Annotated in this window: 57 protein-coding genes (3 of these 57 running past the window's edge); 29 read left to right on the top strand and 28 right to left on the bottom strand. The window is 63.9% G+C overall.

Annotated features, from left to right (window positions below; all coding sequences use genetic code 11):
* The 4 genes from M1D34_RS13660 to M1D34_RS13675 form a co-directional block, all read right to left on the bottom strand.
* Positions 1 to 1,499 carry the 5' portion of an ATP-binding protein gene (locus M1D34_RS13660; RefSeq protein WP_498779471.1) on the bottom strand. The gene continues 781 nt to the left of window position 1, outside the view, so 1,499 of the gene's 2,280 nt are visible here — the first part of the coding sequence; it begins with the start codon at positions 1,497 to 1,499; the stop codon falls past the left edge of the window.
* Between the two features lie 317 nt (positions 1,500 to 1,816).
* A complete protein-coding gene (gene lspA / locus M1D34_RS13665; protein WP_498779473.1) occupies positions 1,817 to 2,317 on the bottom strand; it encodes a signal peptidase II in 501 nt (166 codons plus the stop codon).
* Complete coding sequence (locus M1D34_RS13670; RefSeq protein WP_003527709.1) at positions 2,314 to 3,180, bottom strand: TrmH family RNA methyltransferase; 867 nt, start codon at positions 3,178 to 3,180, stop codon at positions 2,314 to 2,316. The genes lspA and M1D34_RS13670 overlap by 4 nt, the downstream gene beginning before the upstream one ends.
* Entirely contained in the window at positions 3,177 to 4,331 is a 1,155-nt protein-coding gene (locus tag M1D34_RS13675; RefSeq protein WP_010968543.1) for a class I SAM-dependent methyltransferase, read from the bottom strand. Before M1D34_RS13675 ends, M1D34_RS13670 begins: the two co-directional genes overlap by 4 nt.
* Before the next feature lie 172 nt (positions 4,332 to 4,503).
* On the opposite strand from M1D34_RS13675, the gene M1D34_RS13680 reads away from it, so the two are divergent.
* A complete protein-coding gene (locus tag M1D34_RS13680) occupies positions 4,504 to 4,962 on the top strand; it encodes an SRPBCC family protein (RefSeq protein WP_003527711.1) in 459 nt (152 codons plus the stop codon).
* A 27-nt stretch (positions 4,963 to 4,989) separates the two neighbouring features.
* Here M1D34_RS13680 and M1D34_RS13685 read toward each other — a convergent pair whose 3' ends face one another.
* The 3 genes from M1D34_RS13685 to sppA all read right to left on the bottom strand — a co-directional run bounded on the left by M1D34_RS13685 (position 4,990) and on the right by sppA (position 6,889).
* Complete coding sequence (locus tag M1D34_RS13685; RefSeq protein ID WP_003527712.1) at positions 4,990 to 5,334, bottom strand: DUF1049 domain-containing protein; 345 nt, start codon at positions 5,332 to 5,334, stop codon at positions 4,990 to 4,992.
* Positions 5,335 to 5,514: 180 nt separating this feature from the next.
* Positions 5,515 to 5,826, bottom strand: a complete 312-nt coding sequence (locus M1D34_RS13690; protein ID WP_003527713.1) for an integration host factor subunit beta — start codon at positions 5,824 to 5,826, stop codon at positions 5,515 to 5,517.
* Between the two features lie 103 nt (positions 5,827 to 5,929).
* Positions 5,930 to 6,889, bottom strand: a complete 960-nt coding sequence (gene sppA, locus M1D34_RS13695) for a signal peptide peptidase SppA (RefSeq protein WP_498779478.1) — start codon at positions 6,887 to 6,889, stop codon at positions 5,930 to 5,932.
* 340 nt (positions 6,890 to 7,229) lie between these two features.
* Here sppA and lptC point away from each other — a divergent pair, with 340 nt between their 5' ends.
* The 6 genes from lptC (at position 7,230) to ptsN (ending at position 12,526) form a co-directional block, all read left to right on the top strand.
* Entirely contained in the window at positions 7,230 to 7,898 is a 669-nt protein-coding gene (lptC, locus tag M1D34_RS13700; RefSeq protein ID WP_003527716.1) for an LPS export ABC transporter periplasmic protein LptC, read from the top strand.
* A 31-nt stretch (positions 7,899 to 7,929) separates the two neighbouring features.
* Entirely contained in the window at positions 7,930 to 8,490 is a 561-nt protein-coding gene (locus M1D34_RS13705; RefSeq protein ID WP_003527719.1) for an LptA/OstA family protein, read from the top strand.
* A 19-nt stretch (positions 8,491 to 8,509) separates the two neighbouring features.
* Positions 8,510 to 9,316, top strand: coding sequence for an LPS export ABC transporter ATP-binding protein (gene lptB / locus M1D34_RS13710; protein ID WP_371070287.1), 807 nt, complete (start codon positions 8,510 to 8,512; stop codon positions 9,314 to 9,316).
* 175 nt (positions 9,317 to 9,491) lie between these two features.
* The gene (rpoN, locus tag M1D34_RS13715) at positions 9,492 to 11,036 is read left to right on the top strand and encodes an RNA polymerase factor sigma-54 (RefSeq protein WP_498779481.1); all 1,545 of its coding nucleotides are present in this window, start codon (positions 9,492 to 9,494) and stop codon (positions 11,034 to 11,036) included.
* A gap of 278 nt (positions 11,037 to 11,314) precedes the next feature.
* The gene (gene hpf, locus M1D34_RS13720; protein WP_003527725.1) at positions 11,315 to 11,887 is read left to right on the top strand and encodes a ribosome hibernation-promoting factor, HPF/YfiA family; all 573 of its coding nucleotides are present in this window, start codon (positions 11,315 to 11,317) and stop codon (positions 11,885 to 11,887) included.
* Between the two features lie 174 nt (positions 11,888 to 12,061).
* A complete protein-coding gene (gene ptsN, locus M1D34_RS13725) occupies positions 12,062 to 12,526 on the top strand; it encodes a PTS IIA-like nitrogen regulatory protein PtsN (RefSeq protein WP_003527726.1) in 465 nt (154 codons plus the stop codon).
* A 338-nt stretch (positions 12,527 to 12,864) separates the two neighbouring features.
* Here ptsN and grpE read toward each other — a convergent pair whose 3' ends face one another.
* Both grpE and hrcA read right to left on the bottom strand, forming a co-directional pair.
* Positions 12,865 to 13,491, bottom strand: a complete 627-nt coding sequence (gene grpE / locus M1D34_RS13730; RefSeq protein WP_003527728.1) for a nucleotide exchange factor GrpE — start codon at positions 13,489 to 13,491, stop codon at positions 12,865 to 12,867.
* A gap of 158 nt (positions 13,492 to 13,649) precedes the next feature.
* Positions 13,650 to 14,729 (bottom strand): heat-inducible transcriptional repressor HrcA, encoded by a 1,080-nt coding sequence (hrcA, locus tag M1D34_RS13735; protein ID WP_003527730.1) that lies wholly within the window; start codon positions 14,727 to 14,729, stop codon positions 13,650 to 13,652.
* A gap of 257 nt (positions 14,730 to 14,986) precedes the next feature.
* On the opposite strand from hrcA, the gene rph reads away from it, so the two are divergent.
* The 4 genes from rph (at position 14,987) to hemW (ending at position 18,225) form a co-directional block, all read left to right on the top strand.
* Entirely contained in the window at positions 14,987 to 15,706 is a 720-nt protein-coding gene (rph, locus tag M1D34_RS13740) for a ribonuclease PH (protein WP_498779484.1), read from the top strand.
* A 237-nt stretch (positions 15,707 to 15,943) separates the two neighbouring features.
* On the top strand, positions 15,944 to 16,357 hold the full coding sequence (locus M1D34_RS13745) for a VOC family protein (RefSeq protein ID WP_248445972.1): 414 nt from the start codon (positions 15,944 to 15,946) through the stop codon (positions 16,355 to 16,357).
* Positions 16,358 to 16,387: 30 nt separating this feature from the next.
* On the top strand, positions 16,388 to 17,032 hold the full coding sequence (rdgB, locus tag M1D34_RS13750; RefSeq protein ID WP_003527736.1) for an RdgB/HAM1 family non-canonical purine NTP pyrophosphatase: 645 nt from the start codon (positions 16,388 to 16,390) through the stop codon (positions 17,030 to 17,032).
* Between the two features lie 11 nt (positions 17,033 to 17,043).
* Positions 17,044 to 18,225: a radical SAM family heme chaperone HemW gene (gene hemW, locus M1D34_RS13755; protein ID WP_003527738.1), complete on the top strand. Its 1,182-nt coding sequence runs from the start codon at positions 17,044 to 17,046 to the stop codon at positions 18,223 to 18,225.
* Between the two features lie 16 nt (positions 18,226 to 18,241).
* On the opposite strand, the gene M1D34_RS13760 is transcribed toward hemW, so the two are convergent.
* The 8 genes from M1D34_RS13760 to mutM form a co-directional block, all read right to left on the bottom strand.
* The gene (locus M1D34_RS13760; protein WP_003527739.1) at positions 18,242 to 19,108 is read right to left on the bottom strand and encodes a nuclear transport factor 2 family protein; all 867 of its coding nucleotides are present in this window, start codon (positions 19,106 to 19,108) and stop codon (positions 18,242 to 18,244) included.
* 15 nt (positions 19,109 to 19,123) lie between these two features.
* Complete coding sequence (locus M1D34_RS13765) at positions 19,124 to 19,606, bottom strand: SRPBCC family protein (RefSeq protein WP_107607971.1); 483 nt, start codon at positions 19,604 to 19,606, stop codon at positions 19,124 to 19,126.
* Between the two features lie 74 nt (positions 19,607 to 19,680).
* Positions 19,681 to 20,952: an RNA polymerase sigma factor gene (locus M1D34_RS13770; RefSeq protein ID WP_498779488.1), complete on the bottom strand. Its 1,272-nt coding sequence runs from the start codon at positions 20,950 to 20,952 to the stop codon at positions 19,681 to 19,683.
* The gene (locus M1D34_RS13775; RefSeq protein ID WP_498779490.1) at positions 20,949 to 21,323 is read right to left on the bottom strand and encodes a YciI family protein; all 375 of its coding nucleotides are present in this window, start codon (positions 21,321 to 21,323) and stop codon (positions 20,949 to 20,951) included. The genes M1D34_RS13770 and M1D34_RS13775 overlap by 4 nt, the downstream gene beginning before the upstream one ends.
* 123 nt (positions 21,324 to 21,446) lie before the next feature.
* Positions 21,447 to 22,889, bottom strand: coding sequence for a chromosomal replication initiator protein DnaA (gene dnaA / locus M1D34_RS13780; RefSeq protein WP_015007101.1), 1,443 nt, complete (start codon positions 22,887 to 22,889; stop codon positions 21,447 to 21,449).
* A gap of 1,006 nt (positions 22,890 to 23,895) precedes the next feature.
* A complete protein-coding gene (rpsT, locus tag M1D34_RS13785) occupies positions 23,896 to 24,162 on the bottom strand; it encodes a 30S ribosomal protein S20 (RefSeq protein ID WP_003527759.1) in 267 nt (88 codons plus the stop codon).
* A gap of 191 nt (positions 24,163 to 24,353) precedes the next feature.
* Positions 24,354 to 25,127, bottom strand: a complete 774-nt coding sequence (locus M1D34_RS13790; protein WP_498779493.1) for an enoyl-CoA hydratase — start codon at positions 25,125 to 25,127, stop codon at positions 24,354 to 24,356.
* A gap of 56 nt (positions 25,128 to 25,183) precedes the next feature.
* Entirely contained in the window at positions 25,184 to 26,089 is a 906-nt protein-coding gene (gene mutM / locus M1D34_RS13795) for a bifunctional DNA-formamidopyrimidine glycosylase/DNA-(apurinic or apyrimidinic site) lyase (RefSeq protein WP_153313585.1), read from the bottom strand.
* Positions 26,090 to 26,270: 181 nt separating this feature from the next.
* On the opposite strand from mutM, the gene ubiE reads away from it, so the two are divergent.
* The 4 genes from ubiE to M1D34_RS13815 all read left to right on the top strand — a co-directional run bounded on the left by ubiE (position 26,271) and on the right by M1D34_RS13815 (position 30,203).
* Entirely contained in the window at positions 26,271 to 27,047 is a 777-nt protein-coding gene (gene ubiE / locus M1D34_RS13800) for a bifunctional demethylmenaquinone methyltransferase/2-methoxy-6-polyprenyl-1,4-benzoquinol methylase UbiE (RefSeq protein ID WP_003527766.1), read from the top strand.
* Positions 27,048 to 27,051: 4 nt separating this feature from the next.
* Positions 27,052 to 28,626 (top strand): 2-polyprenylphenol 6-hydroxylase, encoded by a 1,575-nt coding sequence (gene ubiB, locus M1D34_RS13805; protein ID WP_010968529.1) that lies wholly within the window; start codon positions 27,052 to 27,054, stop codon positions 28,624 to 28,626.
* Between the two features lie 87 nt (positions 28,627 to 28,713).
* Entirely contained in the window at positions 28,714 to 29,493 is a 780-nt protein-coding gene (locus M1D34_RS13810) for an SDR family oxidoreductase (protein WP_498779496.1), read from the top strand.
* Between the two features lie 104 nt (positions 29,494 to 29,597).
* The gene (locus M1D34_RS13815) at positions 29,598 to 30,203 is read left to right on the top strand and encodes an ankyrin repeat domain-containing protein (RefSeq protein ID WP_027989524.1); all 606 of its coding nucleotides are present in this window, start codon (positions 29,598 to 29,600) and stop codon (positions 30,201 to 30,203) included.
* 116 nt (positions 30,204 to 30,319) lie between these two features.
* On the opposite strand, the gene M1D34_RS13820 is transcribed toward M1D34_RS13815, so the two are convergent.
* Together M1D34_RS13820 and M1D34_RS13825 are read right to left on the bottom strand one after the other, a co-directional pair.
* Entirely contained in the window at positions 30,320 to 31,225 is a 906-nt protein-coding gene (locus M1D34_RS13820; RefSeq protein ID WP_498779498.1) for an NAD(P)/FAD-dependent oxidoreductase, read from the bottom strand.
* On the bottom strand, positions 31,215 to 31,673 hold the full coding sequence (locus tag M1D34_RS13825; RefSeq protein ID WP_003527776.1) for an Rrf2 family transcriptional regulator: 459 nt from the start codon (positions 31,671 to 31,673) through the stop codon (positions 31,215 to 31,217). The genes M1D34_RS13820 and M1D34_RS13825 overlap by 11 nt, the downstream gene beginning before the upstream one ends.
* Positions 31,674 to 31,815: 142 nt before the next feature.
* Between M1D34_RS13825 and coaBC the strand changes: the two genes are divergently transcribed.
* The gene (gene coaBC, locus M1D34_RS13830) at positions 31,816 to 33,021 is read left to right on the top strand and encodes a bifunctional phosphopantothenoylcysteine decarboxylase/phosphopantothenate--cysteine ligase CoaBC (protein ID WP_498779500.1); all 1,206 of its coding nucleotides are present in this window, start codon (positions 31,816 to 31,818) and stop codon (positions 33,019 to 33,021) included.
* Here coaBC and M1D34_RS13835 read toward each other — a convergent pair.
* The gene (locus M1D34_RS13835; protein WP_498779502.1) at positions 33,013 to 33,828 is read right to left on the bottom strand and encodes a class II glutamine amidotransferase; all 816 of its coding nucleotides are present in this window, start codon (positions 33,826 to 33,828) and stop codon (positions 33,013 to 33,015) included. The genes coaBC and M1D34_RS13835 overlap by 9 nt on opposite strands.
* 251 nt (positions 33,829 to 34,079) lie before the next feature.
* Between M1D34_RS13835 and M1D34_RS13840 the strand changes: the two genes are divergently transcribed.
* The 7 genes from M1D34_RS13840 (at position 34,080) to M1D34_RS13870 (ending at position 42,820) form a co-directional block, all read left to right on the top strand.
* Positions 34,080 to 35,210, top strand: coding sequence for a Gfo/Idh/MocA family protein (locus tag M1D34_RS13840; protein WP_498779504.1), 1,131 nt, complete (start codon positions 34,080 to 34,082; stop codon positions 35,208 to 35,210).
* Between the two features lie 296 nt (positions 35,211 to 35,506).
* Positions 35,507 to 36,361, top strand: coding sequence for a MurR/RpiR family transcriptional regulator (locus M1D34_RS13845; RefSeq protein ID WP_498779506.1), 855 nt, complete (start codon positions 35,507 to 35,509; stop codon positions 36,359 to 36,361).
* A 119-nt stretch (positions 36,362 to 36,480) separates the two neighbouring features.
* The gene (locus M1D34_RS13850; RefSeq protein ID WP_127540018.1) at positions 36,481 to 38,433 is read left to right on the top strand and encodes a bifunctional 5-dehydro-2-deoxygluconokinase/5-dehydro-2-deoxyphosphogluconate aldolase; all 1,953 of its coding nucleotides are present in this window, start codon (positions 36,481 to 36,483) and stop codon (positions 38,431 to 38,433) included.
* A gap of 49 nt (positions 38,434 to 38,482) precedes the next feature.
* Positions 38,483 to 40,336, top strand: coding sequence for a 3D-(3,5/4)-trihydroxycyclohexane-1,2-dione acylhydrolase (decyclizing) (gene iolD / locus M1D34_RS13855; RefSeq protein WP_498779509.1), 1,854 nt, complete (start codon positions 38,483 to 38,485; stop codon positions 40,334 to 40,336).
* Between the two features lie 165 nt (positions 40,337 to 40,501).
* A complete protein-coding gene (gene iolE, locus M1D34_RS13860; RefSeq protein WP_498779511.1) occupies positions 40,502 to 41,404 on the top strand; it encodes a myo-inosose-2 dehydratase in 903 nt (300 codons plus the stop codon).
* A gap of 134 nt (positions 41,405 to 41,538) precedes the next feature.
* Entirely contained in the window at positions 41,539 to 42,339 is an 801-nt protein-coding gene (iolB, locus tag M1D34_RS13865) for a 5-deoxy-glucuronate isomerase (RefSeq protein WP_498779513.1), read from the top strand.
* A gap of 76 nt (positions 42,340 to 42,415) precedes the next feature.
* Positions 42,416 to 42,820 carry a GFA family protein gene (locus M1D34_RS13870; protein ID WP_003527790.1) on the top strand — a complete coding sequence of 135 codons (405 nt, stop codon included), beginning with the start codon at positions 42,416 to 42,418 and terminating at the stop codon, positions 42,818 to 42,820.
* A 4-nt stretch (positions 42,821 to 42,824) separates the two neighbouring features.
* Here M1D34_RS13870 and M1D34_RS13875 read toward each other — a convergent pair whose 3' ends face one another.
* Positions 42,825 to 43,808, bottom strand: coding sequence for an NAD-dependent epimerase/dehydratase family protein (locus tag M1D34_RS13875; RefSeq protein ID WP_248445962.1), 984 nt, complete (start codon positions 43,806 to 43,808; stop codon positions 42,825 to 42,827).
* A 118-nt stretch (positions 43,809 to 43,926) separates the two neighbouring features.
* On the opposite strand from M1D34_RS13875, the gene M1D34_RS13880 reads away from it, so the two are divergent.
* Positions 43,927 to 44,736, top strand: coding sequence for an AraC family transcriptional regulator (locus M1D34_RS13880; protein WP_498779516.1), 810 nt, complete (start codon positions 43,927 to 43,929; stop codon positions 44,734 to 44,736).
* An 84-nt stretch (positions 44,737 to 44,820) separates the two neighbouring features.
* Positions 44,821 to 45,717 carry a DMT family transporter gene (locus tag M1D34_RS13885; RefSeq protein WP_498779518.1) on the top strand — a complete coding sequence of 299 codons (897 nt, stop codon included), beginning with the start codon at positions 44,821 to 44,823 and terminating at the stop codon, positions 45,715 to 45,717.
* Positions 45,718 to 45,733: 16 nt separating this feature from the next.
* Here M1D34_RS13885 and M1D34_RS13890 read toward each other — a convergent pair whose 3' ends face one another.
* The gene (locus tag M1D34_RS13890) at positions 45,734 to 47,317 is read right to left on the bottom strand and encodes a peptide chain release factor 3 (RefSeq protein ID WP_127540023.1); all 1,584 of its coding nucleotides are present in this window, start codon (positions 47,315 to 47,317) and stop codon (positions 45,734 to 45,736) included.
* A gap of 98 nt (positions 47,318 to 47,415) precedes the next feature.
* Between M1D34_RS13890 and dut the strand changes: the two genes are divergently transcribed.
* On the top strand, positions 47,416 to 47,898 hold the full coding sequence (dut, locus tag M1D34_RS13895; RefSeq protein WP_003527798.1) for a dUTP diphosphatase: 483 nt from the start codon (positions 47,416 to 47,418) through the stop codon (positions 47,896 to 47,898).
* Here the strand turns inward: dut and M1D34_RS13900 are convergent.
* A complete protein-coding gene (locus tag M1D34_RS13900) occupies positions 47,891 to 48,328 on the bottom strand; it encodes an Lrp/AsnC family transcriptional regulator (RefSeq protein ID WP_498779521.1) in 438 nt (145 codons plus the stop codon). The two genes, dut and M1D34_RS13900, sit on opposite strands and share 8 nt — an antisense overlap.
* 134 nt (positions 48,329 to 48,462) lie before the next feature.
* Here M1D34_RS13900 and M1D34_RS13905 point away from each other — a divergent pair, with 134 nt between their 5' ends.
* Positions 48,463 to 49,377, top strand: coding sequence for a DMT family transporter (locus M1D34_RS13905; protein WP_153313576.1), 915 nt, complete (start codon positions 48,463 to 48,465; stop codon positions 49,375 to 49,377).
* Here M1D34_RS13905 and M1D34_RS13910 read toward each other — a convergent pair.
* Positions 49,374 to 50,006: a LysE family translocator gene (locus M1D34_RS13910; protein ID WP_003527805.1), complete on the bottom strand. Its 633-nt coding sequence runs from the start codon at positions 50,004 to 50,006 to the stop codon at positions 49,374 to 49,376. The genes M1D34_RS13905 and M1D34_RS13910 overlap by 4 nt on opposite strands.
* 162 nt (positions 50,007 to 50,168) lie before the next feature.
* Between M1D34_RS13910 and M1D34_RS13915 the strand changes: the two genes are divergently transcribed.
* Entirely contained in the window at positions 50,169 to 50,786 is a 618-nt protein-coding gene (locus tag M1D34_RS13915) for a LysE family translocator (RefSeq protein WP_003527807.1), read from the top strand.
* 139 nt (positions 50,787 to 50,925) lie between these two features.
* On the top strand, positions 50,926 to 51,894 hold the full coding sequence (gene cysK / locus M1D34_RS13920) for a cysteine synthase A (RefSeq protein WP_003527809.1): 969 nt from the start codon (positions 50,926 to 50,928) through the stop codon (positions 51,892 to 51,894).
* Between the two features lie 434 nt (positions 51,895 to 52,328).
* On the opposite strand, the gene M1D34_RS13925 is transcribed toward cysK, so the two are convergent.
* A complete protein-coding gene (locus M1D34_RS13925; RefSeq protein WP_498779524.1) occupies positions 52,329 to 53,861 on the bottom strand; it encodes a YifB family Mg chelatase-like AAA ATPase in 1,533 nt (510 codons plus the stop codon).
* A gap of 185 nt (positions 53,862 to 54,046) precedes the next feature.
* The gene (gshB, locus tag M1D34_RS13930; RefSeq protein ID WP_003529770.1) at positions 54,047 to 54,994 is read right to left on the bottom strand and encodes a glutathione synthase; all 948 of its coding nucleotides are present in this window, start codon (positions 54,992 to 54,994) and stop codon (positions 54,047 to 54,049) included.
* A gap of 204 nt (positions 54,995 to 55,198) precedes the next feature.
* Positions 55,199 to 55,560 carry the 3' portion of a YraN family protein gene (locus tag M1D34_RS13935; protein ID WP_003529772.1) on the bottom strand. It continues 7 nt past the right edge of the window, so 362 of the gene's 369 nt are visible here — the last part of the coding sequence; its start codon lies off the right edge, out of view — the gene reads right to left on this strand; its stop codon occupies positions 55,199 to 55,201.
* A protein-coding gene (gene rsmI / locus M1D34_RS13940) for a 16S rRNA (cytidine(1402)-2'-O)-methyltransferase (protein ID WP_498779527.1) crosses the window boundary here: on the bottom strand, positions 55,557 to 55,560 show its end. 959 nt of this gene lie beyond the right edge of the window; 4 of the gene's 963 nt are visible here — the last part of the coding sequence; its start codon lies off the right edge, out of view — the gene reads right to left on this strand; it ends in the stop codon at positions 55,557 to 55,559. Before rsmI ends, M1D34_RS13935 begins: the two co-directional genes overlap by 11 nt.

Here is a 55,560-nt window from a genome sequence, read left to right on the forward strand (position 1 = left end):
ATCGTGGCGGCAAGCGCGGCCGAGGAGGGCCCCTCGGGCGCCATGACAAGCACCTGTGCGCCCGCCAGAATGCCGCGCCGGACGGGAACGCCCGGGAGACCGGCGCCAGCCATCGGGAACCGGATCTCGAACCGGCTTCCCTTGCCGGACATGCTCGTGGCGGTCAGGCTGCCGCCGAAGGCCTCCATGATCCGCCGCGATATCGCGAGGCCGAGGCCGGTGCCTTTGGCACGCTGGGCGTCGTCGCCTGCCTGCTCGAACTCCTCGAAAACGCGCGCGAGCTCGTCGGCGGACATGCCGGGACCGCTATCGTCGATCCGGATGCGCACGGAGCCGTTCTCGATATCGACGGAGACGAAGACGCCGCCCTTCTCGGTGAATTTCACCGCGTTGCCGACCACGTTGAACAGCACCTGGCGCAGGCGCGCCGCGTCGAAAAGCATCCGCTCGGGTACCTCGATGGCGACCGTCGCACCGATCTCGATGTTCTTCTCGTGTGCGCGGGGCGACAGCATCTCGACCACGTTCTCGACTGTCTGGCGCAGATCCTCCTGCGACGAGCGCAGCTGGAACCGTCCGACGGCAAGCGACGAAAAATCGATCAGGTCCTCGACCAGTTGAACCAGGGTGTGGCCGGACTGCTGCATGCCGGCGAGATAGTTCTTCTGCTCTTCCGACAACCCCGTCTCGGCAAGGAGCCGGCTCATGCCGAGGATGCCGGAAAGCGGGGTACGGATTTCGTGACTGACGGTGGCGAGCAGACGGGACTTCGCCCGGCTCGCCTCCTCGGCGCGCCGCCGCGCCTCCTCCCTCTGGCTTGCCGCCAGCATTTCCTCCGTAACATCGCGAGCGATGCTGTGGCGCATCGGTCGGCCGCGCGCCGGGTCGCGGACAAGCACGTCGTGCCAATCGTAGAGCCGCGTGCCCGAGGGCGTACAGATATGGACAAAGTAGCGGTCTGGGCCCGTCTTCGGCTCGAAGCGCAATCCCAGCTCCGCGCAGGTCAGCCCCCGCGCGTCCGCGCATCCGCAAAGCTCATGGAAGGCGCCATTGGCCTGCATGATCCTGCCGTCAAGGTCGCGGACGATGGCGAGGTCGCCCATGGCGTCATGGATCGTCGCAAGGAGCGCCGCGGTTTCAATGCCATGCCGTGCGGGGTCCTGCGCAGTCTCGCCGGCGCCGGCAACCCGCTTCCCGGACGCCTCGTCGCGGCCGGACAATAGCAGGAAGGCGCCGGCCAGGCCCCCAGCCGCGATGATCGCCGGCAGCAGGTGCAGACCCGCGCCCGCACCGACGGCAAGGAGCAGCATTGCCGCAACGATGCCGGCGAGAGCATAGGCGACGCGCGCGCCCCCTGCCGAAGGGTCGCCCAACGGCCGGCGCTGCCGGATGACGGCGGCGCCGAGCTTCACCGCGGGCGCCGCTGATGCGGTCCTGCCGGCCCCCGACCCCATGCCCGCGCCAGCCCTCATACGCTCTCGAAACATCCGCTCGCTCATGCCCGCGGCCTAGGACCTGTGGACACTTATGGATAGGGGTTTGACGGCCCATATTGCGAGGGACTTTCGTGGAAAATCCGGCGCCGCAGGCCGTCCGCCTGCAAGCCGGATTTTTCGCGACAAGGCACCGCAATATGGGCCGCCCGAAGGGTTTTGCACAAATCGCCCACTGCCGGCGGCTTTTCCCTTGCAAAGGGGGCAACCCTTTGCTGCGGAAAAATCCTTGGCATTGACCGATTTGTGCAAAATCAAACCCCTATCCATAAGTGTCCACAGGTCCTAGCACGGCAAGCCTTCCGAATGCCTTCAGCCGACGCCTAAAGTTTTAGCGAACGCTCCTTTTTCGCCTGCAGCAGTTCGTCGAAAATGATCGCGCCGGCGCCGACAGTGATGAAACTGTCCGCCAGGTTGAAGACGGCAAAGGACCAGGTGGCCGTGTAGAACAGGATATAGTCGATGACGTAGCCGAAGAGCAGCCGGTCGACGAGATTGCCGAGCGCCCCGGCAATGATCATCGCATAGCCCAGATGGGCGAAGAAACGGTCCTTCGGCGTGCGGCGCCACAGCCAGAGCACGAAGGTGACGACCGCCAGCCGGATGCCGACGATGAACCACCCCTCCATGCCCGAGAGCATCGAGAAGGCAACGCCGTAATTGTAGGTTCGGTAAAGGGCGAGCATCGGCATGACCGGCACCCCCTGCTGGAAGGGCAGATACGCCTCCACCAGATATTTGATGAACTGGTCGGCGGCGAGCGCGATCAGAATGAAGAGCGCGATCGGGAGCGGCCGCGAGAAAAGTGTCTGCTCCTGCCTCATCGGCCGCCATCCAGAGACAGGAGATGGCGCCGCGCCTCGAACAGCATGATGCCGGTCGCGATGGCGAGATTGAGCGAATCGGCACGCCCCGCCTGCGGAATGCGGGCGAGTGCGCCGGCCTCGCGCGCGAGTTCCACCGGCAGGCCCGCCTGTTCATTGCCCATCAGAAGCACGACCGGCTTCGATTTGTAGTCGATCGTGCGATAGTCGACGGAACCCGCCAGGTGGGTCGCGACCACCTGAACGCCGGCCGCTCTCTGCCAGCGGATGAAATCCTCCGTATTCGCCCGCGCGATCGGTATGGCGAAAACGGAACCCATGGTTGCCCGCACGGTCTCGAGCGAAAAGGGATCGGTGGTTTCGCCGACCAGGATGATCCCGGAAGCGCCGGCCGCGTCGGCGGTGCGGATGATGGTGCCGAGATTGCCCGGGTCGCGCACGCGGTCGAGCGCCACATAGGTCTCGCCCTCCTGCGGATGAATATCCCTGAGCGGAGAGTAGCGCTGCTCGAAGATGCCGACGACCATCTGCGGATTGTCGCGCCGTGTGATGGTGGAGATCACCTTTTCGTTGACTTCGAGGACGAGCCCGCCTCTGGCGACCGTTTTCGCGGCCACCTGCTCGACCTGAGGCTTGCCCTTCGCCGCCTTGGCATAGACGAGCGTCTTGATCTTCCAGCCGAGATCGAGCGCGTCGATGACGAGCTTCAGCCCCTCGGCCATGAAGGAGCGCGTCTCGTCGCGATGCTTCTTCTGCGTCAGCGCCCGGATATCCTTGACGATCGGATTGGTGAGGCTGGTGACCTCCTTCACCTGCCCGACGCGTGCCGTGCCCGTGCCGTGGTCGCTTCTGTCGTTGATCATTTCGGTACCCAGCGGCTGAAAAGGGAGGTGGAGAGTGCGCGGCCCGGTGCAGTGCCGTCGAGGCCGCCCTCGCGGATGATGAGCTCGCCCGATTCCACCCGGCCGCCGCGCCCGCGCATGGTCTCGCGCATGAGCTCGTGGATCGAATAGAAGCTCGCCCGGATCGAATAGGCGGTGAGCACGAGGCCCCGGGCGTCCGGCGACAGGATCTCGCGGCAGATGTCCAGCATTGCTGCCAGGTGATCGAACAATTGCCATACTTCGCCGTTCGGACCGCGGCCGAACTTCGGCGGGTCGGTGAGGATGATGTCGTAACGGCTGCCGCGCCGCTCCTCGCGTTGGATGAACTTCATGGCGTCGTCGCAGATCCAGCGGATCGGCAATTTCTCGGCGCGCGCCAGGACCTGGTTCTCGCGCGCCCAGCCGATCGCCTTTTTCGAGGCATCGACATGGGTGACCTCGGCGCCCGCCTTGGCGGCGATCAGCGACGCAACGCCGGTATAGCCGAAGAGATTGAGAACCTTCAGAGGCCGTCCGGCTGCGGCCACCTGGTCGCGCATCCACGACCAGTGGGCGAGCTGTTCGGGAAAGACGCCGACATGGCGGAAGGAGGTGAACCGGCCAAGGAAATCCGTATCGAGGAGCTGCATCGGCCAGGTCTCGCCGAGCACCTCGCCCGGGAAACGCCAACGGCCCATGCCGTCCTCTTCGGTATCGCCGGTAAAGACGGCATCGGCCCGCTCCCATATCGATGCCGGCAGGGCCTTCGGCCAAAGCGCCTGGGCCTCGGGGCGAACGATGCGATAGGGACCGTATTGTTCGAGCTTCTCCCCATCACCGCTGTCGACCAGGTGATAACCGGCAGTAGCGGCGGTCTCGAGGATCAGCGGCACCCTCTCGGCCGGCTTCTCGCCGCTTCTCGGCTCGATGCGCCGCGTCGGAGCACTCTCCTGGACGGACGGACGCTCGCTCTTCCGCGGCGCCGCTTTCGGCGGCGGCCCTCCTGCCGCTGCCTTGGGCCCGGTCTTCGTCCCGGGTCCGCCCTTTGCCGGCGGCAGCCCTTGCTCGTGGCGGCCGCCGCGCGCCTCGGCGCCCCGGCTTTTAGCCGCCGTCACCGATGCGTTCTTCGATCGCCGGTCTTTTTCCTTCACGCGCTGATCCTTGGACTTCGTTCAACCATTCGGCGCAGCCACTCTCGACCGGTTTTCCCGCGCCTTCGCCACATCCGTAGCATGTTCAGCCTGCAAATAGCATCGCCGGTGCTCTTGGCAAAGCCGTTTCCGATTGCGAAGATCGCCGGCAAGAGTGGACGGGAGGACCGGCATGAATATGAGCGGAGAGGAACGTATCGCGGCTGACCGCGACGCGGTTTGGCGTGGCCTGAACGATGCGGACATTCTGAAGCGATGCATTCCCGGCTGCCAGTCTCTTGAATTGATATCGCCGACCGAGCTTGCGGCCGTGGTCAAGATCAAGATCGGCCCCGTTTCCGCATCCTTCAACGGCACGGTCGTTCTGTCGAACCTCAATCCCCCCGCGAGCTACACCATATCCGGCGAGGGCAAGGGCGGAATAGCAGGCTTTGCCAAGGGCGGCGCCGACGTCACGCTACTGGACGAGGGCGCGGAAACCGTGTTGCGCTACGACGTCAAGGCGGAGATCGGCGGCAAGCTTGCCCAGCTCGGCTCGCGCCTCGTCGATTCGACGGCGCGCAAGCTCGCCCAGCAATTCTTCGCGGATTTCAACCTGGCCGTCAGCGGCGAGGCCGAGGCGGCGAGCTGAGGTCTCGCAACGCGTTCAGCAGCGATCTCAGCCTTGCGGCGCAGGCAGGCTCGCTTGCGTCGCCAGTTTCTCAGCCTGGCCGCGTTGCTTTTCTGCCTCGCGATGCCATTTCAGCGCCTCGTTGGCCTCGTTGCGCGCCCGACGCCGATATTTCCCCTGGGTGAACCAGGTCACGGCGGCGCCGAGCACGAGACCGATAATGACGGCGAGAAAGAGAAATACGAAAAACGGAGCCGAGATCGAAAGCACACTGTCGGCGGGATTGAACGGGTTCAACGCAAGGGTTGCCGTCTGCCGGTTGGCTACGCTCAGGACGATCAGCAGGACTCCGAGCGGCACGAAGACGACGATATTGATGAGTTTCTTGAGCATGCACCCGCTCCGACCAGAATGTTAATGCATGTCGCCCGGGAATCTGGGGCGGCTTCGCGACAACGACATGCATAGGAATAATGACATAAAGCGGGCCGTCCTGTTTCGAGGCGGAGAGCCGCACGACGCGCGGATCTCGGCGCCCGCGCGAGAGGCGCCGATTCCTGTGCGCCTCGTTCGTCAGTCGTCTTCGCCGTTATTGTTGTCGTTCATGCCCGGATTGAGCCGCTCACGCAGTTCCTTGCCGGTCTTGAAGAAGGGCACCCACTTTTCTTCGACGAAGACGGAATCGCCGGTGCGTGGGTTGCGGCCTGACCGTGATGGCCGGTTCTTGACCGAGAATGCGCCGAAACCGCGCAGCTCCACCCGATTTCCGGCAGCAAGCGCGTCCGTGATCTCATCGAGTACCGCATTGACGATATTCTCGACATCGCGGTGATAGAGATGCGGATTGCGCGCCGCCACAATCTGCACCAGCTCTGACTTGATCACGTTCGCCCCCTCGGTTTTTTTGCTTGTTTTGTCTGCGTTTGTGCATTCGGGAAGGCTCGCCTGGAGCTACGGCCTCGTGACGCGGCTAGCACACGTGCTTTCCTCATTGCCCTTCAACCTGCCAAACCGAAACAAGACCGTCAAGAAACAACTTGTCCAGGCCGGTCCTTTCGAGGCTCTTCATCGTCGGAAAAGCCTCATATCCCAACGCCTTGACCGATTCGGCCAGGAGCGATCCGAGGCCGAAGGACAGCGTGCCGCTCGGTGCTTCCCAGTCGAGGACGGGAAGGTCCTTCGAGACCTTCCGTTCGGCCAGGAACGCCCGGATTTCATCATCGCCGCCGAGCTCGTCGACGAGTTTGCCTTCCAGCGCCTGCCGCCCGGTGAAGATCCGGCCATCCGCAAGGGCGAGCGCTTCCGGCCGCGGCAGTTTGCGCCGCTCGGCCATCAGATCGACGAACCATCCGTAGCTGTCGTCGATCATTGCCTGAATCATTGCTCTCGCCTCGTCGCTCGGAGGATGAAACGGCGACGGTTCGGCTTTGAGAGGCCTCGATTTTATCGATTCGAGCGACACGCCGAGTTTGTCCATGAGGGTCTTGACCTGCGGATACTGGAAAATGACGCCGATGGAGCCGGTGATCGAGGTCTCCCCGGCAACGATACGATCGCCGGCAAGGGCGATCAGGTAGCCGGCCGAAGCGGCAAGCGTGCGCACATCCGAGACCACCGGCTTCTTCTCGGCAACCTTGCGGATGGCCTTGTAGATGACTTCGCCGCCATAGGTGGTGCCGCCCGGTGACGAGATCGTCACGATCAGCGCCTTGACGGACTGGTTGTCGGCGATCCGCTCCAGCCGCTCCACCAGCTCCCGGTCGTCCTGAATAAGGCCTGTGACGGCGACGCGCGCGACGTGATCGCGCGCACGCTCCGTTACGTCGCCCCAGCCCGAGAAGGCAAACAGCGCGAGGCCGCCGGCGACGAGGACGGCCGCCGCCGCCCAACGCCAGAAGCTCAGCTTTCTGCGCAGGCTGCGGCGGTCGGCAATGGCGAGTTCGTCCATGGGTGTCTCCGATTTTTGGTAAGGGGGTTCTGTCAGTTTCCCACGGAACATGCTATCTGCCTCAGCCGCGGCAAGCTAGGGTAGTCTGCAAGGCGGCGCACGGGAATAGGCGCCGGGCCGACGCGAGTTGCTGCATGAAACCCCTTGGGGTTTGACGCGGCATGGAGTAGAGCATGCCCGGCGGAATGGAATATTGCGGCCGGATTGTCTTACAACGCAAAGTTTGCGCCGCTCCATTGCCGGGCGGCAGCAAGATAACCATATTCGCCGTGGCTTACGCCGATGTATGTATATGTGTCCCTCGGACTGCCCGAGGTCAGACGAAACTGACAGGCTCTTGATGCTGAACGAAGCCCGATCCCCCGCAATCTTTGCCGATGTGGGTACGAGCTCTGCCGATGCCTATGCTTCGGCGGCGCGGCATTCGGCGCGCGTAAGGCGCCTGAAAGTCATGCTGCCGCTCATCGCCGGCGCGGTTGCGCTGATCTTCGTCGCCGTTTCCTTCGTGCGCGCTTTCCTGCCCGAAGAGCTGCAGCTCGAGACGGCGACGATCGAGAACGGCAAGATCGTCATGCAGAATCCCGCGATCTCCGGCCGCAACAAGCAGGATATCAGCTATTCGATGAAGGCCCAGCGGGCGCTTCAGGATATCGCCAATCCGAACCTGATCACACTCGAGACCATTCACGCCGAGATGCCGGTCAACGATACGCTGATCGCCACCGTCGATGCGACGAGCGGCATTTACGACCGAGGCGCGAATACGCTCGACATGAACGCACCGTTCACGATTTCCATGAATAATGGGGTCAATGCCGACTTCCAGTCTGCCTATCTGGATATCAATGCGGGCGAAATGGAGACGAAACACCCGATTGCCATCAGCATGAAGGGCGGATCGATCATTGCGCAGAAGCTGCGAATGACAGATAAGGGACGTGTCGTAACATTCGAAGGCATGGTAAGGGTCAATATCGAACCCAGCGCCATTCGCAAAAACGCCAAATAACAGGACCCCAAGAACAGGATCCCCTGCAGCCATGTCGGTCAAACCTGCCGCTCTCTTTAGGATTTCAGCCGCTCTGGCCGTGGCCGGGCTCGGCGCTTCGCTGATTGCTTCCGCCGCCCTCGCGCAGGCAACCTCCAGTCGCATGCAGGGCCTTCAGCTCTCGAACGACCAGCCGATCCAGATCGAGAGCGACAAGCTGGAGATCAAGGATCCGGAGAGCAAGGCAATCTTCACCGGCAATGTGAAGGTCGTCCAGGGCACGACGACACTGCAGGCCGGCAACATGACCGTCTTCTACAAGGCGGGCGGCGGCTCGGTCACCAGCGGCAACGCCGATATCGACCGGATCGAGGTCAGCAACAAGGTGTTCCTCAGCTCCGGTGCGCAGCAGGCGACGGGCGAAAGCGGCATCGTCAACCTGACCAACCAGACCATCGTGCTCAAGGGCAAGAAGGTCGTGCTGTCGGAAGGCAAGAACGTCTTCGTGGGCTGCCAGTTGAACGTCCAGATGGACACCGGCGAAGCGCAGCTCGACGCCTGCGGCGGCCGCGTACAGATCCAGCTCGATCCGCAGTCCCGCAAGACGAACTGACATAGACCCGCTCGTGCAGATTCCTTTCCTTCACAAACGCAAACGGGGCAAGAAGCCGTCGGCGGCAGCGGCAGCTGCCCGCGCGGTCGACAAGGCGCGCTACGACGGCACGCTGATTGCCCGGGGCCTGACGAAGTCCTACCGATCGCGCCGCGTCGTCAACGGTGTCTCGCTCGTCGTGCGCCGTGGTGAGGCTGTCGGCCTGCTTGGCCCGAACGGCGCAGGCAAGACGACCTGTTTCTATATGATCACCGGCCTGGTGCCGGTGGACGAGGGCTCGATCGAGATCAACGGCAACGACGTCACGACGATGCCCATGTATCGCCGGGCGCGCCTGGGCGTCGGCTACCTGCCGCAGGAGGCCTCGATCTTTCGCGGGCTGACGGTCGAGGATAACATCCGTGCGGTGCTGGAGGTTCACGACGAGAACGTCGACCGCCGCGAGAGCAAGCTCAACGATCTGCTTGGTGAATTTTCGATCACCCACCTGCGCAAATCGCCGGCCATTGCGCTTTCGGGCGGCGAACGTCGGCGCCTCGAAATCGCCCGTGCGCTTGCGACCGACCCGACCTTCATGCTGCTCGACGAACCCTTTGCGGGCGTCGACCCGATCTCCGTCGCCGATATCCAGGCGCTCGTGCGCCACCTCACTTCGCGCGGCATCGGCGTCCTCATCACCGACCACAATGTGCGCGAGACGCTGGGGCTGATCGATCGGGCCTATATCATCCATGCCGGCGAAGTGCTGACGCATGGCCGCGCCAACGACATCGTCACCAATCCGGACGTGCGCAGGCTCTATCTCGGCGACAATTTCAGCCTCTGATGCCTGCCGGGGACGTGCATTCCGGCAGAACGGACGACCGCCGGCTGAATCGGCACCTCCGCCGCCGTCCACGCTTGACCAAATTCCAGTAATAAGCAATTTTTGGGCCAACTAAGAAAATGGGCCCGTCCAAGCGGACACGGCTCGGAGAACTCGACGGGAGTTTCACGCCAGCATGGCCTTGTCCGCCAGCCTTCATCTGAGACAGTCGCAGTCGCTGGTCATGACGCCGCAGCTGATGCAGTCGATCCAGCTGCTTCAGATGAACCATCTGGAGCTCAGCCATTTCATCGCGCAGGAAGTCGCGAAGAACCCGCTGCTGGAGGTCCAGTCGGCCGATGAGCCAACGATATCGGATCGCGAGGATGCCGGTCCGCATCCGGCGGAGACCGGCGGCGAAACCGACGAGGCGGCAGGTCAGAGCGACCTTTACGACAGCGCCATGTCGAGATCCGGCGAGAGGCTCAGCGAAGGCCTTGACGCCGACTTCGCCAACGTCTTCCCCGACGATACGGCGCCGCAGCGGGCGGATGCGCCAGAGCTTCTCGGCCAATGGAAATCCATGCCGGGTGCCGGCGACGCAGAGGGATACGATCTCGACGATTTCGTGGCCAGCCGCAAGACATTGAGGGAGGCGCTCGCCGAGCAGCTGCCCTTCGCACTCAGCGCTGCCTCCGATCGGCTGATCGCCCGGCATTTCATCGACCAGCTCGATGATGCCGGCTACCTGCACGCCGACCTCGCCGAGACCGCGGAGACGCTGGGCGCGGCAGGCGAGGACGTGGCGCGCGTGCTGCACGTGCTTCAGCAGTTCGATCCGCCGGGCGTCTTCGCGCGCACGCTTGGCGAATGTCTTGCCATTCAGCTGCGCGCCCGCAATCGTCTCGACCCGGCGATGGAAGCGCTCGTGGCCAATCTCGAGCTCCTGGCACGGCGCGATTTCGCAAGCCTCAAGAAGATCTGCGGCGTCGACGAGGAAGACCTGATCGATATGCTCGCCGAGATCCGCAAGCTCGATCCGAAACCGGGCACCAGCTTCGAAACCGGTGTGTTCGAGGCCATCATTCCCGACGTCGTCGTGCGCGCCGCACCCGATGGCGGCTGGCTTGTCGAGCTCAATCCGGATGCCCTGCCCCGGGTTCTCGTCAACCACGACTATTTCACAGAAATATCGCGCTCCAGCCGGAAGAACAGCGGCGAACAGGCCTTTCTCAACGAGTGCCTGCAGAATGCCAACTGGCTGACGCGCAGCCTCGATCAGCGCGCCAGGACGATCATGAAGGTGGCGAGCGAAATCGTCCGGCAGCAGGACGCCTTCCTCATCCACGGCGTCGGCCACCTGCGCCCGCTGAACCTCAGGATCGTTGCGGACGCGATCAAGATGCACGAGTCGACGGTGAGCCGGGTCACCTCCAACAAATACATGCTGACCCCGCGCGGGCTCTTCGAATTGAAATATTTCTTCACGGTCTCGATCGGCTCGGCGGAAAACGGCGATGCACATTCGGCCGAGTCCGTGCGCCATCGCATCCGCACGATGATCAATCAGGAAAGCGCCGATGCCGTGCTCTCGGACGACGACATCGTCGACGTCCTCAAGCAGGCCGGCGTCGATATCGCCAGACGCACCGTCGCAAAATATCGCGAGGCGATGAGCATCCCCTCCTCCGTCCAGCGCCGCCGCGAGAAGCGGGCGCTGGCCAAGGCCGCGGGATTCTGAGCGCTGCCGGCAGGCCGCAAGCGCGTAAGCCGGGTTGCGCTTTGGGCTCTGGCCGGCGGAACCGCCGGGGCCTGATGAACGTTTAATTCCACGACGCGCAATTGACTCTCCGCGGTACAGCGGATATGAGGCCGCCGCGCTTGCCTGAGATAGAACTCCGCGAGGCAGCGCGCGCTCACGATTTCGGTCGTTCAGGACTCCGGTCGCTGAAGTGCTTGGATGACGGGAGCGCTTGGAATAGACTGGGCACGCAATTCACGAACAAGAGAGGAAACTCCATGAGTGTGCGTGTATCCGGTAAACATATGGAAATCGGCGATTCGTTTCGCGTCCGCATCGGCGAGCAGATCGAGCAGGCCGTAACCAAATATTTCGACGGAGGATATTCGAGCCAGGTCACTGTGGAAAAGTCAGGGTCGCGATTCAGCGCCGACTGCAAGCTTCATCTCGATACGGGCGTGGTATTGCAGGCAAACGGCCAGGCGAACGAACCACAGTCAGCCTTCGACGCGGCTTCGGAGCGCATCGAGAAGCGGCTCCGGCGCTACAAACGCAAGCTCAAGGACCATCACAACGGCAACGGGCAGAATTCCACCGAGGTGGCCTATCGAGTGATGGACTCGGTGCCCTTCGAGGACGAGGAAGTTCCCGACGATTATGCACCGACGATCGTTGCCGAAACTACGAAACAGTTGAGAACAATGTCCGTCGCCAACGCGGTTATGGCCTTGGACATGACGGATGAACCGGTGCTGATGTTCCGCAGCCCCGGCAAGGATGACCTGAACATCGTCTATCGGCGCAACGATGGGAATATTGGCTGGATCGACGCCGCCAATATCAAGGCATGAGTGGGGATGGGGGAAGCCAGCCGGACTGGCGTCCCCCGTCTTTCCGATCAGCGGGACGGCGGAAAAGCTCGACTTTTCTGTGCATTCGAACCGCCAAGACAAAGATGGGTAGAGCCATCACGGCGCATTTGTGATGAGATTGCCAGGCTCTAACCGGCGAACGAGGATAAAAGAATGGCATTGGCAGGCTTGCTGCATCAAAATGCGATCATCCCGGCCATGAGGGCCAACTCGAAGAAGCAACTCCTTCAGGAATTGGCGGCAAAAGCATCGAAGCTCACCGGTCTGCCGGAGCGGGAGATTTTCGACGTCATCCTGCAGCGAGAACGACTCGGCTCGACCGGTGTGGGCAACGGCATCGCCATCCCGCACGGCAAGCTCAGCAATCTTCCGTCGATCGTCGGCATCTTTGCGCGGCTCGATGCGCCGGTCGATTTCGAGGCATTGGACGACCAGCCGGTCGACCTCGTCTTTCTGCTGCTTGCACCGGAAGGTGCCGGCGCCGACCACCTGAAGGCGCTCTCGCGCATCGCGCGCGTGCTGCGCGACCATGACATGGTGTCGCGTATCCGAGCGAGCGACTCGGCAAGCGCGATCTACACGCTGCTTAGCGACGACACGACCTCGCACGCTGCCTGAATATCTTCTGAATGCCGCCTACCGGAGCCGGTTGGAAGAGCATGCGGCAATTCGAACAACGCCGAAGGGCCGCGCACCTTGCAGAGTGCGCAGCCCTTCGCAAATCGCATTCATGCGCCGTCAGATCACGATGTTTTTAGGTCGGGTCGACCTACTGCATGTTTCCTTTAATCGTATCCGATTAAAGGACAAAAACATGCAGCAGATCAAAGTGCTACAGCGACCTTTGCGCGTCTGATAAGACGCCCGGCGCTGTAAAAACATCAACGTGATCGATTCCAAGAAGTTGAGACGCGGGATGCGGGCGGAAAACCGCACACACCTTTCCTCATCCCGCTCTAAGCAGCAGGCGTCTCGCTTTCAGAGGTGGCTGCTTTCGGGCCGCCCTTGGCAACGCCGACCATCGCCGGGCGCAGGACGCGCTCGCCGATCGTGTATCCCGCCTGGACCACCTGGACGACCGTGTTGTTCGGAACCTCGGTGTTCGGGACCTCGAACATGGCCTGGTGGAAATTCGGATCGAACTTCTGGCCGGTGGGGTCCAGCTGCTTCACGCCGTGACGCTCGAGCGCCGCAAGCATCGACCGCTCGGTCATTTCCACGCCCTCGATGAGTGCTTTCAGGCCGGCATCGCCCGCCTCCCTGGCGTCGGCCGGAATCGCATCCAGCGCGCGGCGCAGGTTGTCGGAGACCGCCAGCATGTCGCGCGCGAAGCCCGCGACGGAATAGGACTTCGCGTCCTTGACATCACGTTCGGTGCGCCGGCGCAGATTGTCCATCTCCGCAGCAAGGCGAAGATATTTGTCGCGCAGTTCCGCACTCTCGGCCCTGGCAAGCTCAAGCGGATCCGGCGCGGTCGTGGAAGCATCCGCCTCCGGCTTTTCCGCGGCTTGCGGCTCAGCGGCTGTTTCGAATTCTTCAGGCGCCGCGGCCTCGGGTCCGTTCTTGTTCGTTTCGTCGGTCATGACGTTCTCCGAATTTCTGTCTTTTGCTGTGTTCGGCATCATCAAACCAGCGGAAGTCGCTTTGCTTGAACGTACTGTTGCCTGGATTTGAAGCCCGATATCGATGTTTGGGCCCGAAAAATCAAGGGTCGATTGCTTCATCGATCAAAAGGATTCGCTCAGCGCGACAGCCGCGACATGAGCTGGGCGGTGTAATCGACCATGGGAACGATGCGGGAATAGTTGAGCCGGGTCGGCCCGATGACACCGACCGCGCCGACGATGCGGTCGTCGCTGTCGCGGTAGGGAGCGACGATCAGCGAGGATCCGGAGAGCGAAAACAGCTTGTTTTCGGAACCGATGAAGATGCGCACGCCCGGGCCGCTCTCGGCGAGGTTGAGGATCTCGATCAGGCTGTCCTTCTTTTCGAGGTCATCGAAGAGCATACGCAGCCGCTCGATGTCGTCCGTCCCTTCCAATCCTTCGAGCAGATTGGCGCGGCCCCTGACGATCAGCCGCGCCGGCTGGCCGTCGCCCTCGCTTCCGGACCAGATCGCCAGCCCACGCTCGACCAGGTCCTGCGAGAGCGCGTCGAGCTCGCCGCGCACCGTCTCCTTGACCTTTTCCAGTTGCGTCCGCAATTCGGGAATCGTCTGACCGGCAAGGTGAGCGTTGACGAAGTTCGCCGCTTCGGTGAGCTGGGCGCTGGTGATCCCGGCGGGCAGCTCGATGATGCGGTTCTCCACCTGATCGTGCTCGCCGACGAGCACCGCCAGCGCCTTGGTCGGCGCCAGCCGGATAAACTCGACATGCTTGAGGACGGGATCGCTCTTGGTGGTGATTACGAGACCTGCGCCGCGCGACATGCCGGACAGCATCTGGCTCGCCTCGGTAAGAAGGTTTTCGACCGACCTGTCCCGATTTCCCGGGTGAACCTGCCTTTCGATCGAGGCGCGTTCCTCCGGCGAGAGATTGCCCACCTGCATGAAGGCGTCCACGAAGAAGCGCAGGCCCAGCTGCGTCGGAAGCCGGCCGGCGCTGACATGGGGGGAATAGATCAGGCCCAGATCCTCGAGGTCGCTCATCACGTTGCGCACCGAGGCCGGCGACAGCGACACCGGCAACAGCCGCGAGAGATTGCGCGAGCCCAGCGGCTCCCCGCTTTCCAGATAGCTCTCGACAATGCGGCGGAAGATCTCGCCGGAGCGCTCGTCCAGCGCCGATGCGATCCCCTTCGTTCCAGGGTTGCGCAGTACCATGTCACTCCGTGATCAGTATTCTGTGTCCGGAAAGAATATAGTGATCCGCGCGGGGAATGGCAAAAGGGAAAAATCACTGCGAAGCTTCGACATCAAGCGGTTCCCTTTGCCTACGCCATGATCTAGAAGGCTCACGAAAGCGCCGCGCGTCTTCAGACGCGCAAAGGCCGCTGGAGCACTTTGAATTCTGCATGTTCTTGTCCTTGAACCGAACAGGACCCAAGGAAGCATGCAGTCGGGATCGACAGGAGTTGACGATGCGGCCATCCGGTAGAAAAACCGACCAAATGCGCAAGGTCTCGTTCGAGCGCAGTTTCTCCAAGCATGCGGAAGGATCCTGCCTGGTACGCTTCGGCGACACGCATGTTCTGTGCACCGCGAGCCTGGAGGAAAAAGTTCCGGCCTGGCTGCGCAACGGCGGCAAAGGCTGGATCACCGCGGAATATGGGATGCTGCCGCGCGCGACCGGCGAGCGCATGAGGCGCGAGGCGGCGACCGGCAAGCAGAGCGGCCGCACGCAGGAGATTCAGCGGCTGATCGGGCGGTCGCTCAGAGCCGTCGTCGATCTTCCGGCGCTCGGCGAACGTCAGATCTCGATCGACTGCGACGTGATTCAGGCCGACGGCGGCACGCGAACCGCGTCGATCACCGGCGCCTGGATCGCCCTCCACGACTGTTTGAAGTGGATGGAAGCTCGCAACATGGTCAAGCTGGAGAAGGTCTTGAAAGATCATGTGGCCGCCATTTCCTGCGGCATCTTCGCCAGTCAGCCGGTCATCGACCTCGATTATCTGGAAGACTCGGCTGCGGAGACGGATGCCAATTTCGTGATGACGGGCAGCGGCGGCCTGGTCGAGATCCAGGGAACGGCGGAAGGCAAGCCCTTCAGCGAAGAAGAATTCGCAAGCCTGATGCTGCTCGCCAAGAACGGCATTGCCGAACTCGTCGAAATGCAGAAGCAGGCGATAGCAGGCTAGATCACGATGTTTTTAGGTCGGATCGACCTAAAAACATGAACGTGATCGGAACCAAGAAGTTCAGAAGCGGGATGCGGGCGGAAAAGCGCGCGCACTTTTCCTCGTCCCGCTCTAGACCGCTCTCTGCTTCACTGAAGCAGTGAGATGATCTAACGCTTCGACAATACGCACTTCCGGACGGAACGCCGTCACGGCTTTTCCGGAAGTGCTCTGGATCACTTGAGAGGAACAGGTCCGGTGCCGACATTCGAAGGCATTCTGGAGACCGCGCTTTACGCGGACGATCTCGACCAGGCCGAGGCCTTCTACGGAACGGTCCTCGGCCTTGAAACGATCACCCGCGCCGGCAGCCGCCATGTCTTCTTCCGTTGCGGCGATGGCGTGCTCCTGATCTTCAACCCCGCGGAGACGGTGAAGCCGCCTGCACCGGGCGCACTTCCCGTGCCTCCGCACGGGACGAAGGGCAACGGGCACATGTGCTTCCGGGTCGCCGCCGAGGCGCTCGACGGCTGGAAGGCGAAACTGGAGGCAGCCGGGGTCGAGATCGAGGCGGATATCCGCTGGCCGAACGGCGCCCGCTCCTTCTATTTCCGCGATCCGGCCGGCAACAGCCTGGAATGCGCGGAAGCGGGCCTCTGGGCCAAGGATTGATTTCGGTAATACCTGAACGGAACGGAATAGATGCGCAGACTGATCGACAAGACGCTCGTCGTCGCGAGCCATAATGCCGGCAAGATCCGTGAGATCCGCGATCTCATCGGGCCGCTCGGCTTCGAAGCGAAATCGGCAGCCGATCTCAATTTCGTCGAGCCGGATGAGACCGGCACGACCTTCGAGGAGAACGCGACCATCAAGGCGCTCGCCTCGGCCAAGGCCTCGGGACTGCCGGCGCTCTCGGACGATTCCGGTCTTGCCGTCGACGCGCTCGGCGGCGCCCCCGGCGTCTACACGGCCAACTGGGCCGAACGTGAGGACGGCAGCCGCGACTTCCGGATGGCCATGGAGAAGGTCGAAGAGGCGCTCCGCGCCAAGGGTGCGGCGAAGCCCGAAAGCCGTACCGCACGCTTCGTGTCCGTTCTCTGCCTTGCCTGGCCGGACGGGCATGTCGAGCTCTTTCGCGGCGAGGTCGAGGGTTATGTCGTCTGGCCGCCGCGCGGAACCAGTGGCTTCGGCTACGATCCGGTCTTCCAACCGAAGGGCTACGACACCACATTCGGCGAAATGAGTGCGGAGGAGAAGCATGGCTGGAAGCCGGGCGATTCCGAGGCCCTGTCGCACCGCGCCCGCGCATTCAAGCTGTTCGCCGAAACCTGTCTCGGCGCCTGAGTAGGAAGACAATGCAGATAGCCCCGCTTTCAGCGATCGGTGACGGCATGGACCCCGGTTTCGGGGTCTATGTGCACTGGCCCTTCTGCGCGGCGAAATGCCCCTATTGCGACTTCAATAGCCATGTGCGCCATCAGCCGGTGGATCAGCCTCGCTTCGTCGCCGCATTCCTGAAGGAAATGGCCGCGGTGCGCGCGCTTTCCGGTCCGAGAACCGTCACCAGCATTTTCATGGGCGGGGGTACCCCGTCGCTGATGGACCCTCGGACGGTGGAGGCGATCCTCGACGGCATTGCCCGGCATTGGCACGTGCCTGATGGCATCGAGATCACCATGGAGGCGAACCCGTCCAGCGTCGAGGCAACGCGCTTCCGCGGCTATCGGGCGGCCGGCGTCAACCGCGTCTCGCTCGGCGTACAGGCTCTCAACGACCGTGACCTCAAATTTCTCGGGCGGCTGCACGATGTCGAGAATGCGCTGAAGGCGATACGGCTCGCGCGCGAGATCTTTCCGCGCATGTCCTTCGACCTTATCTATGCGCGGCCGAACCAGACGGTCGAGGAATGGGAGCGGGAGCTGAAGGAGGCGGTTTCCTACGCCGTCGATCATCTGTCGCTCTACCAGCTTACCATCGAGGAAGGGACGCCCTTCTACGGCCTGCACAAGGCAGGGAAACTCGTCGTTCCGGATGGCGAGCAGTCGGCGGTTCTCTACGAGGCCACGCAGGAGATCACCGCTGATATCGGCATGCCGGCCTATGAGGTCTCCAATCATGCCCGGCCGGGGGCCGAGAGCCGGCACAACCTCACCTATTGGCGCTACGGCGACTATGCGGGCATCGGCCCCGGCGCCCACGGGCGGCTGGCGATCGGATCAGGCAAGATCGCGACCGCAACCGAGCGCAACCCGGAGGCATGGCTGCAACGCGTCGAAGAGTGCGGCGAAGGCCTGGTCGAGCGGGAACTGCTCGATTTCGAGGCGCAGGCCGATGAGCTTTTGCTGATGGGGTTGAGGCTGCGCGAAGGCGTCGATCTCGCCCGCTGGCAGACCCTCTCGGGCCGCGATCCGGATCCGGCCCGGGAAGAATTCCTGATCGAGCATGGTTTCATCGAACGGATCGGCAATTCGCGGCTGCGCTGCACGCCCGCCGGAATGCTGATCCTCGACGCCGTGGTGGCCGACCTCGCCTGCTGATCGCGGGCCGAGCGGCTCAGCCGCCTTCCTTCACCGGTGCGACGATCCCCCAGGTAACTCCAAAGGGATCCCGGAGCTGGCCGTAATGGTCGCCCCAGAATGCGATCTCCAGCTGCATCGTCACCTCTGCGCCGGCCTCCACCGCCCGATTCCACCAGAAATCAGCGTCATCGACGACGAGGTGCAGCACGAAGCCCTCCGGCGGCTTCCAGGGATGGCCGAATTCCGGGAAAGGATCGTTCAGCATCAATGCGCCGCCATTGATCGTCAGGTGGCAGTGGATGAGGCGCTTTCCATCCTGGGCATGTTTGCGGTCCTCCTCCTTGGCGCCGAAAGCGCGGACATAGAAGGCCGCCGCCGCATCTGCATCCTCCACGTTGAGATAGGCGATGACGCCGGGCATGGGCGGGCGCGACGGCGCTTGCCAGTCGACCTCGGACCGGGGATCGAGATCGATCGCCGCCTTGAAGCTTCCGTCCATGTAGAAGGGGACGGATTCGTGCTGATGGGCGATTTTCCATCCCCTGTCGGTGCGTGTCAGGCCCAAGGTCAGGCGATACCAGAGCGCCGCCTTCTGGCCATCGTGCTTCTCGCCGGAAAGATGCGTCAGCGCAGTGGCGAAGGCGACGTCGCCGCTCACCGAAACGTCGAGCTCCTCGAGGGTGAAGCCGAGCGGCCCTTTCCACGTGGAAAACCACTGCTCAAGGCCGCCGGCATCTGCGTCGGAAGCCTTGAGGGGGGGCGCCAGCGAAAAGACGAGGCAATCTTCCGTGCCGTGGGCGAGGACGCGGGCGGCATCCTTCCGGCGCAGCGCCTCCGCCCAGTCCCCGATTACCTCCTCGATCTCCGCAACGGCCGCACTCCTGCTCTCGGTAATGGTCATGACCCGGTCCTCCTCTTAGAGTTTCGCAACGAGTGTCGCAAGCTGATCGGCGCATTGGCCCCAGCCCTCGTGGAAGCCCATCTTCTCATGGGCATCGCGGTCCTCGACGCTCCAATGGAGCGCGCGGGCCGTATAGCGGGTCTTGCCGCCCTCGTTCTCGAAGGTCATGACCGCCGTCATGAACGGCTTCTCGGACGGCTTCCAGGCTTCCGTAAAGGCATCGGTGACGACGATCTTCTCGTTCGGCACGACTTCCAGATAGACGCCCTGATTAGGATAGAGTTCGCCCTCGGGCGAACGCATGACAAAGCGGTTGGTGCCGCCCGCCCTGACGTCGAGCTCCGCTTCCGTGATCGTCCACGGCAGTGGAGCGAACCACTGCTTCAGAAGCTCGGATTCGGTGAAGGCCCGGTAGACCTTCTCGCGCGGGGCATCGATCAGCCGTGTCAGAACCAGTTCGCGTTCGCCGCCGGAATTGGTGTCGGTCGCTGCAGTCATTTTCGAAATCCTCCATGTTGGTTCATTCCAAGGACGAAGGAGGATGCCGCCTGCCGACAGGGGCCAGAAAAAATTTATCGCTTTTCTTCTTCCGCGACCGTCGCCGGCTCGGCCGCGAGGTGATCGAGCTGCATGCGGATATAGGCCGCTTCGGACGCGTTGGTGGCCAGTGCGATCGCCCGGTCGAAGGCGGTGCGCGCCTCGCATGCCCGGCCGAGCTGCTTCAAAAGGCCGCCGCGCAGGCCGTGATAATAGAAATAGCCGGAAAGCCTCTCCCCAAGGGGCTCCACCATCGCCAGTGCGGCCTCCGGTCCCTCGCGTTTCGAGACCGCGACCGCGCGATTGAGCGTGACGACCGGCGAGGGCTGCAGGCGCTCGAGCGCCTGGTAGAGGAGGTCGATCTCCTCCCAATCCGTCTGCTCCGGACGTTCGGCGCGGGCATGCAGGGCCGCGATTGCTGCCTGTATCTGGTAGGGACCGGGGCGGCGATGGCGCATTGCTTTGTCGATCATCGCCAGCGCCTCGGTGATCATCGGCCGGCTCCAGAGCCGCCGATCCTGATCTTCGAGCAGGACGACGGCACCATTGGCATCGAAGCGCGCACGGGCGCGCGAATGCTGGAGCAGCAGAAGCGCCGTCAGCCCCATCATTTCCGGCTCGGCGGGAAACAGCCGCAGCAGCAGGCGCGACAGGCGGATCGCCTCGTCGCAAAGATCGGCGGAGACGCCCTCGGGGCCGTTCATCGCCGAATAGCCCTCGTTGAAGACAAGGTAGATCATCGTCGCGACCGCAGCGAGCCGCTCGGCGCGATCGACGGCATCGGGTGTCTCGAACGGGATGCCGGCGGCTGCGACGCGGGCCTTGGCGCGGGTGATGCGCTGCTCCATCGCCGCTTCGCTGACGAGAAAAGCACGGGCGATCTGCCTGACGGAGAGCCCCGATACGATGCGCAGTGCAAGCGCGATCTGCTGGGTTGCCGGAAGCGCCGGGTTGCTGCAGACGAAGAGCAGCCGCAGGATGTCGTCGCGGTAATGCGCCCCGTCGAGGCGATCGGCGAGTTCACTCTCCCGGTCGTCGAGATCGGAGAGCTGTTCCTCCGGCGGCAGTGCCGTCTCGCGCGACTGCCGCCGCACCTTGTCGATGCCGCTGTTGCGGCCGACGAAGATGAGCCAGGCGGCGGGATCGCGCGGCGGACCTGTACGGGGCCAGTTTTTCAGCGCCCGGATACAGGCCTCTTGGAACGCCTCCTCCGCCAGATCGAGATTGCGAAAGTAACGCAGCAGCGCACCCATTGCCTGCGGCCGCGCGGAAACAAGAGCAAGATCGATCCAGCCTGTGTCGGTCATGAGGGCAGCTCACCGGGTTTATAAAGCGCGAGCGGCCGGACCTCGTAGGAGCCCGTGGTCGGATTGGCGTTACTCAGATCGCGCGCGAAGTCGAGCGCCTCATTCAGCGAGGCGCAATCGATCAGATAGAAGCCGAGCAACTGTTCCTTGGTCTCGGCGAAGGGGCCGTCCATGACGATCGTCTCGCCGGCGCTGTGGCGCAGCGTCGCCGCCGCCGTCGTCGGCACCAGGCGCGCGACGGGCCCCAGCTTGCCCGCTTCGACATATTTGCGTTGGACGGCGCTCAGATCACGCATGACCCTCTCGTCCTCCTCCTTGCTCCAGGCACTGGTGACGCTTTCATCGTTGTAGCAAAGCACGGCGTAAAGCATTGAAAATCTCCGCTCTGGTCTGAAGACGAATGGCGCTATTGATAGCCGACAAGCGGGGCGAAAAAAACGCTCAACAAAAAAGCCCGGCGGACCGGGCTTTCGTAACGTCGGGCTTTCCTGCCTCTATTCGTTGATCAGTCGCTTCAAAAGCTCGATCTCGTGGCTGAGCTTGGTGTCGGCAGAAATCAATTCCTCGATCTTGCGCACAGCATGGAGCACGGTCGTGTGGTCGCGCCCGCCGAAGCGGCGGCCGATCTCGGGGAAGGAGCGCGGGGTCAGTGTCTTCGACAGATACATGGCGATCTGGCGCGGCTTGACGATGACGCGGGTGCGGCGGTTGGAGACCAGCTCCTGACGCGAGACATTGTAATGCTTGGCGACGACGCGCTGGATATCTTCGATGCGGACGCGGCGCGGTTCCCCGGCATTGACGAGATGGCCGAGCAGTTCGTCGACCCGCTCGATCGAAAGCTGCGGCTCGAAGGAGCGGCGGAAGAGAAGCTGATTGAAGGCGCCCTCGAGTTCGCGGCCGCTGGCTGTCACGTTGCGGGCGACATGGCTCAGTATCTCGAGCGGAATCTCGAGCGAGGCATCGTCCTGGCGCGCCGCTTCGAGACGACGCTTCAGCATTTCCAGGCGCATCTCGTAGTCCGGCCCTTCCATCTCGATCGCCACGCCGCCTTGCAGGCGCGAGCGAACGCGGCTGTCGAGCGATTCCAGCTCCCAGGGTGCACGGTCCGCGGCGACGACCACCTGCTTGGCGGAGTCGAGCAGCATGTTCAACAGATGGCAGAACTCGTGCTGGATCGACTTGCCCTGCAGGAACTGCATGTCGTCGATAATGAGAAGGTCGATGTTGCGAAGCGATTCCTTCAGCGACAGCGCGTCATTGTCGCGGATCGCCGTTGCGAAACGCCACATGAAATATTCGGCCGTCAGATAGACGACGCGTGGCGCGCGCGCACTCTGGAGGGCAGCGAGAGCGATCGCCTGCAGAAGATGCGTCTTGCCGAGACCAACGCTCGAATGGATGAAAAGCGGATTGAAGCGCACGGCGCCGGCGCCAGCCTCGGCAATCGTACGCGCTGCCGCGAGCGCGACCCGGTTCGACGAGCCCTCTACGAAACTATCGAAACCGTAGCGCTGATCGAGCGGCGAGCCAAAAAGCGGCGCCTGGACGGGTCTCGCCGGAGCTGCCGCAACCGCAGCGGCGGCAATTGCCACGGTGGGGGCCGCCGAACGGCGGGAGGGAGGGACGACCGCCGCTTCGGCAGCCGCGGCAACGCTCTCTTCAGGAGCCGTCGGGCGATGACCGCGGGTCGCGGTGCGCACGAGGATCTCCACCTTCAGTATCTCGCTGTCCTCCTGCTGGACGAGCGTGGTGATCAGATCGAGATAGCGATTATTGATCCAGGACTTCAGAAAAGTCGTCGGGACCGAGAGGCGCACGACGCTTTTCGACACTGAATGGAGCTTGAGGCGTCCAAACCAACTTGCGAAGACATCCGGACCGACCTGGGCTTTCAAGCGCGCACTTACCCGCTCAAACAGTGCGTCATGCCGCATGTCGTGTTTTTCCCCCGCCGCCTGAGACTGATTGCTTCCGGCCTGAAAACCTCCAGGTGCCGTCGCCAAATTCATCCGCATCTTGCCGCCTTCCAATTTCATTATTCCGATGCCGTCATTTCTGGCGGCCTCATCTTTTATGCCCGCCCGCCACGGCCGCTCAAAAGCCGTGCCGCGTCAGCCGGACGCTCTGATACGCACCGAACCGGGCTCCTCGTATCCCGTCACGGCACGCTGCGCTCATTCGCTTGCCTTCGCCTCAAGCAAATGTCCCCTCGCACTTCGCCTTACCGATTCTGCACGGCTCTTTTCAAGCCGACCGGAACCGTTTTTCCTCGTTGCCGGCTGACCGCACCCTCGTACGTAGGGGACAGCCCGAGCCTCCTTCTTCCTGCTCCAACGCATTCACAAGGCTAAGCCCTGCCGGCAACCACAAGGCGAAACGTCCTCGCTCCGGTGCGAAGGCTCGCCCGGTTTTATCGTCTCGACTTGTTTGATTGATCGACGTGGAATTAACCCCGCCACAGGCGACGGAAAGCCCAAAGTCACCCCGATTGGAATGACCCTTAAACTTCCTCGTACAGATGTAATCTGTGTCCCCTGTGGAAGGCATTTAGGCAGGATCGCCCGGCAAGATCAATCGCGTTTTTTACCCGCCCGTAAGCGTCGACAGTTGACTCTCGTGCCGGGTTTTGCATCCCGCTCCCCGAGTCCGGCGAGAATCCCTGTTGAATCAAGGGTTTTGTTTTTTGCGTTCTTGCTTAGCTGGCGAAAAAGAAAAAAAATAAAAAATGGCTTGACTCACTTCGGACTCAATCCGCCCGCCCCGCCAGACCACATTTTTGCCGCAACCTCTCATAAGCCATTGAAAAGCTTGCAATTTTTTTGTCACGGGATTGACACGAGCGTGGCAAGGTCAATCGCGCAGGCCGTTGGCGGCGGCACGAATCGGAAAAGCCCGGCGAAAACGCCGGGCACTTCATCAACAGCTTTTTTCTTAGCCGGGTTAGGCCGAAAGGCTCTTCACGCGCTGCGCCAGGCGCGAGACCTTACGCGATGCCGTGTTGGAATGCATTACGCCCTTCGTGGCGGCGCGCATCAGCTCCGGCTGTGCCGCCTTCAGGGCGGCGGCTGCGAGTGCCTGATCGCCGGAAGCGATCGCCTCTTCGACCTTGCGGACGAAGCTGCGGATGCGCGAACGACGGGCCTTGTTCACTGCGGTACGGCGTGCGATCTTGCGGGTCGCCTTTTTCGCCGAAGTTGTATTGGCCATTGATGCCTCTCTTCGAAAACTGACATGGACTCCGCCTCGCCGTGCCGGGTCACTGCGACCTGTCATACAAGCAATTCGGGAGTATTATCGGAAAGCCTCGAACGAGGGCGTTCCAAACTGAGGGCGGCGTATAAAGGGAAACCGCCCGCACGTCAACGCGCAATTTGAGAAAACCGAGTCCTGTCCATGGCTCACCTGTGTTTGAATTCGGCTTTGCGCTTGGCGACGAAGGCGGCCATGCCCTCTTTCTGGTCCTCCGTTGCGAAAAGCGACTGGAAGAGCCGCCGCTCGAAGCGCAGGCCCTCGGCGAGCGTCAGTTCCAGAGAGCGGTTGACGGCCTCCTTGGCCATCATCGCCGCCGGCAGCGAGAATGACGCGATCTTCTCCGCGGCGCCGAGCGCCTCCTCCAGGAGCCTGTCCGGAGCCACCACGCGCGAAACGAGCCCGGAGCTCTCCGCCTCCGCCGCGTCCATCATGCGGCCGGTGAGAATGAGGTCCATGGCCTTCGCCTTGCCGACTGCGCGGGTCAGGCGCTGCGATCCACCCATGCCGGGAATGACGCCAAGCGTAATCTCCGGCTGGCCGAACTTCGCCGTTTCGGAGGCGATGATGAAGTCGCACATCATGGCGAGCTCGCAGCCACCGCCGAGCGCGAAACCGGATACGGCGGCGATCATCGGTTTGCGGGCGTTCGCGACATGCTCCCAGCCGCCAAGGAAATCGGCGAGGTAACCGTCGACGAAATCGAGCCCCTGCATCTCCTTGATGTCGGCGCCGGCGGCAAAGGCCCTCTCGGAGCCGGCAAGGACGATGGCGCCGACGGCCCTGTCGGCGTCGAAGGCCTTCAGCGCGGCATCGAGCTCGCGCATCAGCACCGCATTCAGCGCATTGAGCGCCTGCGGCCGGTTGAGCGTGATCAGGCCCACGCGGCCCTGCGTTTCGACCAGCAGCGTCTCGTAACTCATTCCCGTCTCCTTCACGCGTTATCGGAAGATTGAAGAGCGGAATGTGCCATGCCGCCCTATTTCTGGCAGTGCGGACAGTAAAAAGTCGAACGTCCCGCCTGTACTATGCGGGCGACCGTACCGTGGCAGCCGGGCGTGCGGCAAGCCTCGCCTTCCCTGTCATAGACGGAGAAGCTGTGCTGGAAATAGCCGAGACTGCCGTCCGCCTGAATGTGATCCTTGAGCGAGGAGCCGCCGGCGGCGATCGCATCGGCAATCACGGCGCGGATCCTTTCCGTCAGCGCGATCAGCGCCTGTTTCGGCCGGCCCCGCTTGTCGACGAGCGTGCCTGCCGCCCTTTTCGGCGAGAGGCCCGAGCGCCACAGCGCCTCGCAAACATAGATATTTCCGAGCCCCGCGATCGTCCTCTGGTCGAGAAGAGCGGCTTTCAGCGGCTGGATCTTGCCGGCGAAACGGGCGGCGAGATAGGCGGCATCGAGGGCGTTGCCGGTCGGCTCCTCGCCGAGGCCGCGGAGGAAGACGTGATCGGCGAGCGCAGAGCGCCGTGCCAGATCCATGAAACCGAAGCGGCGCGGATCGTTATAGATCACCCGTGCCGGCCCGGAGCCGCCATCGAGATGGAAGACGACATGATCGTGCTTCTCGTCCTTGCCGCGCGGGTGGTGGAAAGCGCCGGGCGTGGCCGGATCCGCACCAGCCTCTATCGGGCCTTTCTCGATCCGGAACGACCCGGACATGCCGAGATGGGCGATGATGACGTCGCCGCCCTCGAGCTCGATCATCAGATATTTGGCGCGCCGCGAGAGGGCGATGATCCGGCGGCCCGCGACCGCGTTCGCGAAATTCTCGGGGAACGGAAAGCGCAAATCCGGCCGGCGCAACTCCGCCCGCACCAGAAGCGCACCCTCCATCGTCGGCGCCAGTCCGCGCTTGACCGTTTCCACCTCGGGCAATTCCGGCATCGGCCGTGTTCCTTCATCCTTTATTCATCGCACCCGCCCGCGTGAGCGGCACGCCATTCCCATGACGCCGCCGATAGCCTATATCCCGCTCCATGCGGCAGCCGGTCGCCTCTCGCTCAGATAGCGTGCACGGAGCGATTTCGCTATGGTGCCGGCAAAATTCGTTGAAGTGGAGTTTCGTATGGCGGATGAGCGCGTATCGGCGAGGGGCGGAATGGAGACCTCTTTCGGTTTCCGCGAAGTCGGCACGGGCGAGAAGCAGCCGCTCGTCAACGACGTCTTCCACAAGGTCGCCAAACGCTACGACATCATGAACGACGTGATGTCGGCCGGGCTGCACCGAGTCTGGAAGGATGCGATGATCGCGGCGCTCAACCCGCCGGGCCGCGAGGACTATCGGGTTCTCGACGTCGCCGGCGGCACCGGTGACATCGCCTTCCGCATCGTCGAGCGCTCCGGGCGCAAGGCCCATGCGACCGTGCTCGACATCAACGGCTCGATGCTCTCGGTCGGCGCCGAGCGCGCCCGCAAGAAGGGGATCGAAGCCAATCTCGACTTCGTCGAGGCCAATGCCGAAGACCTGCCCTTCGCGGCGAATTCCTTCGACGCCTACACGATCGCCTTCGGCATCCGCAACGTGCCGCGCATAGAGGTCGCGCTCAAGGAGGCCTACCGCGTGCTGAAGCGCGGCGGCCGGCTGCTCGTGCTCGAATTCTCCGAAGTGGAAATGCCGCTGCTCGACCGCTTCTACGATGCCTGGTCCTTCAATGCGATACCGAAATTCGGAAAGCTCATCACCGGCGACGATGCGCCCTACCAGTATCTGGTGGAATCGATCCGCAAGTTTCCGAACCAGCGTGATTTCGCCGCCATGATCCGCGATGCCGGCTTCGCGCGCGTCTCCTTCACCAATTATACCGGCGGCATCGCAGCGCTGCATTCCGGCTGGAAAATCTGAGCGCATGAGCACTCCCGGAGCATATTTCCGTCTCATACGGATCGGCTGGGTCCTTGCGCGCGAGAATGCGTTTGCGGCGGTCCCCTCCGAACACCTGCCCCCGCTCGCACGCTTCGTGCAGAAGCTCGCCGGCCTGCTCGCCAGCCGCGAGGCCCGGCTCGGTGCGCGCAGCGGCCGCCTCGCCCGGGCGGTGGAACGGCTCGGCCCTTCCTATGTCAAGATCGGCCAGTTTCTGGCGACGCGCCCGGACGTGGTCGGCGCCGAACTTGCCGCGGACCTGTCGCTGCTCCAGGACCGCATGGCCACCTTTCCTGAGAGCGCATCCAGGGCGGCGATAGAGGCGTCTCTCGGGCGCCCCGTCGGTGAGCTCTTCCTCGAATTCTCCGAACCGATCGCAGCCGCATCGATCGCCCAGGTCCATCCCGCCGTGGTCATGCGCGACGGCACGCGCGAAAGGGTGGCCGTCAAGGTCATCCGCCCGGGCGTGCGCCAGCGCTTCGTGGCCGACATCGAGGCCATGTATCTGGTCTCGCGCATGCAGGAGCGATTCCTGCCCTATACGCGCCGCCTGAGGCCGGTCGAAGTGACGAAGACGCTGGAGCAGACGACCAAGGTCGAAATGGACCTGAGGCTCGAGGCCGCGGCGCTTTCCGAACTTGGCGAGAACACCAGGGAGGATTCCGGGTTTCGCGTGCCCAGGGTCGATTGGGAGCGCACCGGCCGCGACGTCGTGACGATGGAATGGATCGACGGCATCAAGATGTCGGACATCGAAGGGCTGAAACGGGCCGGCCATGACCTGAACCGCCTGGCCGAAACGCTGATCCAGTCCTTTCTGCGCCACACGCTCCGGGACGGCTTCTTCCATGCGGACATGCACCAGGGCAACCTGTTCGTCGACGAGGCAGGCCATATCGTCGCCGTCGACATGGGCATCGTCGGCCGCCTCGGCCGGAAGGAACGCCGCTTCCTGGCCGAGATCCTCTACGGCTTCATCATGCGCGACTATCAGCGCGTCGCGGACGTGCATTTCGAGGCCGGCTACGTTCCCTCGCACCACGACGCCGCAAGCTTCGCCCAGGCGATCCGCGCCATCGGCGAGCCGATCCACGGCCAGCCGGCCGAGACGATCTCGATGGCGAAACTGCTGACGCTTCTGTTCGAGGTCACCGAACTTTTCGACATGCAGACGCGTCCCGAACTGGTGATGCTGCAGAAGACGATGGTCGTCGTCGAGGGCGTCGCCCGAACGCTCAATCCGCGCTTCAACATGTGGAAGGCGTCCGAACCGGTGGTCGGCAAGTGGATAAGGGATAATCTCGGGCCGAAACGCATCGTCGCCGATCTGCGCGACGGCATTCATGCGGCGCTCCGGGTTGCCGAAGCGCTGCCCGAGATTGCGGCGCGGACGGAACGCTTCTCCGGGGAAATCATGGCGATGAGCGAGAACGGCCTGCGCTTCGATCCGGAGACCGCGGAAGCGATCGGCAGGTCCGAGGCGCGCCATACGCGCTCGGGCCGTATCGCACTATGGGTTATCGCGGCGGCGCTCGTCTACATCGCCTGGCAGCTTGCGTGAGCGGAGCGGCGGGCCTCCTTGCCAGCCTGCCGGAGAGAAGTGCCCGGCAGCCAAGAGGCGCCAACGATCAAAGCAGGAGGAAGGAATATGGATCTCGGCATTAGCGGCAAAAGGGCGCTCGTTCTCGGCGCCAGCAAGGGGCTCGGGCGCGGTATCGCCGAAGCGCTCGCGGCGGAAGGCGTTGCGGTCGCGCTGACCGGCCGGAACGAAGAAACCGCAGCCAAGGCCGCAGCGGAAATCGGCCCGGACGCTGCCGGCTTTTCGCTCGACCTTGCAAAGCCTGAAATCCTCGACCCCTTCCTCGATCGGCTCTCCTCCGCATTCGGACAGGTCGATATTCTGGTACTGAACGGTGGCGGTCCGCCGCCGACGAATGCTGCCGACATCGATCCCGGCTTCTGGCGGGCTCAGTTCGAGGCGATGGTGCTTTCCGGCATGCGCATCGCCCACCGCCTGCTGCCGTCCATGCGGGAGCGCCGCTTCGGCCGCATCGTCGCCGTCGCCTCCACCAGCATCCGCGAGCCGATCCCCGGCCTGACGGCGTCCAATGCGCTGCGCAGCGCGCTTGCCGGCTGGATGAAGACACTCGCCCGCGAGGTGGCAGCCGACGGCGTGACCGTCAACATGCTCCTGCCCGGCAGGCTCGCAACGGACCGGACGCTGGGCTTCGATCGCATGGATGCAGAGGCCGAAGGCGTCAGCGTCGAAACCGTTGCAGCGCGCAGCCAGTCGGAAATTCCGGTCGGGCGCTACGGGACGCCGGCCGAGTTCGGTGCTGCCGCAGCCTTTCTCGCAAGCCGGCAGGCCGCCTACATCACCGGGATTGCGCTGCCTGTCGACGGCGGGCTCAGCCGTTCGATGCTCTGACCATGCTCATCCCGCTTCAGAGACCGGCGGCACGAGGCCTGCGGCGCTGCGCCGTCACCGCTCTCGTCATTCTTTTCAGCCTAACAGGGATCGTGAGGGCCGCCATGCTGGATGAAGAACTCCTCACGGCCGCCCGGCTGGGCAAGGCCGCCGAAATCAGCGCTCTCGTAGACCGCGGCGCACCGGTGGATGCGCGCGACGAAACAGGCGCGACGGCCCTGCTCATCGCCACTCATGAGAACAATATCGAGGCAGCAAGGGTCCTCATCGCGGCCGGCGCCGACGTCAACGCCAGGGACCGCATCCAGGACAGCCCTTATCTCTATGCCGGCGCGCGCGGCCATCTCGAAATACTGAAGATGACGCTCGCGCATGGCGCCGATCTGGAGAGCACCAACCGCTACGGCGGCACCGCCCTCATTCCCGCCGCCGAGCGCGGCCATGTCGAAACCGTGAAGACGCTGATCGATGCCGGCGTTGCCGTCGATCATGTAAACCGCCTCGGCTGGACGGCGCTTCTCGAGGCGATCATCCTCGGCAACGGAGGCGACAACCATACGGAGATCGTCAGGCTGCTGATCGAGGCCGGTGCCGATGTCGATCTGGCAGACGGCGACGGCGTTACGCCCCTCGCCCATGCAAAAAGGCGAGGGTTCCGGCAGATCGAGCGCCTCCTCCTCGCCGGCGGCGCTCATCAAGCGGCGGAATGAAGGCTTAGAGGGGGATAGGAAAAGTGTGTGCGGTTTTCCGCCCGCATCCCGCTCTAACTTTTTGGAATCGATCACATTCATGTTTTCAGGTCGACCCGACCTAAAAACATCGTGATCTAATGCACGTCGAAAATCAGTGACTTATGCGCGGCCACGGCTGCCGTGACGCCATCGCCGACCGCATGCGAGACCGAGCCCGCGCCCCGCGCGGCATCGCCGCAGGCATAGATGCCCTCGACGCTCGTCTCCTTTGCCTCGTTCGTCCGGATATAGGGTCCGAGCGGTCCGTCCTCGAATTCGCAGCCGAGCGCTGCAGGCAGATCGCTCGCCATGCGGGTGCGCGACGCGACGAACAGGCCTTCGAGAGCAACGGCCCGGCCGCCATCCAGAACCACGCTCGCCTTCGCTCCGTCAACGGCGACGACCCTCTCCCTTTCGATCTCCACACCGCGCGCTTCCAGCATGGCGGCCTGAGCGGCATCGGGCTCGAACGCTTCATTGGCGAACAGGATGGTCGGCCCCCAGTCCGGCAGCATCATGGCCTGGTGAAAACTGTGCTCACCGGTTGCGAGAACGCCGATGCGGCCCTGCCCGAGCTCATAGCCATGGCAATAGGGGCAGTGAAAGACGGCGCGGCCCCAGCGTTCCTGAAGTCCCGGTATCGACGGCAATTCATCGACCACGCCCGTTGCCAGGATCAGCCGCCGCGCCGCGATATTTTCGCCCTGCACCGAGACGACCAGATTGGCGCCGTCGCGGCCCGCCGTATCGGCCGTTCCTTCGACGAAACGCACATTGGGATAGGCCAGCAACTGTTCGCGGCCGTGCGCCGCAATCGCCGCCGGCGCCTCGCCGTCCCGGCTGAGGAACCCATGCGACGATTCGGCAAAGCGGTTCCTGCGCGCGCCCGCATCGACGACGACAACGGAGCGTCTGGCTCTGGCCAATTGGAGTGCCGCCGACAGCCCCGCATAGCTTCCACCCACGATCGCCACATCTACCGGCATCACATCAACCGCCATGGTTCTGCTCCTTCATCTGCTGGCGACGGGTCGTCATTCGTCGCTGGAAATCGTTTGAAAGATCCGCCAGGCTTATTCGTTCCAATCGCTGCATGAGAAGCGCCTCGGCATCCCGGAGCGCCCCGTCCATCGCGGCATTGACCGCCTGTTCCACTACGCAGCCGGGAGCCTCGGTTCGGTTGCCGATCGCAAATACGGCCGGTTCACCGAGCGCGGCATGCACGTCCGCAAGGCTGATCGTTGCGAGATCGCGCACGAGCGACCAGCCTCCCCCATGCCCCCTTTCGGAGCGGACGAGACCCGCTTCCCGTAAACCCGCCATGGTGCGTCGGACCACGACGGGATTGGTGGAGAGGCAGGCTGCCAGCTCCTCCGAGGTGATGGTTTCACGCTCCGCCATGTGGAGGAGCGCATGCAGGGTAATGGAGAGTCTGCTATCGCGTTTCATGTAACTCAATGTGTTACGTGACACCGGGAAAGTCAAGCTTCGAAATCGGGCCTGCACTCGAAATCAGGCGCGCAATTGCGCGCGGCAAGGCGGTCGAGTAGGGTCGCCGGAAACGGACGGGAGCGGCTCAAGCCGGAACGGAATGACACTGTCGGGCAAGCGCATTCTTCTCATCATCTCCGGCGGCATCGCGGCCTATAAGAGCCTCGATCTGATCCGCCGCCTGCGCGAGCGCGGCGCCGACGTGCGTCCGGTGATGACGGCGGCGGCGCAGCGTTTCGTGACGCCGCTGACCGTCGGCGCGCTCTCGGCCTCCCACGTTTTCACGGAGCTTTTCTCGCGCGAGGACGAGCAGGATGTCGGTCACATCCGGCTGGCGCGCCATTGCGATCTCGTGGTCGTGGCACCGGCAACGGCCGACCTGATGGCAAAGATGGCGCACGGTCACGCCGACGACCTCGCCTCGACGGTGCTCCTGGCGACCGACCGGCCGGTGCTGCTCGCGCCGGCGATGAACCCGAGGATGTGGTCGCACCCTGCCACGCTCCGCAACCGCGCGACGCTCGCCGGCGACGGCGTCCGCTTCGTCGGGCCTGCCACCGGCGAAATGGCCGAGAGCGGCGAGGCAGGGGAAGGCCGCATGGCCGAACCTCTGGAGATCGTCGCGGCGGTCGAGGAATTGTTCAGCGAAGCAAGGCCGCTCGCCGGGCGCAAGGCCATCGTCACATCCGGACCGACGCACGAGCCGATCGATCCGGTGCGCTACATCGCCAACCGCTCGTCCGGGAAGCAGGGCCACGCGATCGCCGCAGCACTGGCACGGCTCGGCGCCGAGGTCACGCTCGTTTCCGGGCCGGTGACGATCGCGGACCCCGCCGGCGTCCGCGTCGTCCGGGTCGAGCGCGCCGAGGAGATGCGTGATGCGGTGTTGGCTGCGCTGCCGGCCGATGTGGCCGTCATGGTGGCAGCCGTTGCCGACTGGCGCGTCGCATCGGCCGCCGGCAACAAGATCAAGAAGCGGCCGGGAGAAGCCCCTCCTCCGCTGCAGCTTGCAGAGAATCCCGACATCCTGAAGACCGTCGGCCACCACGCATCGCGGCCGAAGCTCGTGATCGGCTTTGCCGCCGAGACCGAGAACGTCGCCGAGAACGGCCGCGCCAAGCTCCAGAAGAAGGGCGCCGATTACATTCTGGCCAACGACGTTTCGCCCGCAACCGGCATCATGGGCGGCGACCGCAATCGCGTGAAGCTTATCGGCCGTGACGGCACCGAGGAATGGCCGGAAATGGGCAAGGACGATGTCGCGGCGAAGCTCGCAGCGCTGATCATGGCGAAGCTTTCATCCTGAAAACAGACGGGAGGCGGGCGCCATTGCCACATCGGCCGTCCCGAAAAGGCGAACGTCGACACCGTTTTCCCCGACGATGATCGCGGATCCGTCCGGAACCTCCACCCAGGCGCCGTCGTCGTCGTTGAGCGGCTCGGAGACGAGGCAATAGCCGCCACTCGACCCCATCGGACCGGCATAGAGCGTGGGAGCTTTCCAATCCGTGGCATAGCGGACCGCATAAAGATCGCGGCCGTCGGAGAAGGCCGCCGTGAAGCGCACGAGTGCTGGGCGTCCCAGGCGTTCGGCAAGCCGCTCGACGAAGGCGAGCGCCTCGGCCACGGCACCGAGGGGATCACGGTCGAGACCGAACTGCAGGGCGAGCAGGAAGAGCAGCTCCGAATCCGTCGTGCCGCTGCGCGCCGAATAGAGCTCGTTGTCGAGCATGGTCTCCATCGGCCGCCGCAAATGCTCGAAATCGCCGATCTGTCCATTATGCATGAAGGACCAGCGGCCGAAGACGAAGGGATGGCAATTGTCGCGGCGCGTGCCGCCGCCGGTGGCCGCGCGCACATGGGCGAGGAACAGCGGCGAGCGAATCTGCCTCGCAATGCTCTTGAGATTGCAGTCGGACCAGGCGGGCAGGATGTCCCGGTAGCGGCCCGGCTCCGGGCGGTCGCCATACCACGCTATTCCGAAGCCGTCGCCATTGGTCGCCGTTTTCGCCCTGACGGCGCAATGGGATTGCTCGATCAGGGAATGCTTGGGCGACGTCACGAGTTCTTCGAGATAAAGCGGCTCTCCGCGATAGGCTGCCCAACGGCACATGCTCGATCACTCCGATTTCGCCCCACCATATGAAAGCGATTCGTCCACCACCGTCACCAGTGATGTTTCAACGCAACATGGTAAAAATGCGTTAACACATTCTTCCCCAAGCATAGCGGGCCGAGCGGGTACGCTCTGTTCCATCAGGCACGCGGACCAGATTTTCGAACAAATATTCCATATTGACAATTCCCGCGCATTTCATTTCATTTCGCCAAGCACAGACGAGGGCCTGGCCCGGGAGAAACGAGATGAGCCGCAAGCGCAGGCTGGGCATTGGCCTGATCGGGACGGGTTTCATGGGCAAGGCGCATGCCCTTGGCTTCACGATTGCGGCACGAGTTTTCGACCTGCCCTTCGAACTGGATCTCGTGTCCGTCGCGGACGTGACGCAGGAGGGCGCGGAGGCGGCCCGCGGACGGCTCGGCTTCCGCAAGGCGACCGCCGACTGGCGCGAACTTCTGACCGACCCCGAGATCGACATCATCGACATCACCACGCCGAACCTCCTGCACAAGGAGATGGCGCTCGCTGCGTTTGCCCACGGCAAGCACGTCTATTGCGAAAAGCCGCTGGCACCGACGGTCGCCGACTGCGCCGAGATGGTCGCAGCTGCCGAAAAGGCCGGCGTCGTCACCCAGGTCGGCTTCAACTATCTCAAGAACCCGCTCATTTTTCTCGCGAGCGACATTATCAAAAGCGGCGAGATCGGCGAAATACGGTCGTTTCGCGGCATTCACGCGGAAGATTTCATGGCGGATGAGAGCGTTCCGTGGGGTTGGCGGCTGGACCCGCGCAGCGGCGGCGGTGCGCTCGCCGACATCGGCAGCCACATGATCGCCTGCATGCGCCATCTCGTCGGGCCGATCCGGTCCGTGCTGGCAGAGACCGTCATCCACATTCCGCAGCGCCCTGTCGCGCGCGGCGCCACAGCGACCCGGACGGTCGAGGTCGACGACGTTACGCGGGCCTTCGTCCGTTTCGAGAGCGGCGCGAGCGGAAGCTTCGAAGCGAGCTGGATCGCGACCGGCCGCAAGATGCAGCACGATTTCGAGATTTACGGCTCCAAGGGAAGCATCGTCTTCACTCAGGAGCGCCTGAACGAGATCAGGGTCTACTACGCCGGCGACGACATCAGGAGCCGCGGCTTCCGTACGATCTGGGCGGGACCGGAGCATCCGCCCTACGGAGCCTTCTGCGTGGCACCGGGCCACCAGATCGGCTTCAACGAGCTGAAGGCGATCGAGGCCAACGAGTTCCTGGAAGCGATCGCCAAAGGCAGCAAAACCTCGACCGATTTCCGAGAGGGCTACGAAGTGCAGAAGGTCCTTTCCGCGACCTATCACTCCGCAAGGACGAACGAGTGGGTGGAGATTGGCTGATCTTGGTGGCCCGACTCGCTGTCGTCTTTGCCCCTCTCCTCGGGTTTAACCCGAGGACGTGCCCGATGGTTCGCGGCCGGTCGGTGCATGGTGGCGAAGGTGGCGCCGCGAGTTTCCTTCGCCCCGCCTGCGGGGAGAAGGTGGCCGGCAGGCCGGATGAGGGGAAGCCTGTGGCGATGCGGCCTGCGAACTTCGCCTGGGATAAGGAAGCCAAAATGGAACATCCGTTCTATCCCCGCAATGGCTAGTCGATTAGACTGAGGCAAACGACAAGAGCGAGCCCGGAGGCCCGAACGATGCCCACGCCTGAAACGATTGCCGATATCCCGCAGGATTTCGAAACGCTGAAGGCGGTCATCCTCGAGCGCAAGGCGCAGCTGCCGAAGCGGCTGAAACAGGTGGCGGCCTACTCGCTCGACAATCCGGACGAGATCGCCTTCGGGACTGCGGCGAGCATTGCGACTTCGGCCGACGTCCAGCCCTCCACGCTCGTGCGTTTCGCCCAGCACTTCGGCTTCGAAGGCTTTTCGAGCCTGCAGCAGATTTTTCGCGCACGCCTGCGGGAGCGCACGCCCGGCTACGAGGAACGGCTGAAGGCGCTGCGCCAGAACGATCACAGCAGGCTCGAAAGCGGATCGATCTTCAACGGCTTCGTCGCGGCCGCCCATCGCTCGCTCGACAATATCGCGACCTCGGTCGATCCGGAGGCGTTCGAGCGCGCCGTCGGCATTCTCGCCAAGGCGAACACGATCTACCTCATCGCCAAGCGGCGCTCCTATCCGATCTCCAGCTATATGGCCTACGCTTTCGGCAAGCTGAAGGTGAAGTACCAGCATGTCGGGACCGCCGCCGGGATCGACGAGGACATGCTGGCCATGGCCACGAAGGAGGATGCCGCCTTCGCCGTAAGCTTCTCGCCCTACGCGTCGGAAAGCGCCAGCCAGGCGCGCTTGCTCGCCAACCGCAAGGTACCCGTGGTCTCGCTGACCGACTCCGCCTTCTCGCCGCTCGCCGAATCCTCCAGGGTCTGGTTCGAACTGGTCGAGGCCGATCATGCCGGCTTTCGTTCGCTCTCCGCCAGCATGGCCTTCGCCATGGCGCTGACCGTCGCAATCGCCGAGAAACGGCGTCGCCTCGCCGAGGGCGAGTGAGACAATATAGAATGGAAATTCCATATTGACGAAACAACGGAATTTATGTTTCATATGCTCGTCACCCATGGCATAGGCATATTTGTCGGCGCCGGTCCGGCGTCCGCGGGGAGGAAGCAGTGAGCCAGATTCCATCGGCCCAAGTTCCATCAGGTGCGGGTGCCAAGCCCCTCGACCTCATCACGATCGGCAGAGCTTCGGTCGACCTCTACGGGCAGCAGATCGGCACGCGGCTCGAGGACGTGGCGAGCTTCGCCAAATCGGTCGGCGGCTGCCCCTGCAACATTTCCGTGGGCACAGCGCGCCTCGGCCTGAAATCGGCGCTCCTGACACGCGTCGGCGACGAACAGATGGGCCGCTTCATCCGCGAGCAGCTTCAGCGCGAAGGCGTCGAGACGCGCGGCATCGTCACCGACCCGGAGCGGCTGACCGCACTTGCGATCCTCTCCGTCGAGAACGACAAATCCTTCCCGCTCCTTTTCTATCGCGACAATTGCGCCGACAACGCGCTTTGTGAGGACGATATTTCCGAGGATTTCATCCGTTCCGCGCGCGCGGTCCTCGTCACCGGCACGCATTTCGCCAAACCGAATGCGGACGCCGCCCAGCGCAAGGCGATAAGGATCGCCAAGGAAAGCGGCGCCAGGATCGTCTTCGACATCGATTACCGCCCCAATCTGTGGGGTCTTGCGGGCCACGATGCGGGCGAGAGCCGCTACATCGCCTCGGACCGCGTTTCGGCGCATCTGAAGACCGTGCTCGGCGATTGCGACCTGATTGTCGGCACCGAGGAAGAGGTGCTGATCGCCTCCGGCGAAAGCGACCTCCTCGCGGCGCTCAAGACCATCCGCTCGCTCTCCAAAGCCACGATCGTGCTCAAACGCGGGCCGATGGGCTGCATCGTCTATGATGGACCGATCTCGGACGATCTCGAAGACGGTATCGTCGGCAAGGGTTTTCCAATCGAGGTCTATAACGTTCTCGGCGCCGGCGACGCCTTCATGTCGGGCTTTCTGCGCGGCTGGCTCACCGGCGAGCCGCACGCGACTTCCGCCACCTGGGCCAACGCCTGCGGCGCCTTCGCGGTTTCGCGCCTGCTCTGCGCGCCGGAAATCCCGACCTGGACCGAACTGCAATATTTCCTCGAACACGGCAGCAAGGAGAAGGCGCTGCGCAAGGACGAGGCGATCAACCACGTGCACTGGGCGACGACGCGCCGGCGCGACATCCCGCTCCTGATGGCGCTCGCCGTCGACCATCGCAGTCAGCTCGAGGACATTGCCGAGGGAAATCCCGAACTGCTCTCGCGCATCCCGGCCTTCAAGGTGCTCGCCGTCGCGGCGGCGGCAGAGGTGGCTCAAGGCCGCTCCGGCTTCGGCATGCTGATCGACGACAAATACGGCCGCGATGCGCTCTATGCCGCCGGTGCCCATCGCGACTTCTGGATCGGCAAGCCGATCGAGCTTCCGGGCTCGCGGCCGCTCACCTTCGAATTCAGCCAGGACCTCGGCAGCCGCCTTGTCGACTGGCCGGTCGACCATTGCATCAAGGTGCTTTCCTTCTACCATCCCGACGATCCGGCCGAACTCAAGGCCGCTCAGGTCGCAAAGTTGCGTTCGGCCTTCGAGGCGGCGCGCAAGGTCGGGCGCGAGATCCTGATCGAGATCATCGCCGGCAAGCACGGGAAACTCGACGACCGGACCATTCCGCGGGCGCTGGAGGAGCTCTATGATGCCGGCCTGAAGCCGGACTGGTGGAAGCTCGAGCCGCAAGCGAGCCGCGCCGCCTGGGCTGCGATCGACGCCGTGATCGAGACGCGCGATCCGCTTTGCCGGGGCGTGGTGCTCCTCGGCCTGGAAGCACCCTACGAGGTGCTGAAGGACGGATTCGCCGCCGCCAGAACGTCGAAGACGGTCAAGGGATTTGCCGTCGGCCGGACGATCTTCGCCGACGCCGCCAAGGCCTGGCTCGCCGGCAGGATGACCGACGAGCAGGCAGTCTCCGACATGGCGGCGAAGTTCAAGGCGCTCGTCGATCTCTGGCTGCAATTGGGTGAGACCAAGGCGGCGTAGCGGTCAAATGAAAAGGCGGCGCAAGGATGCGGCCGCGAGGAGGAAACAAATGAGCCAGAAAACCGTGCGCCTGACCATGGCACAGGCCGTGGCGCGGTTCCTGACCCGGCAGATGACGATCATCGACGGCGAGCGCGTGCCGATCTTCGGCGGCGTCTTCGCCATCTTCGGCCATGGCAACGTCGCCGGCGTCGGCGAAGCGCTTTACGGCGTTCGCGAAACGCTCCCGACCTACCGTGCCCAGAACGAACAGGGCATGGCGAATGCGGCGATCGCCTTCGCCAAGGCGAGCTTCCGCCGCCGCTTCATGGCCTGCACCACCTCGATCGGCCCGGGCGCGCTCAACATGGTGACCTCGGCCGCGCTGGCGCATGTCAACCGGCTGCCGGTCCTGCTCCTTCCCGGCGACGTCTTCGCCAACCGCAGGCCCGATCCGGTGCTGCAGCAGGTGGAGAGTTTCGGGGACGGCACGATCTCGGCGAATGACTGCTTCAAGCCCGTCTCGCGCTATTTCGATCGCATCACCCGGCCCGAGCAGATCATCCCGGCGCTTCGCCGCGCCATGCAGGTGCTGACGGATCCTGCCGATTGCGGCCCGGTGACGCTATCGCTCTGCCAGGACGTGCAGGCGGAAGCCTATGACTATCCGGAATCCTTCTTCGACGAGAAGGTCTGGGTGCCGCGTCGAATCGAGCCTGATCTCGACGAGCTGGCATCGGCAATCGAGGCGCTCAGATCCGCGAAGAAGCCGATCATCATCGCCGGCGGCGGCGTGCTTTATTCGCAAGCGAGCGCCGAACTTGCCGCCTTCGCCGAGAAACACGGCATTCCGGTCGTCGAGACGCAGGCCGGCAAGTCCGCTCTGCCGCATTCGCATCCGCTGAATATGGGTTCCGTCGGCGTCACCGGCACGTCCGCCTCCAACGCATTGGCGGAAGAGGCCGATGTGGTGCTTGCCGTCGGCTCACGGCTGCAGGATTTCACCACCGGTTCCTGGGCGCTCTTCAAAAACGAGGCGCTGAAGATCATCGGCCTCAATGTCCAGGCCTTCGACGCCGGCAAGCACGAGGGACAGCCGCTGATTTCCGACGCGCGGGCCGGCCTCAACCGCATCTCCGGCGGGCTCGGCAGCTGCAAGGCCGATAGTGCCTGGACCGAGAGGGCAAAAGCGGGCAAGGCCGAATGGCTTGCTGCGGCCGAGAGGGCGACCGCCACCACCAATGCGGCGCTTCCCTCCGATGCCCAGGTCATCGGCGCCGTCCAGCGCGCCCGCGGCGGCAGAAAAACGACGCTCGTCTGCGCCGCCGGGGGGCTTCCGGGCGAGCTGCACAAACTGTGGCAGGCCGAAGAGCCAGGCGGCTATCACATGGAATACGGCTTTTCGACCATGGGCTACGAAGTCGCCGGCGGCCTGGGCGTGAAGCTTGCCAAGCCCGATAGCGACGTGATCGTCATGGTGGGCGACGGCAGCTACATGATGCTGAACTCGGAGATCGCCTCTTCGATCATGCTCGGCGCCAAATTCACCGTCGTGCTGCTCGACAATGCCGGCTATGGCTGCATCAACCGGCTGCAGATGGAAACGGGCGGCGCCAATTTCAACAATCTGTTGAAGGACACGCATCATGTGGAGCTGCCTCAGATCGACTTCGCCGCGCACGCCGCCGCCATGGGCGCCGTGACCCGCAAGGTCGGCTCGATCCCCGAGCTCGAAGCTGCGCTCGCGGAGACCGCCGACGAGGTGCGCACGACCGTCATCGTCATCGATACCGATCCGCTGATCACAACGGAGGCCGGCGGGCACTGGTGGGACGTCGCGGTGCCGGAGGTTTCGGACCGCGATCAGGTGAAGGCCGCCCGCGAAGGCTACGAAAAGGCCCTCCAGGCGCAGCGGTTTGGTTGACACCGCCAAGCGGCCCCTCTCCTCGGGTTTAACCCGAGGACTAGTCCTCGCCACCTTCTCCCCGCACAGCGGGGAGAAGGTGGCGGCAGCCGGATGAGGGGCATATCGGCACGCAACAAAGAGCGAAGCATCCGCCTTAAGATACGACAGCAGAAAGCAAAACACATGATCCGTTACGGAACCAACCCGATCGCCTGGAGCAATGACGACGACCATTCGATCGGCGCGCATCTGACGCTCGAGGACTGCCTCTCCGATTGCCGGAAGATCGGCTTCGACGGCATCGAAAAGGGTCATAAGATGCCGTCCGACCCCGAAGCGCTGAAGCAGAAGCTCTCAAGTTATGATCTCGTCTTCGTCTCGGGCTGGCACTCGACCAACCTCCTGACCCATGATGTCGAAGCGGAGAAGAAGGCTATCCAGCCGCATCTCGACCTTCTGAAGCACAATGGCTGCAAGGTGGCGATCGTCTGCGAGACCTCGAACGCGATTCACGGCGACGATTCCAAGTCGCTCGTGAAGGACAAGCCGGTTCTGCCGGCGGACAAGTGGGAGAAATTCGGCGCCGACCTCGAGGCGATCGCCGAATATTGCGCAGGCCAGGGCATCGATCTCGTCTACCACCACCACATGGGCACGATCGTCCAGACCGGCGAGGAGATCGACCTCCTGATGCGGAACACCGGTCCGGCGACCAAACTGCTGCTCGACACCGGCCATGCCTGGTTCGGCGGTTCCGACCCGGCGGAAGTGGCGCGGAAATATATGGGCCGCGTCCGCCACATTCATTGCAAGAACGTCCGCCCGGCGGTCCGCAAGGTGGTCGAAGGCGAAGGCCTCTCCTTCCTCGAGGGTGTGCGACGTGGCGTCTTTACGGTTCCGGGCGACGAGGAAGGCGGCGTCGATTTCCTGCCTGTTCTCAAAATTGCGGCCGAACACGGCTATGACGGCTGGCTGGTGATCGAAGCCGAACAGGATTCGGCGGTGCGTAACCCCTTCGAATACCAGTCGCTCGGGCTGAAATCGCTGAAGATGTTTGCGAGGGAGGCCGGGCTCGATCGGGCGTAATTGCCCCCTCATCCGGCTGCCGCCACCTTCTCGCCGCGCGCCGGGAGAAGGGATATGCCGCGCCGCCTCCAGTGTCCCTCCCCCCGCCTGCGGGGAGAGGCAGACCACAGAAACCCGCGTTCAGGAGACCGTACATGTCGAGACTGCTCGTCAAACCCAAGGCCCAGGCCGGCCTGATGCAGGAGATCACGCCCGAGAGCGCCGGCTGGACCTATGTCGGCTTCGCACTTCATCGGCTGCAGCCGGGCGAAACGGCCGGCGGCGAAGCGGGGGAGAAGGAGCTCTGCCTCGTGCTCGTCAGCGGCAAGGCGAAGATTTCCGTCGGCGGCGAGGACTTCGGCGAGCTCGGCGAGCGCATGACGCCTTTCGAGGGCCGGCCCTATGCGGTCTATGTGCCGAAGGGCAGCAGCTGGCAGGCCGAAGCGGCCACCGATCTCGACCTCGCCGTCTGCTCCGCGCCGGGCGGCGAAGGCTTCAAGGCGAAGGTCATCCGCCCCGGTACGCATCCGCAGATGACGCGCGGCAAGGGCACCAACACACGCTACGTCACGAACATCATGCCGGAGGACGACGGATCGGCGCAGTCGCTGCTTGTCGTGGAGGTGATCACGCCGGGCGGTCACACCTCCTCCTATCCGCCGCACAAGCACGACGAGGACAATCTCCCGGCCGAAAGCTATCTCGAGGAGACCTATTATCACCGCCTCAACCCGCCGCAGGGTTTTGCCATGCAGCGCGTCTATACCGACGACCGCTCGCTGGACGAGACCATGGCGGTGGAGGATGGCGACGTAACGCTGGTACCGAAGGGCTACCATCCGGTCGCTGCGATCCACGGCTACGATTCCTATTATCTCAACGTCATGGCGGGGCCGAAGCGGATCTGGAAGTTCCACAATGCGAGGGAACACGAGTGGCTGTTCACCGGCGTTTAACCGGCGGAGGTCGCACTGGACGAATGGAGCCTTCGCCCTATCGTATCTTGCCGAAGCAAGCGACGAGGAGCGATTCATGCATATCGACGGCCAGTGCCATTGCGGCTTCGTTACCTACGAGGCGGAGATCGATCCGGAGCACGTGACGATCTGCCATTGCACCGATTGCCAACGGCTGACCGGCACCGCCTACCGCGTCAGCACCAGCACGCCGCGATCATCGTTCCGGCTGACCGGCGGCGAGCCGAAGCTTTATGTCAAGACCGGCGAAAACGGACGCAAGCGGCTGCAGTTCTTCTGCCCCAATTGCGGCTCACCGGTCTACACGACGGGCACCGACGAGGACGCCGAGGAGATCGGCATCCGCGTCGGCACCGTAAACCAGCGGCGCGAACTTGCACCACGCAAGCAGATCTGGTGTTCCTCCGCCCTGCCCTGGTCCGGCGACATCGGCAAGCTGCCGGGGCTGCCTCGGGATTGACGGTTCAGGCGACCGGATAGGGCCCATCCGCAAAGACCGTGTCGTGGTAGCCCTTGGACCCGATCTCGATCGCGAGCGGGCTGCGAAAATCCTCGCCGCGGCGCAGGCAATTCAACACATGGGCAAAATCGTATTTCGGCCGCCAGCCGAGACAAGCCGTCGCGCGCGCGCTCACATAGACCCGATCGATCGTCGGAAAGAGCCGCCACCCGCGTTGCGCATAAAGCGCCTCGCATTCGGGAAATCGGCTGAAGACGACGGATGGGGCATTCTCCCGAAGAGTTGCGAGATCGTCGGGCGTGAAAGGCGTCGGGGCCGAGACGATGAAGCGGCCAAAGCCGATCTCCCTCGCCCGGTCGAGGGCCGATAGATGGGCGCTCGCGACGTCCTCGATATCCGCGCGCCGGTAGAGCAATTCGTTCGCCTGCGCATTGGCCGTTTCGAAGCGGCCGCGCATTTCCGCATCGTCATCGGCCTCGGGAAAGAAGCGCGAGGTCCGGAGAATGACGGCCGGCAGACCATGCCGCCGCGCGAAAAGCTCGCAGAACCCTTCCGCTGCGACTTTGCTCACACCGTAGATGTTGCGCGGGATCGGCTGGACATCCTCTGTGATCCAGGCTGCCGGCTCACCGGGCGCCGGTGTCAGGGCCGAACCGAACGCGCTCGTGGTGCTGGTGAAGACAAAGGCGCCGACGCCCGCTCCGGCCGCCTCTTCCAGCAGATTGACCGTGCCGGCGACATTGGTATCGACGAATTCGCAATAACCGTGCGTCGCCACATGCGGCTTGTGCAGGGTCGCGGAATGGATGACGGCGCGCACGTCCTTCATTGCCTGACGGACGAAGCGGCGGTCTGCAATCGACCCGACCGCATCGGTGAAAGGGGAGCCCTTGATGTCGATGCCGCGAACGTCGCGGCCCGCCCCGCGCAACACCCGCATCAATGCTTCGCCAAGGTGGCCGGCGCTTCCTGTCACCAATATCGTCATGCGTCGCTCCTTTTACCTCGCTGCCCAAGCCTACCAAACCGCCCGCGCTTTGCGACAGCGGGCGGAAGCGCTATACCACCATCGAGGCACAAGGAAGAACGGAGACGGCGAACCGGGCATGGCGAAAGGGCATTTCAGGGTGCTGCCGCGCTGCATCGCCGGCGTCGACGTGGTGGAAGCGACGACGAACCACAGTTTCGCGCGCCATACGCACGAGCAGTTCGGCATCGGCCTGATCCATGCGGGCGCGCAGACGTCGCTGAGCGGCCGCGGAACCGTCGAGGCGGAAGCGGGCGACGTGATCACCGTCAATCCCGGTGAGGTCCATGACGGCGCCCCCATCGGCGATGCGGGCCGGTCCTGGCGGATGCTCTATCTCGATCCACCGCTGGTCGCCTCGCTCGTCGATGACGTCACCGAAGGGAAAAGGTCGGGTTGCGAATTCTCGGACCCGGTGATCAGGAGTACCGGGCTGGCAGCCCGCTTCGGCGCGATCTTCGCGGCTGCCGCGGCCGCCGACGGCACCGAGACGATGCTTCGCTGGGATGAACTGGCCGTCACCCTGTTCGCGGAGGCGATGCAGCTTGCCCCGCCGGATGCACCGGCAGGCGTGCCGAGGTCGGTCGCCTCGGCCATAAGCCTGATCGAGGACGATCCGCTGGCGTCGCTTACGCTCGCGGACCTTGCCCGCGAGAGCGGCCTGAGCCGCTTCCAGCTCGTGCGCGGCTTTTCCAGGGCGACGGGGCTTACGCCCCATGCCTATCTCCTCCAACGCCGGATAGACATCGTCCGGCGGCTGATCGCCGAGGGCACGCCGCTCGCGGAAGCGGCAGCGGCCGGCGGCTTCGTAGACCAGAGCCACATGACACGCGTGTTCGTGCGCAAATACGGCTTCTCGCCCGGTGCCTATGCGCAAGCGGTGAACTGAATTCAAAGCCTTGCAATTCCATACAAGACCGCGCGCTGCCGATCGGTTCTTCTGCCGCCATCATCAATCGGGAACGGTGGCAGAATGTCGAAGCAAGTTCAGGGATATGTCTTTTTGTCGCTCGCCATGGTGCTCGTCGGCAGCACCGTGATCGCGAGCAAGATCATCGCCGCCGGCCTGCCGCCGTTCACGGCAACGGCGCTGCGTTTTGCCATCGCCTTCCCTCTTTTCCTGGGCCTGATGCGAGCAACCGGGGCGTCCTGGCCCAAGCTGCCGAAGAGCGATTGGCTCATCCTCCTGTTTCAGGCAGGCGCCGGCAGCGTCGGCTATACGACTCTGCTCATTTCCGGCCTGAAGCTCACCTCCGCGGCCGATGCCGGCGTCATCATCGGGACGCTTCCCGTCGTCTCCGCCGCGATCGCCATCATGGTTCTCGGCGAGCGTCCGCATCGCTCCGTGCTCGCGGCCTCTTGCCTGGCGGCGGCCGGCGTTCTCGCGATCGTCTTCCGGCCGGATGCGAACGCCGCGCATTCGCTCGCCGGCAGCGCCCTGATCTTCGGCGCGGTCATCTGCGAAGGTCTGTTCATTCTGCTCAACAAGCGCGTCAGCGTCGCGATTCCGCCGCTTGGCCTGTCGGCACTGATGACGGGCTTCGGCGGTGCAATTGCGCTCCCGTTGGCGCTTGCAGAGCTTCCTTCGATGGGTGCGACAGGCGTCCCGGCCCTCGCGGCGGTCGCCTATTACGCGCTCGTGCCGACGGTCGGGGGCTTCGTGCTCTGGTATGCGGGACTTCAGAAGGTGAGCGGCACGGAGGCCTCGGTCTTCACCGCCTTGGCACCGGTTTCCGCGCTGCTCCTCGCCGCCGCCGTTCTCGGCGAGACGATCACCGCCAATCAGATGATCGGCATGGCATGCGTGCTGGTCGCCGTGCTGAGCCTCGGCCTTCGCAGGGCCAGTCCGGAGCGGGCCGGAGAGGCGTAATCCGGCGAAGGCGCGATCACGCCGCCTTGGCGACGTGATACTCCTTGATCGCGACCATCTTGACCGCCGGATAGCGCTCCGACTCGTAGCGCAGCGAGAACCCGTCCTGCGCCAGGTATACCGGGTCGCCGTCGAGGTCTCGCGCGATGTCGCCGCGGTGGGTCGCGATGAACTTTTCGAGATCGGCCGGGCTCTCGGCGGAGATCCAGCGGCAGATGGAGAAGCGCGACATCTCGAAGGAGACGGGCAGGCTGTATTCCGCCTGCAGGCGTTCCCTGAGGACGTCGAGCTGAAGCGCGCCGACGACGCCGACGATCGCAGGCGCACCGTCGTCCGGAGAAAAGAGCTGCACGACGCCCTCCTCCGCCATCTGCTGCAGCGCCTCTTTCAGCTTCTTCGCCTTCATCGCATCTTCAAGCCGGACGCGGCGGAGAATTTCCGGTGCGAAGTTCGGCACGCCCTGGAACACGAGCGGCTCGCCCTCCGTCAGCGTATCGCCGATCCTCAGCGTGCCGTGGTTCGGGATGCCGACGACGTCGCCGGCGAAAGCCGTATCGGCGAGCTGGCGCTGCGAGGCAAAGAAGAATTGCGGCGCCGTCAGGCCCATCTGCTTGCCGGTGCGCGACAGCCGCGCCTTCATGCCGCGCTCGAGCTTGCCCGAGCAGACGCGGACGAAAGCGATGCGGTCGCGGTGGTTCGGGTCCATGTTCGCCTGGATCTTGAAGACGAAGGCGGTCATCCTGTCGTCCGTCGCCTCGACGGTGCGGATGTCGGCAACCTGGGCCCGCGGCGGCGGCGCAAAGTCGGCGAGCGCATTGATCAGGTCGCGCACACCGAAGTTCCGCAGCGCCGAGCCGAAGAACACCGGCGTCAGATGGCCTTCGAGGAAAGCCTTGCGGTCGAAGGGCTTGCACGCCTCGATCGCCAGCGACGTTTCCTCGATGAAGGTGTCGCGTTCGTTTTCGGGCAGACGGTGCGAAGCCATTTCCGGATCGTTGACCTTGGTCAGCCGCTCCTGCGTGTCGGCGCCGCGCACCTCGTCGGTGGCAAGATGATAGGTGCCGCAGAAGGTCTTGGAGCGGCCGATCGGCCAGGTGACCGGCGCGCAGTCGAGCGCCAGCTTCTGCTCGACCTCGTCGAGGATTTCGAAGGGGTCGCGGCTTTCGCGGTCCATCTTGTTGACGAAGGTGATGATCGGGATATCGCGCAGGCGGCAGACCTCGAAGAGCTTGAGCGTGCGCGGCTCGATACCCTTGGCCGCGTCGATCACCATGACGGCTGCATCGACCGCCGTCAGCGTGCGATAGGTGTCGTCGGCAAAGTCTTCGTGACCGGGCGTGTCGAGCAGGTTGAAAACGGTTTCGTTGTATTCGAAGGTCATCACCGAGGTGACGACCGAGATGCCGCGCTCGCGCTCGATCTTCATCCAGTCCGAGCGGGTCTGGATACGGTCCTTCTTGGCCTTGACCTCGCCGGCGAGCTGGATCGCGCCGCCGAAGAGCAGAAGCTTCTCGGTGAGCGTCGTCTTACCGGCGTCCGGGTGCGAAATGATCGCAAATGTACGGCGGCGGGAGACCGCCTCGGCAATGCTTTCGGCCATGATCTGAGTATCCTGTGAGTTGCGGCGTCCTTTACAGGCTCGGGGGCCAATATGCAATTGACTGCGGCAAGCCCGGCCGTGCTTATGACGGAATGACCATGCACACGCCCGAAAATCGACCTGCCCTGACCCCTGGCCTCACCCTCGTCCGTCTGCCTCATGGCGAGGGTCTCGACCTGCCGGCCTACGAGACCGCGGGTGCCGCCGGCATGGACCTGCGCGCGGCCCTGCCGGCCGACGAACCGATGACGATCCGGCCGGGAGAGCGCGCATTGGTCCCGACGGGCTTTATCTTCGAGATCCCCGCCGGTCATGAAGGACAGATCCGGCCGCGCTCCGGGCTGGCCTTCAAGCACGGCATCACCTGCCTCAACACGCCGGGCACCGTCGACAGCGACTATCGCGGAGAGGTGAAGGTGCTGCTCGTCAATCTCGGTGCGGAGGATTTCGCGGTCGAGCGCGGCATGCGTATCGCCCAGATGGTGATCGCCCCGGTGACCCAGCTGGCGATCCGCGAGGCGGATGGCGCGACGACGACGGCGCGCGGGGCTGGCGGCTTCGGCTCGACCGGAACTAAATAAGCGGCGGCAGGCGCCGCTTGACCGGCGAGGATTTGACGATCGACGTGTTCGTCTGCGCCTTTTCCGCGATGCGATCGAGGATCGTGTCGAGTTCCGCCATGTCGCGCACCAGCATCTTGGCGATGAAGCAGTCGTCCCCCGTGACCTTGTCGCATTCGATGAATTCGGGCGTTTCCTGGATCAGCCTTTCGACGATATGCAGCATGCCCGGCATCGGCCGGATACGGACGATCGCCTGCAGCGGATAGCCGAGACGCGCCGGATTGACGGAGATCGTGAAGCCGTCGAGCACGCCGCGCTCCTCGAGCTTGCGCAGCCGCTCCGCCCCACTCGGCGAGGAAAGGCCCGCCTCCTGCGCCAGTTCCTTCAGCGACACCCGGGCGTTGGCGGCCAGAATTTCGAGAATGCGGCGGTCGAGCTCGTCCAACATGTAATTCCCTCATAAGCCAAATTAACCTTATCACCTTAATTCGTTAGGTATCTTCCTATATTTCCCTCTCAATATCCATATCCCTGCGCCGACAGGCTCATTATTCTTGAAGCACAATGGATGGAGCCAAGGCCATGGATAAGGACATAAGGCGCGGCAGCGCGGAAATGACGGCGGCGATGCTGATTTCGGGAACGATCGGCTGGTTCGTGCTGATGTCAGGCCAGCCCGTCGCGGGCGTCGTCTTCTGGCGTTGCGTGTTCGGGGCTGCAACGCTCGCCGCGCTTGCGGCGGTCTTCGGCCTCATCGACCTGAGACATTTGCGGATGAAGGTCATCATTCTTTCCGCTCTGGGCGGGGTCGCGATCGTCGTGAACTGGCTCCTGCTCTTCGCCGCCTATCCCCGCGCCTCGATCTCCATCGCGACCATGGTCTACAACACGCAGCCCTTCATGCTGCTCGGGCTCGGTGCGCTTTTTCTCGGTGAAAAGATCACCGCCAGCAAGCTCCTCTGGCTCTCGCTCTCCTTCGCAGGCATGATCGCGATCGTCCTCGCCAAGCCCGCGGGCACTTATGAACCCAGCGACTATCTCGCCGGGATAGCGCTGTCGCTCGGCGCCGCCTTCTTCTACGCCATCGCGGCGCTCGTCACCAAGCTCCTCAAGGGCACGCCGCCACATCTGATCGCGCTGGTGCAGGTCATCACCGGAGCGGCCATGCTCGCCCCCTTCGCCCTTGTCGCGCCGCTGCCGCAGGGAATGCTCCAGTGGGCGCTGCTGCTGACCGTCGGCGTGGTTCATACCGGCATCATGTATATTCTGCTTTACGGCGCCATACAGAAGCTGCCGACCCACATGACCGGCGCCCTTTCCTTCATCTATCCGGTAGCCGCGATCCTGGTGGACCGCATCGCGTTCGGCCACGCCCTGCAGCCGGTGCAGATCGCGGGCTCGGTCGCGATCCTCATTGCTGCCGCGGGCACCAATCTCGGCTGGACCCTTAAGCCTTCGTCACCGTCCGCCAAGCGTCCGGCGGAAGGAAGCCTCTAACGCCGCGCCTCCGCGGCCATGCTGATGGCAAGACCCGCGAGCGCCGTGCTCATGAGCCAGCGCTGCACCAGCATGAAGGACGGGCGGCCAGAGAGGAAGGCGGCCACCGCTCCGGCGGTCACCGCGATCAGCGCATTGACGCTGACGCTGATCGCGATCTGCACGCTGCCGAAGACGAGGGACTGCGCGAGCACGTTGCCGGCCTCGGGGCGGATGAATTGCGGCAGCAGCGACAGGTAGAGGATGGCCACCTTCGGGTTGAGCAGGCTGGTGAAGAGGCCCATCGCGAAGAGCTTGCGCGGGCGATCCTTCGGCAGGTCGCGTACTTGAAAGATCGAGCGGCCGCCGGGACGAACCGCCTGCCAGGCGAGATAAAGCAGGTAAAGCGCACCTGCGAAACGAAGGACATCATAGGCAAAAGGGACCGCAAGAAGCAGGGCGGTAATGCCGAGCGCGGCAGACACCATGTAACAGACGAAGCCGAGCGCTATTCCCCCAAGCGAGATCAGCCCCGCCCCCGGTCCCTGGCAGATCGAGCGCGAGATCAGATAGATCATGTTCGGCCCCGGCGTCAGCACCATGCCGAGTGCGATCAGTGCGAAGCCCAGGAGGTTCTGAATTTCGGGCATGGGGCGCCGGTCTCCGATGTTTTCCGGAAGGTGTACGGCTCTACCGCGAAGGGCAACGCCGTTCTTGTCACCCGATCAATTTTCGCGCCTAAATGGGGATGCCACCCGGATTTTCCTCTGCGGCAGATTGCGGTACACCTGCCCCTATCAGGAGGAACGATCGTGACACTTGCGGCTCTTCTCGCCTATAGCGGCGCTCTCTTCATCGCCGGGATCATTCCCGGCCCGGGCGTGACGGCGCTCGTTGCCCGAGCCCTGGGATCGGGCTTTCGGGAAACCTTCTTCATGGGCCTCGGCCTCATCGTCGGCGACATGGTCTATCTGACGGCGGTGGTGCTCGGGCTCGCCTTCATCGCCCAGACATTCACGACCGCGTTCCTGGTCGTGAAGATCGCTGGCGCGCTCTATCTCGGCTATATCGCCTGGAAGCTCTGGACGGCCGGGCTCCTGTCGCAGAACATCGAGGCGCGGAAATCGACGAGTGCGGCGCTCTCCTTCCTCTCGGGCCTGACGGTCACGCTCGGCAATCCGAAGACGATGCTTTTCTATGTGGCGCTGGTTCCGACGCTGATCGATCTCGCCTCGATCGGGATGCGCGACTACGGACTGCTGCTTGTGGCGACTTTCCTCGTGCTTCTTGCCGTGCTGCTGCCCTATATGCTGCTTGCGGCCCGAGCCCGCTCGCTCCTGAAAGAGCCGCAGGCACTGAAGGTTCTGAACCGGGCCGCGGCCGGCATTCTCGCCGGAACGGCCGCCTACATTGCGACCCGCGCGACCTGAAAAAAGATTTCCCTGCGGGCCGCTTCGCAACGGTTTTTTCCTTCAGCACCATCGATCCAAGGCGTTCCCGCTCTGGAAGGAAGCCCGCATAGCTCCTATTGTCGCAGCGACAAATTCAAGAAACGAAGGGAGAAACCATATGCCTGAAGCGCGCAAGCCCGGCCGCGGCCGCGTCTTTTCCTCGATCACCGAGACGATCGGCGACACTCCCATCGTGCGGCTGGACAAGCTCGCCAAGGAGAAGGGCGTGAAGGCGAACCTGCTCGCCAAGCTCGAATTCTTCAACCCGATCGGCTCCGTCAAGGACCGCATCGGCGTCGCGATGATCGAATCGCTCGAGGCGCAAGGGAAGATCACGCCCGGCCGCACGACGCTGGTCGAGCCGACTTCGGGCAATACGGGCATAGCACTCGCCTTCGTCGCGGCCGCCAAGGGCTACAGGCTGATCCTCACCATGCCCGAGACGATGTCGGTCGAACGCCGCAAGATGCTGACGCTTCTCGGTGCCGAACTGGTGCTGACGGAAGGCGCCAAGGGCATGAAGGGCGCAATCGCCAAGGCCCAGGAACTCACCGAGACGCTGCCCGACGCGATCATTCCGCAGCAGTTCGAGAACCCGGCCAATCCGGAAATCCACCGCACGACGACCGCCGAGGAGATCTGGAACGACACGGAAGGCGCAGTCGACATCCTCGTGTCCGGCATCGGCACCGGCGGCACCATCACCGGTGCCGGCCAGGTGCTCAAGGCCCGTAAGCCATCGGTCAGGGTGATCGCCGTCGAGCCCGAAGAATCCCCTATCCTTTCCGGCGGCGCCCCGGGTCCGCACAAGATCCAGGGTATCGGCGCCGGTTTCGCACCGGCGATCCTCGACACGAGCGTCTATGACGAAGTCGTCACGGTAAATGCCGGCGAGGCCATAGAGGCGGCGCGGCTCGTCGCCAGACTCGAAGGCGTGCCGGTCGGCATCTCCGCCGGTGCCGCGCTCCAGGCGGCGATAGAGGTGGGACAGCGCGAGGAAAACGCCGGCAGGAATATCGTCGTGATCATTCCGTCCTTTGCCGAACGGTATCTTTCGACGGTGCTGTTCGAGGGATTGGGAGCCTAGCGCCGGCAGTCGCGGCATCCCCCTCAGCCGGCCTGCTGTGCCGAGGCTTGCGGATGGATCCTTGGGATCAAACCCGTATGCGCTAACATTGGCATTAGCGGTCACCCGCCCCTCATCCGCCTGCCGGCACCTTCTCCCCGCAGGCGGGGAGAAGGGACAAGCGGCGCCAACTGAACCCCGCTCCGCCCGCCCGAGGGAGCGAGCGGGGCGCGGCATATCCCTTCTCCCCGCCTGCGGGGAGAAGGTGGCGGCAGCCGGTTGAGGGGCAACCCCGACCGAGCGGGGTTGAGGCGGTTGGGTTCCCGAGGGATCCCTTTCATCAGCAGTATCCGCCGCACCGGCGCGCAAGAGATATGTGCATGCCGTAGCGTCAGAACGGGGAGAAGGTGGCGGCAGCCGGATGAGGGGCGCCCCATCCTCATCGAAGTCGGATCCTACGCGGCGACCGGCAGTCTCTCTCCCGCCACCCTGTAGGAGATCGCTTCGGCGAGGTGGATGCGACCGACCGTCGGCGCCGCATCGAGATCGGCGAGGGTGCGGGCGACCTTCAGCACCCGATGATAGCCGCGCGCCGAGAATTTCATCTTTTCCGCCGCATCGCGCAGTAGCTGCAGGCCGGCGGCGTCGGGCTCGGCGATCTTTTCGATCATCGTCGTCGATGAGCGGGCGTTGCTCGTCAGCTCGGGATGGCCGAGGCCGGCGAAGCGGTCTCTCTGCAGCTCGCGGGCGCGGGCGACGCGGCGGGCGACGGCGGCGCTCGGCTCGGAGGTGCCGGGGCGGATCAAGTCGGCGGCGCTGACGGCCGGGACGTCGACGCGGATATCGATACGGTCCATCAGCGGGCCGGAGATCCGCGCCTGGTAATCGGCCATGCAGCGCGGCCCGCGGGCGCAGCTCCGGCCCGGCTCGCCGGCCATGCCGCAGCGGCAGGGGTTCATGGCGGCAATGAGCTGGATCGCCGCCGGATAGGTGACGCGATGATTGGCGCGCGCGATGATGCAGGTGGCGGTTTCGAGCGGCTGGCGCAGAGCGTCGAGCGCCTGAGGCGCAAATTCCGGAAATTCGTCGAGAAAGAGCACGCCGTTATGGGCGAGCGACGCCTCTCCCGGTTTCGCGCGGAAGCCGCCGCCGATCAGCGCCGCCATGGTGGCGGAATGGTGCGGCGCACGGAAGGGCCGGCGGTCCGAGAGCTTGCCGCCCGGCAATTGCCCGGCGATCGAATGGATCATCGAGCCTTCGAGCAGTTCGGCGGGCGAAAGCGGCGGCAGGATGGAGGGGAGCCGCGCCGCAAGCATCGACTTGCCGGAACCGGGCGGGCCGACCATCAGCAGATTATGGTTGCCCGCCGCCGCGACCTCCAGCGCCCGCTTGGCGCTTTCCTGGCCCTTGATGTCGGCAAGATCGGGAAGGCCCCCGGCGGCCGCCCGGACCGCCGGCTCGGGGCGGGAGAGCACCTGCGTGCCGCGGAAATGATTGGCGATCGCGATCAGGCTGCGCGGGGCGAGAATATCGATCTCCGATCCGGCCCAGGCCGCCTCGGGCCCGCTTTCCGCCGGGCAGATCAGCCCCTTGCCGAGCGCATTCGCGCCGATCGCCGCCGGCAGCGCGCCGGCGACGGCTGCGATCGTGCCGTCGAGATTGAGCTCGCCGATGACGACATAACCGGACAGCGCGTCCGCAGGGACAGCGCCGAGCGCCGCCATCAGGCCGAGCGCGATGGCGAGATCGAAATGGCTTCCCTCTTTCGGAAGGTCCGCCGGCGCCAGATTGACGGTCACCCGCTTGGCGGGAAGCGCCAGCCCCGATGCATGAAGCGCCGCCTGGACGCGCTCGCGGCTTTCGGCCACCGCCTTGTCCGGCAGTCCGACGATCTGCATACCGACCTTGCCGGGTGCAACCATCACCTGGACGTCGACCGGAACGCCCTCGATACCCTGAAACGCAACCGTGCTGACGCGCGCGACCATACTGCCCCCTGATTTCGAGCGGAGCGCGAAGGATGATCGTCCTTCCGCAATCCCGCTCCAGCACGGCGGCCCACACACGCCGTCACAACCAAAACCGGTTGCAACGGCAAATCTTGCACGGAATACGCTTGAAAACAAGAACAATGATAGAACACAAGAGCGAGAGTGGCGGTCCGCCGTAAAGATCAGGCGCGCTTCTTCTCGATCGCGTCCCAGAGCAGGCTAGCGACGTCGGCACCGCCGAACTTCTTCACTTCGCGGATGCCGGTCGGCGACGTGACGTTGATCTCGGTCAGGTAGTCGCCGATCACGTCGATGCCGACGAAGAGGAAACCGCGTTCCTTCAGGGCCGGTCCGATGCGGGTGCAGATCTCCCGCTCGCGGGCCGTCAGGTCGGTTGCCTCCGCGCGCCCGCCCACATGCATGTTGGAGCGAGAATCGTGCTCGGCCGGAACGCGATTGATCGCGCCGACCGGCTCGCCGTCGACGAGCAGGATGCGCTTGTCGCCCTTGCGGACCGCCGGCAGATATTCCTGGGCGATATAAGGCTCGCGGAACATCTGGGCGAACATTTCGAGGAGCGACGAGAAATTGCGGTCGTCACGCGCGGAGTGGAACACACCGGCGCCGCCATTGCCGTAGAGCGGTTTCAGGATGATGTCGCCCATCTCCTGACGGAAGCGGGCGATCTCGTCCGGGTCGCGCGTGATCAGGGTCTTCGGCATCAGATCCGGAAACTCGGTCACGAAGATCTTCTCGGGCGAGTTCCTGACCCAGGCCGGATCGTTGACGACCAGCGTCTTCGGGTGCAGCCGCTCGAGCAGATGCGTCGAGGTGATATAGGCCATGTCGAATGGCGGATCCTGGCGAAGCAGGATGACGTCCATGGTCGAAAGATCGATCCGCTCGTCTTCGCCGAGAGTGAAGTGGTCGCCCCTGACGTCGCGCAACTGCATCTGCTGCGCGGTCGCATAGACCCTGCCGTCCCGGAGCGACAGCTTGTCGGGCGTGTAGTGGAACAGGCGATAGCCTCGGGCCTGCGCCTCAAGGCTCATCGCGAAGGTCGAATCGCCCGCAATGGTGATGCCCGAAACATGGTCCATCTGGACCCCGACATTGACGATTCCTGCCATTTTCCCGTTCCCGATCTGGATCCACGATGCGCATAGTTCCTTCGACCGGCTCCGGTCCGAAATCGAATTATACGGCAATTCGACGCGATGCTCCGCCCCTCGTCTTCGCGACGAGCGGCACCGCAGAAAAGCCCGCAAGATGTAGAATGCGTACCGTGGTTAGGCAAGAAGGTTCCCGCCGCTCCCGCCTATCAAAAGGCGTCATCAAAAGGCGTCCGGCAGGTGCCGCGGCCAGCGCCACGGCGTTACGGCGACGATATCGTAGCGCACCGACAGGCGGTGGAAATCGCCCTGGCGCGACAGCCAGAGATCGCTTGCCGCCCGGATGCGCCGTTGCGCCGTGTCTGTGACGGCGAAGACCGCATCCTCCAGGCTCACCCGGGCCTTTACTTCGACGCAGGCGACCAGGTCGCCGCGCCGGGCGATGATGTCGATCTCGCCGAGCCTGGTGCGATAGCGCATGGCAACGATGCGATAGCCCTTCAGCATCAGGCAGAGCGCGGCGCGGTATTCGGCGATGTGGCCCCGCTTCAGCGCCTTCAGCTTGCGGGTGTCCGGTCGCTCAG

The organism is Ensifer sp. D2-11, assembly GCF_054161295.1.

Coding starts and splice junctions, on each gene's coding strand:
- lspA (WP_498779473.1), bottom strand. CDS start 2,317: ATGAGGCAGGAGCAGACACTTTTCTCGCGGCCGCTCCCGATCGCGCTC.
- M1D34_RS13670 (WP_003527709.1), bottom strand. CDS start 3,180: ATGATCAACGACAGAAGCGACCACGGCACGGGCACGGCACGCGTCGGG.
- M1D34_RS13680 (WP_003527711.1), top strand. CDS start 4,504: ATGAATATGAGCGGAGAGGAACGTATCGCGGCTGACCGCGACGCGGTT.
- M1D34_RS13685 (WP_003527712.1), bottom strand. CDS start 5,334: ATGCTCAAGAAACTCATCAATATCGTCGTCTTCGTGCCGCTCGGAGTC.
- sppA (WP_498779478.1), bottom strand. CDS start 6,889: ATGGACGAACTCGCCATTGCCGACCGCCGCAGCCTGCGCAGAAAGCTG.
- lptC (WP_003527716.1), top strand. CDS start 7,230: ATGCTGAACGAAGCCCGATCCCCCGCAATCTTTGCCGATGTGGGTACG.
- M1D34_RS13705 (WP_003527719.1), top strand. CDS start 7,930: ATGTCGGTCAAACCTGCCGCTCTCTTTAGGATTTCAGCCGCTCTGGCC.
- rpoN (WP_498779481.1), top strand. CDS start 9,492: ATGGCCTTGTCCGCCAGCCTTCATCTGAGACAGTCGCAGTCGCTGGTC.
- hpf (WP_003527725.1), top strand. CDS start 11,315: ATGAGTGTGCGTGTATCCGGTAAACATATGGAAATCGGCGATTCGTTT.
- ptsN (WP_003527726.1), top strand. CDS start 12,062: ATGGCATTGGCAGGCTTGCTGCATCAAAATGCGATCATCCCGGCCATG.
- grpE (WP_003527728.1), bottom strand. CDS start 13,491: ATGACCGACGAAACGAACAAGAACGGACCCGAGGCCGCGGCGCCTGAA.
- hrcA (WP_003527730.1), bottom strand. CDS start 14,729: ATGGTACTGCGCAACCCTGGAACGAAGGGGATCGCATCGGCGCTGGAC.
- rph (WP_498779484.1), top strand. CDS start 14,987: ATGCGGCCATCCGGTAGAAAAACCGACCAAATGCGCAAGGTCTCGTTC.
- rdgB (WP_003527736.1), top strand. CDS start 16,388: ATGCGCAGACTGATCGACAAGACGCTCGTCGTCGCGAGCCATAATGCC.
- hemW (WP_003527738.1), top strand. CDS start 17,044: ATGCAGATAGCCCCGCTTTCAGCGATCGGTGACGGCATGGACCCCGGT.
- M1D34_RS13760 (WP_003527739.1), bottom strand. CDS start 19,108: ATGACCATTACCGAGAGCAGGAGTGCGGCCGTTGCGGAGATCGAGGAG.
- M1D34_RS13765 (WP_107607971.1), bottom strand. CDS start 19,606: ATGACTGCAGCGACCGACACCAATTCCGGCGGCGAACGCGAACTGGTT.
- M1D34_RS13770 (WP_498779488.1), bottom strand. CDS start 20,952: ATGACCGACACAGGCTGGATCGATCTTGCTCTTGTTTCCGCGCGGCCG.
- M1D34_RS13775 (WP_498779490.1), bottom strand. CDS start 21,323: ATGCTTTACGCCGTGCTTTGCTACAACGATGAAAGCGTCACCAGTGCC.
- dnaA (WP_015007101.1), bottom strand. CDS start 22,889: ATGCGGCATGACGCACTGTTTGAGCGGGTAAGTGCGCGCTTGAAAGCC.
- rpsT (WP_003527759.1), bottom strand. CDS start 24,162: ATGGCCAATACAACTTCGGCGAAAAAGGCGACCCGCAAGATCGCACGC.
- M1D34_RS13790 (WP_498779493.1), bottom strand. CDS start 25,127: ATGAGTTACGAGACGCTGCTGGTCGAAACGCAGGGCCGCGTGGGCCTG.
- mutM (WP_153313585.1), bottom strand. CDS start 26,089: ATGCCGGAATTGCCCGAGGTGGAAACGGTCAAGCGCGGACTGGCGCCG.
- ubiE (WP_003527766.1), top strand. CDS start 26,271: ATGGCGGATGAGCGCGTATCGGCGAGGGGCGGAATGGAGACCTCTTTC.
- ubiB (WP_010968529.1), top strand. CDS start 27,052: ATGAGCACTCCCGGAGCATATTTCCGTCTCATACGGATCGGCTGGGTC.
- M1D34_RS13810 (WP_498779496.1), top strand. CDS start 28,714: ATGGATCTCGGCATTAGCGGCAAAAGGGCGCTCGTTCTCGGCGCCAGC.
- M1D34_RS13815 (WP_027989524.1), top strand. CDS start 29,598: ATGCTGGATGAAGAACTCCTCACGGCCGCCCGGCTGGGCAAGGCCGCC.
- M1D34_RS13820 (WP_498779498.1), bottom strand. CDS start 31,225: ATGGCGGTTGATGTGATGCCGGTAGATGTGGCGATCGTGGGTGGAAGC.
- M1D34_RS13825 (WP_003527776.1), bottom strand. CDS start 31,673: ATGAAACGCGATAGCAGACTCTCCATTACCCTGCATGCGCTCCTCCAC.
- coaBC (WP_498779500.1), top strand. CDS start 31,816: ATGACACTGTCGGGCAAGCGCATTCTTCTCATCATCTCCGGCGGCATC.
- M1D34_RS13835 (WP_498779502.1), bottom strand. CDS start 33,828: ATGTGCCGTTGGGCAGCCTATCGCGGAGAGCCGCTTTATCTCGAAGAA.
- M1D34_RS13840 (WP_498779504.1), top strand. CDS start 34,080: ATGAGCCGCAAGCGCAGGCTGGGCATTGGCCTGATCGGGACGGGTTTC.
- M1D34_RS13845 (WP_498779506.1), top strand. CDS start 35,507: ATGCCCACGCCTGAAACGATTGCCGATATCCCGCAGGATTTCGAAACG.
- iolD (WP_498779509.1), top strand. CDS start 38,483: ATGAGCCAGAAAACCGTGCGCCTGACCATGGCACAGGCCGTGGCGCGG.
- iolE (WP_498779511.1), top strand. CDS start 40,502: ATGATCCGTTACGGAACCAACCCGATCGCCTGGAGCAATGACGACGAC.
- iolB (WP_498779513.1), top strand. CDS start 41,539: ATGTCGAGACTGCTCGTCAAACCCAAGGCCCAGGCCGGCCTGATGCAG.
- M1D34_RS13870 (WP_003527790.1), top strand. CDS start 42,416: ATGCATATCGACGGCCAGTGCCATTGCGGCTTCGTTACCTACGAGGCG.
- M1D34_RS13875 (WP_248445962.1), bottom strand. CDS start 43,808: ATGACGATATTGGTGACAGGAAGCGCCGGCCACCTTGGCGAAGCATTG.
- M1D34_RS13880 (WP_498779516.1), top strand. CDS start 43,927: ATGGCGAAAGGGCATTTCAGGGTGCTGCCGCGCTGCATCGCCGGCGTC.
- M1D34_RS13885 (WP_498779518.1), top strand. CDS start 44,821: ATGTCGAAGCAAGTTCAGGGATATGTCTTTTTGTCGCTCGCCATGGTG.
- M1D34_RS13890 (WP_127540023.1), bottom strand. CDS start 47,317: ATGGCCGAAAGCATTGCCGAGGCGGTCTCCCGCCGCCGTACATTTGCG.
- dut (WP_003527798.1), top strand. CDS start 47,416: ATGCACACGCCCGAAAATCGACCTGCCCTGACCCCTGGCCTCACCCTC.
- M1D34_RS13900 (WP_498779521.1), bottom strand. CDS start 48,328: ATGTTGGACGAGCTCGACCGCCGCATTCTCGAAATTCTGGCCGCCAAC.
- M1D34_RS13905 (WP_153313576.1), top strand. CDS start 48,463: ATGGATAAGGACATAAGGCGCGGCAGCGCGGAAATGACGGCGGCGATG.
- M1D34_RS13910 (WP_003527805.1), bottom strand. CDS start 50,006: ATGCCCGAAATTCAGAACCTCCTGGGCTTCGCACTGATCGCACTCGGC.
- cysK (WP_003527809.1), top strand. CDS start 50,926: ATGCCTGAAGCGCGCAAGCCCGGCCGCGGCCGCGTCTTTTCCTCGATC.
- M1D34_RS13925 (WP_498779524.1), bottom strand. CDS start 53,861: ATGGTCGCGCGCGTCAGCACGGTTGCGTTTCAGGGTATCGAGGGCGTT.
- gshB (WP_003529770.1), bottom strand. CDS start 54,994: ATGGCAGGAATCGTCAATGTCGGGGTCCAGATGGACCATGTTTCGGGC.